Raw genomic sequence first — 57,671 nt, 5'->3', positions numbered from 1 at the left:
GCGGCCGCGGGATGGTCCTCCGTCATGACGGCCGACCGTACTGTGGACGGATTCCTCGACCGGCGTCCCCTGTGAGGATTCTCCTCGTCGGAACAGTCGGGCAAGGAATGGGAGTACGCGGAATGGCTGGGCGGCACAGGAAACCGTCCGCGGCGACGCGGCAGAAGCAGGCTCTGAGACTGGGCGCCGTCACCGCCCCGCTCGCGGTGGGCATCGTGGCGGCCGGTGCGGGGGGTGCGTCCGCCGCCGGCCCGACCGCGGTCTTCGGCAGTCCCGCCGGCGTACCCAGCGCGCCCCGCCTCACGCAGGTCCACACCACGGCCCCCACGACCGTCGGGCGCCTCGAACTGCCCCGGCTCCCCAAATCGCCCTCGCCGAACGGCGTGAAGAGCGGCGAGACGATACCCGGAGCGGGCCCGACCATCCTCCCGCCCACGCAGCCGTACCAGGAAACGCTGGGCGACCACCTGACCAACGCGGCGACGGTCATCAAGTCAGGCGGCGCGGCGCTCGGGGCGGTTGCGGCGGTCAGCGGCCCCGGCGCGGCCGTCGCCGGACCTGCCGCCATCGGCGCCTCGGCCTTGGGCTACACCCTGCAGGGCGCCGGTTGGGTGGCCAACAACGGCGACCGGGCGGTGGGAGCGGCGAACCAGCTCTTCCGGTGCGTCCCCGCCGCCGACGGGAGCTGCCCCCAGACCCTGGGCGCCGTATCGGACAGCCTCACGCACAACCAGGAGGCCGCGAGCCGCTATTGGGCCGACCACGAGATCCACCGTCCGAACAGGCCGGCGGCCGCGCCGGGGGACACCGCCGGTGGTGCGCTGTCCCAAGCCGGGGACGCGGCCGCAGCGTTCTTCGAGGACGCGACCGGCCAAGGGCGCGGCGCCGACGTCGGCGCACCCAACGGCGCCGTGCGGGTGGGACATACAGCAGGCCCCCACGGCCTGCTGGTGGCCGAGAACCTGGCCACCGGCGAGCAGTACGTCCGCATGCCCAACGGCGAATGGCAGCAGAGCCGGCCCCTCGGTCCGGTGACCGAGCCGGCGCCGTCCGGGGCAGCACAGGACGAGGAAGGCGGTGGCCGGCAGACCCGCGAAGCGGGCTTCGAGAGTGCCGGTACGGCAGACGGCGCGGAGCCGGTCCAGGACCAGGAGGCGTCGCAGCAGGAGCCGGTGGCCGAGGAGGCGCCGACGGAAGAGGCACCGGTCCAGGAGCCGGCGGCCGAGGACACGCCGGCCCAGGACACGCCGGCCGAGTACCCGTCCGACCAGACGCCCGACCAGACGGAGTCCGAGACGGAACCGGCCGCCGAGGACTGGACCGCCTGGTCGCAGGATTCCGGCTCGGACACGGGCACCGATGCCGGCGACGAGTACGTGGACGGAGACGCCGGTGACGCTGCGGAGTACGCGGCGGAGGGGTGACGAAGTGCGCTCACCTGCCGGTGCGCAACCCGTGTCCGGGTCGCGCACCGGCAGGTGCCGTCGGGGACTACGGGGCCGGCGGCGAGAGCGGGGCGAGGCGCGTCACGCGCGCACCCGAGACGGCCGTGCCGCGTACCGGAGCCCCGGCCTGTTGCTCAACGAGCGCGGAGCCGGCCGGGGCGGCGACAGCGCGAGGCGTCGCCGGCGACCCCTCGTTGTCCGGGGTGACCAGCAGCGGCCGCTCGGACGTGCAGTGCTGCCGCTCGGTCTCGGTCAGCGGCCCGGTCCGCTGGTACACCCGGTCCGGCACGTCGGCCGACGGCAGGTCGACCATCGTGTCGATCGAGTACCAGCCCTTCCCCGTCGTGACGTTCGCCGCGTTCTTGTTGTCGGTCACGGCACCCGAGAAGACCCCGGCGATCCGCTCGCGGGCCGGCTGCACCTCGATCCAGCTGGCCTCACCGGGCTGGATCTGCACGGAGATGTCCTGGGTGGAGGTGCGCGGGGAATCCAGCGGGGTCTCGGTGTTGGCCAGGTTCACGTTCAGGTCGTACCGCTGGAAGCCGGCCTGCACCGCCTTGAACCGCTCGTCCGTGTTGGTGCCGTTGGCCAGCGTGGTCGGTTTCCCGATCTCGTAGTCGTCGATCCCGGTGTTGTTGGACTTCTGCCCGAGGTAGTTCTTGGCCCGGTTGGCCTCCTGGCCGAACGGATCGAACCCCTCCTCGGTCCACGAGGCCGTCCGCTTGTCGGTGACGGGATTGCGCGTGCAGTTGAAGTACGTGAAGTCCTTCAGGATCCGGTTCTCCGCGAAGTACTTGTACGTCCCCGAGGCGTCGACCGCGAAGTAGCAGGACGCGCTGGTGGTGCAGTAGTCGTTGGTCGGATCGATCTTGCCCGTGTTGTTGGCCGTGTTGCTGCCGTTGTCGGCCATGACCGTGGCCCAGTCGGGGACATTCGTCAGTTTGAGCGCGCGGTACGCCGCCCACGGCAGGTCGTTCCGCTTGATGAACTGATCGGGCTTCGGGAAGGTGGTCCGGTCCGCCTTCACGGTCACGTTGGTGATCAGCGCACCGCACTTGCCGTCCACCAGCGAGCTGAAGACGACCTTCGGGTGGTCCTCCTGAGCCGTGAAGGTGAACGGCGCGGCCGGCGCCCATCCGGACGCCGGAGTGCTGTACTGCTGTGCCGCGTACTCGGTGGCTCCCGTCGCCGAGGCGACCTTGTAGTTCCTGACCTGAGCGGCGCAGCTCTGGACGCTCGGCGAGGCCGGTGCGGCGTCGAACCGCACCTCGACGGCCGTCCCCTTGCGGACGCCCCAGAGCCTGGTCTGTAGCACGCCCCTGGCGTTCCCGTTCAGCGCCACCGCCTGGAACCCCCGGGGGTGGGCGGCCGCGGCGGCGCTCACCACCAGGGTGGGATTGGGGGAGTACGTGCCGTCCTCGTACTCGTTCGTCCAGTAGTCCGGCGCCGTGGCGGTGAAGGCACCCGTCTGGTTGTTCGCGGCGAAGTTCCCGTTCCGGATCGAGACCGGGACCCAATCGGCGTCAGCCGCCCGGGCGAGGGAATCCGAGCCGTACGTGGTGAATCCCAACGACAACGCCAAGGCGCCACCGAGAACCCCGGAAAACGAAATGCCGGCCGATCGAAACCGCACAGGACCCTCCTGGTGGGATTTGCGTGTCGACATCTATGCCGTGCCGTCACGCCCCCAAACCGGTCGAGGAGGAAGCCCCCGGAAAATCCACCCCGGCGCCGGTGCGCCGAGCGGCCGTCACGGCCACCACTCGTGCCGGTACCCCGGCCGGCCCGCGTACGGGAGCGTGAGCACCCGCAGGGTCCATCCGGTGGTGACCGGGGGCGGGGCGAACCGGCGGCCGGTGTCGTCACTCAGCCAGCGCTCGCCCGCGTCCTCGTGCAACGGGCCCATCCAGCCGAGGCCGCACGCGCGGGAGAAGTCGTGCTCGGTGGCGCACGCCGGTGCGCAGGCGTGGTGGGAGGCGTCGAGCAGCATCCGGGTGGCCTGGACCTGCGCCAGCACGCGCGCTCGGCCCCACGTCCCGTCCGGGGCCGCGCGGGCGGCCCGCTCGTCCTCGTCGAGGCAGGCGCGCAGGAACCGTACGAGGTCGTCGTCCATCGGCCCAGTATCCCCGGCGCACCGGAGCCGTGTCCGTGCCCCCGGCGGCTGGAACCGGTACGGGGTGGGTAGGGTCTCGGGGTGTCCTGTTTTGATCTTTAGGGGTGGGTTTTGTCTCGTCAGAGCTGGTCCGTGCGGGCCGTGGTGACGGTGTGTGCGGTGGTCGGGGTGGTGGCGGGCTGCACCGCGTCCCCGGACGCCGGTGTGGATGCGAAGCCGGGCTCGAAGGGCTCCCGGCCGACCGCGGGGCCCACGGGCGGCGGTTCCGGCCCGGCGGGCGGCGGCCAGCCGGTCCGCGGCCTGCCCGGCCTGTCGAGCGCGAAGGTCGCGCGCGGCGAACTGGCCGCGTTGAAGGTGGCGACGGAGCGGTCGATGTCGGGCTACAGCCGCGACTCCTTCCGGCACTGGGTGGGGCAGGGCGATTCCTGCGACACCCGCGAGCTGGTGCTCCAGCGCGCCGGCACCGACGTCCAGCGGGACGCCTCCTGCAAGGCCGTCTCCGGCCGATGGGTGTCCGCGTACGACGGCCTGGTGATCACCGACGCGAAGAAGCTCGACATCGACCACATGGTGCCGCTGGCCGCCGCCTGGCGCTCGGGCGCCGCCGGCTGGAACGCCGACAAGCGGCAGCAGTTCGCCAACGACCTCGTCCGGCCCCAGCTGTTGGCCGTCTCCGCGGCCACCAACCGCGGCAAGGGCGACCAGACCCCCGACGAGTGGACCCCGCCCGCGCGCACGTTCTGGTGCACGTACGCGACCGCCTGGACGAACGTGAAGTCCTTCTACGGCCTGACGGTGACCGGCCCGGAGAAGAGCAAGCTCGGCGAAATGCTGGGTACCTGCGCCTCATGACGAACAGCACCCCCGGCGCCCCCGGCCCGCAGCCCACCGACCCGGACACCGAGCTGACCACCGAGCTGACCACCGACACGACGGCGGGCCGGGGCGGGGTGATGACCGACGAGGTCGGGGTCATCACCAAGGACGTCACGGTGCGCACCCGCCCCCGTCCGGACGGACGGGCCGACGTGCTCGTGCAGTACACCGGGGCCGCGGAGTGGTACACGGTCACCGGCAGCCCCGCCCCGCTCCCGGCCGACGGCCTCGGGGCCCTGCACGCCCGGGTCCTGGAGGCCGTCCGTGTCGGCGGGGCCGCCGAGGTGCCGGGCACCTGACGGTGCGGGGCCGCCGCCGGTCCCCGTAGGCGCACCCGTCCGGCCAGGTGCATGGAACCCCCCGCCCGGGAAGACGCGCTGGGGGGACCCGTACACCGAGAAGGGACGGACGTCATGACACGACCGAGGATCGTGGTGGTCGGCGCGGGCTTCGCCGGCGTGGAGTGCGTACGCCGGCTGGAACGCACGCTCTCACCGGGGGAGGCGGAGATCCTGCTGGTGACCCCCTTCTCCTACCAGCTGTACCTGCCCCTGCTGCCGCAGGTCGCCGCCGGGGTGCTGACCCCGCAGTCGGTGGCGGTGTCGCTGCGCCGCAGCCGCCGGTACCGCACCCGCATCGTGCCGGGCGGGGCCGTGGGCGTGGACACCCGGGCCAAGGTCTGCGTGGTGCGCACGATCACCGGCGACCTGGTGGACCAGCCGTACGACCATCTGGTGCTGGCCCCCGGGAGCGTCACCCGGACCTTCGACATCCCCGGGCTCACCGAGCACGGCCGGGGCATGAAGACCCTCGCCGAGGCCGCCCACCTGCGCGATCACGTGATCGCCCAGCTCGACCTGGCCGACGCCGCCGCGCCGGGCTCGGCCGAACGCGCCTCGCGGCTCGGCTTCGTGGTGGTGGGCGGGGGCTACGCGGGCACCGAGACCGCGGCCGCCCTCGAACGGCTCACCGCCAACGCCGTGGACCGCTACCCCCGGCTGGACCGGCGCGAGATCAGCTGGCACCTGGTGGACCTGGCCCCCCAGCTGATGCCGGAACTCGGCGACCGGCTGGGCCGCGCCGCGCTGGGCGTGCTCCGCCACCGCGGCATCGAGGTCTCGCTCGGCGTCTCCGTCGCCAAGGCGGGCCCCGAGGAGGTCACCCTCACCGACGGGCGGGTGCTGCCCTGCCGCACCCTCGTCTGGACGGCCGGCGTGGCCGCGAGCCCGCTGATCGCCACCCTGGGCGCCGCCACGGCCAAGGGCGGCCGGCTCGTCGTGGGGCCCGACCTGCGGGTGCCGGGGGCGGACGGCGTCCTCGCCCTCGGGGACGCCGCCGCCGTACCCGACCTGGCCGGCGGCGGCCAGGGCGCGGTCTGCCCGCCCACCGCGCAACACGCGGCCCGCCAGGGCCGGGTGGCCGCCGACAACGTCCGCGCCGCGCTGCGGGGCACGCCCCTGCGCCCGTACGTCCACAAGGACCTCGGCCTGGTCGTCGACCTCGGCGGCCGCGACGCGGTCTCCCGGCCGCTGGGGATCGGCCTGCGCGGGATGCCCGCCCAGGCCGTGGCCCGGGGCTACCACTGGGCGGCCCTGCGCACCGGCGCCGCCAAGACCCGGGTGATGACCAACTGGCTGCTGAACGCCGTGGCCGGGGACGACTTCGTCCGCACCGGCTTCCAGAGCTACAAGCCGGGCACCCTGCGCGACTTCGAGCACACCGACCAGTACCTCACGCCCGAGGAGGTGCGGGCCCGCACGGCCGCCGACGGCGGCTGACGGAACCGGCGGCGGGCATGCGGCGTGCGCATGCCCGCGCCGCTCCTGGGCACACGAAGCTCACGGACGGTGCGGTACACAGGAGGTGGCGACGGTGCGCGGTGGCAGGGTGCTCGAGTCCTTTCCCGCCGGTGACCCGCACGGCAGTTGGCCGGCGGAGGAGTACGCGGCGGGCTGCCGCGCACGCGGCGAGCGGGCGACCGTGGTGATGGACCTGGAGGAGGACGCCTTCCTCGTCCTGGCCTCCGACCCGCCGGAAGCCCCCTGACCGGGGGCGGTCAGCGGCGCTCCTGCACGTCCCCGAGGGTGGAGGCGGTGACCGGGTCGCTCTGCACGAAGTCCCCGGGCGGGATGCCCGGATGGTGGCCCTCGGCGGGCGCGGCGGGTGCGGAGTCGGCGCGGAGCGACAGCCGGGACACGATGCGGTAGCGGTCGCCGCGGTAGATCGAGTGGACGTACTCCACCGGCCGCCCCGCCGTGTCGGTGGTGAGGCGTTCGAAGAGCAGGGCGGGCGAGAGCTCGGGGACTTCGAGCAGCTCGGCTTCCGCGCGGGTCACCACGGTGGGCTCGATGGTCTGGGTCGCCTCGTGGACGTGGACGCCGTGGTGCGTGCGCAAGTGCTCGTAGAGGTCGCCGTGTTCCAGCTCCCGTGCGGTCAGCCCCGGCACGAGGGCCGCCGGGATGTGCAGGTGCTCGATGGCCATCGGGAACCCGTCGACCAGGCGCAGCCGGGCCACGTACACCACTTGTGCGGCGGGGGAGAGGCGCAGCCGCCGGCCGACCCTGGCCCCGGCCGGGACGGTGGTGAACTCCAGCAGCCGGCTGGTCCAGACTCCGGAGGCCCGCGGCACGCCCAGTGAGTGGCGCCCGGGCACCAGCTCCTGGGTGATCTTCTCGGGGGCGACGAACACGCCCCGGCCGTGCTCGCGGATCAGCACCCCGGCGGCGACCAGCTCGTCGACGGCCGCGCGCACCGTCGGCCGGGACACGCCGAGTTGCACGCACAGCGTCCGCTCCGAAGGGATCGCGTCCCCGGCCCGGCGCTCCTCGACCATCCCCAGGACCGCGTCGCGGACCAGCTCGCGCTTGAGCACCCCGCCGGGTCGGATCCCCTCGCTCCCGGGGCCCCCGGGGTGCGGTGCGCCGTCGGGCTCCGCCGGGAAGGCCGTGCCGACCCCTGCCGACCCCGAAGCGCCCGGGTTGCTCTCGCCCATCCGTGCCGTCCCCCTCGCCCGCGCCGATCTCGTACGCCGCATCAAACCAGCCCCGGCAGGTCCTGACCAGTACCCCGGTACTGGTCAGTTCCAGTCCACCGGCGGATGCGGCGCAGACGTGTGCCGGGCGAGCAAAGGTCTCTGATTACCAAGGGGTTGACGGCTCAAGTGGTCTATGCCACCTTCTCCTCTCGTCGACAGGTCATGTAACCAGTCGGGAACTGGTCAGCTGGAGCGGCCACTTCCCCGAGCCGCCCCCGCGAGCCCCGCCCGGAAGGCTGCCCACCCGTGTCCCCACACTTGCTGCCCCGGCCCACCCGGCACACCACCCGACCCGGCCACTTCACCCTCGACCGTGACACCACCGTCCGCACCACCCCCGGTGCCGAGGCCGCGGCCGACCTGCTGCGCACCCTCCTGACGCCGGCCACCGGCCTGCCCCTGGCCCCCGCACCCACCGGGGACCTCACGCTCGCCCTCGACCCGGCGCTCCACGGCCTGGGGGACGAGGGGTACGGACTGACCGTCGCCCCGCACGCCGTCACGCTCCGGGCCGCCCGGCCCACCGGACTGCTGCGGGGCGTGCAGACCCTCCGCCAGCTGCTGCCCCCGCAGGCTTCCGCCCCGGCCGCCACGCCCGTACGACGGGAGCGCTGGGAACTGCCCTGCACCGAGATCACGGACCGCCCGCACCACCCCTGGCGCGGCCTCATGATCGACGTCGCCCGGCACTTCCACGACGTGACCACCCTGCGCCGGCACGTCGACCTCATGGCCCTGCACAAGCTCAACGTCCTCCACCTCCACCTCAGCGACGACCAGGGCTGGCGGATGCCCGTCCCGTCCCACCCCCGCCTGACCACCGTCGGCGCCCACCGCGCCCGGTCGATGACCGGCCCCGACGGCACCACCGGCTTCGACGACACGCCCCACGGAGGCGCGTACACCCGCACCGAGCTGACCGGCCTCGTCTCCTACGCCGCGCAGCGGGGCGTACGGGTGGTCCCCGAGATCGGGATGCCCGGACACGTCCGCGCCGCCCTCGCCGCCTACCCCCACCTCGGCAACCACCCCGGGCGCACCCTCCCGGTCTGGACCCGCTGGGGCGTGTGCGAGAACGTCCTGGGCGTCCACGACGAGGTCCTGGACTTCCTCCGGGCCGTGCTCGCCGAGGTGCTGGAGGTCTTCCCCTCGCCCTACGTCCACCTGGGCGGCGACGAGTGCCCCAGCACCGAATGGGAGCGCAGCCCGAGGGCCCGGGCACGCGCCGCCGCCGAGGGACTGGACGGCCCGGCGGCCCTGCACGGCTGGCTGCTCGCACGGGCCGGCGACCACCTGCTGGAGCACGGCCGCCGCCCCGTCGGCTGGGCCGAGGACGGCGCCCTGCTCCCGCCCGGCTTCACGGCGATGAGCTGGCGCGACCCCGCCCACGCCGCCACGGCGCTCCGCCACGGCCGTGACGTCGTCCTCACCCACCACCGCACCACCTACCTCGACTACGCGCAGGACCACCTGCCCGGCGGACCGACCACCCAGCCCGGCCCCGTCGTCGACCTGCGCACCGTCCACCGCGGAGACCCCGAACCGGACGCCCCCGCCGACGCCGGCGGACGGATCCTCGGCACCCAGGCCCAGCTCTGGACCGAGTTCGCCCCCACGGCCGCCGACCTCGACCGCCTCGCCTACCCCCGGCTGTGCGCCCTCGCCGACCGGGCCTGGAGCGGCCCCACCCCCTGGTCCGACTTCACCACCCGGCTGCACGCGCACCTCCCCCGACTGGACGCCCTGGGCGTCCGCCACCACGCACCGGCCGCGCCGTGGACCACCCTCCCGGCGCCCGCACGTACAGCGCCCTCCGCATGAGCCCGCCCCGCACGCACCCCGGAGAGGACCCCACCATGACCAGCCCGAACACCGCACCCGCCCCGACCGGCCCCGCGATTCCGAAGTCCCGCCCCCACCGCCTGCGGACCGCCGTCGCGGCGGCCGTCGCCACGGCCCTGGGCGCCGCCGCCCTCGCCGCCCTGCCGGGCACGGCCAGCGCGGCCGGCGGCCTGTCCGTGCAGTACCGGACCAGCGCCACGGGCGCCACCGCCGACCAGAGCGAGCCCTGGTTCAAGGTGACCAACACCGCCACCACCGCCCTGCCGCTCAGCGAGGTCAAGCTCCGGTACTACTTCAAGTCCGACGCGCCCGGCGCCACCTACCGCTTCGCCTGCTCCTGGGCGGTCAAGGGCTGCGCCAACATCACCGGCACCTTCGGCACCCTCGCCACCCCCACCGACACCGCCGACCGCTACCTCGAGATCGGCTTCACCGCGGGCGCCGGCTCGCTGGCCCCCGGCGCCGACACCGGGGACCTGCAGCTGCGCTTCTACCAGGCCAACTGGCAGACGCTGCGGCAGAGCGACGACTACTCCTTCATCGCCGCCCAGACCTCCTACGCCGACTCCGCCAAGGTCACCGCCACCCGCGCCGGCACGCTCGTCTGGGGCACCGCCCCCGCGGGCAACACCCCCACCGACCCGCCGACCACGCCCCCGACCACCCCGCCCACCACACCCCCGCCCGGCGGCTCCGGCACCCTGTGGGACGACTTCACGTACACCTCCCACACCGATCCGAGGATCGCCGCCAACGGCTGGTCCGTACGCTCCAACGCGGGCGGCCCCGGCGTCCCCGGCGCCACGTGGGACCCGTCCAACGTCACCTTCGCCACCAGCGGCGGCAACACCGTCATGAACCTGGAGACCTCCACCGACGGCACCGGCGCGGGCACCGAGCAGACCGAAGTCCTCACCAAGTCGACCAAGTTCAAGAACGGCACCTACGCCGCCCGGGTCAAGTTCAACGATGCGCCCACCTCCGGCCCCGACGGCGACCACCTCGTCCAGACCTTCTTCACCATCAACGACCTCAAGGCCCCGATGGCCGACGACTACGCCGAGTACGACTTCGAGTACCTGCCCAACGGCGGCTGGGGCGAGCTGTCGAACATCCTGTACACGACCTCCTGGGAGACCTACAACCCGGACCCCTGGCAGGCGGTCAACACCCACACCGAGAGCCGCCAGAGCTACGCCGGCTGGCACGACCTCGTCCTCACCATCGACGACACCACCATCACCTACTACATCGACGGCCAGGTCTTCGGCACCCACGGCGCCGCCTACCTGCCCGAACGCCCCATGTCGATCAACTTCAACCAGTGGCTGATCGACCTCAACGGCCAGACCTCCACGACCCCGCGCGCCTACCAGCAGCAGGTCGACTACCTCCTCCACGTCAAGGACCAGGTCCTGACCCCGGCCCAGGTCAACGCCAAGGTCGCGGCCTACCGTTCGGCCGGCACCGCCTTCGAGGACACCGTCCCGGCGACCTGAACCACCGACCCGACACGGGGGCCGCGGCCGGCCGCGGCCCCGCGGTGAGGTGACCTCCACGGGGTGTGACCCTTCTCCGAGTAGATCGGGGTGACCCCGGCCTCGCCGAGCGAGTCGAGCTGTGCGTCCAGGGACTGCCTGGCGGTCGATGCGCGGGGGTAGCCGAGGCGGACCTGGCCGACGGGTTCGGCCCCGGTGCGCACGGGCCGGGGCAACTCGGTCCACACCGAGCCCGGCTTGCCTTCCAGCGCCTGACCGGCCTCGGCAGTCATGGCCGCCGCCTTCGTGAGCGCCTCCCGGGCCGGGCCGCCTTCGTCGATGTGCTCGAGCACGGTGCGGTAGTTCCCGGGCGGGGCCGACGACGCCCGGGTCATGGGCGGTCCGCAGGCCCGTGCCGGCGGGTGAGGTCCGGGGCCGCCCGGCTCAGCGCCACTGAGGCGGGATGTTCGCCAGCTGCACCAGCAGTTCCCAGCCAGCCGGCCGCAGCTCGGGCTCATGCCAACGGGCCCCGGTGGCGACCCAGTGACCGCGCAGCTCACGGACCTGCGACACGTTGTCGTCCCCGATGCCGGACTCGTTGTAGCAGCACGGGCAAATGACGTACCGCGGGACACCGAACGCGTCGAACACCTGCTCACCGTCGTCATACCCGCAGATCCGGCAGGCGGTCTCCGTCTTGTCTTCCTGGTCTTCCGTACTCATCTCGCCACCAGTCCATCGATCGACACGGCGGCCGACGGTGCCGAAGACCGTCGGCGGCGGCATGATCGTAACCGCGCCGAACCGCGCCGGGAGATCCTTGCGCGCCCGGAGCGCTGCAGACGACGAGGCCCAGCCGACCCCGCAACCGGAACGCTTCGGTCACCCCGATCATGCGTGCGGCGGTACGGTGACTGCGCCCTGGCCGCCGCACCCGGCGTCCGGGCTCAGGGGAGGGCGGGGGCTCTTGTTCACGGACACGGCCACAGCAGGGACGAGGACCACGCGGCGGCGCACACCGGCCCGCGCCAGGCTGCGCATCGCGGGGGCCCTGGGCGCCCTCGTGCTCGCGCTGGGCGCCGGCCTGCCGGCCGGCCCCACCGCGCGGGCGGAGGCGCCCGGGGCGCAGAGCGCCCCCGCCTCCTGGCAGCGCGCGGTGCCGGGCACCGGCTCCGCCCGCCTGGAGACCGACCTCAAGGGCGGCGTCACGGTCCAGGACTGCGACGGCTCCGCCGGCACCGCCCCCGCCACCCGCCGCTTCAGCGCGACCGGCACCGCCCTGCCGGGCGCCCCGGCCCGCGCCCTGGCCATGTGCGTCCGCACCGTCACCGACACCGGCCTCACCGTCGGCATCCGGCCCCGCCCGCACACCGACAACCGGGACCCGTCCACCGTCGTCGCCTACCGGGGCGCGGACCTCCTGTGGTCCCGTCCGATCAACTCCACCTGCAACAAAGGCCCGTTGGGCGTATGGAAACTCATGACCGGCGCCGATGGAAACATCTACGGCACCGCGAGCGCGTACACCCCCTGCGGCCCGCAGTACGCGGTCTTCGCGCTCTCCGCCGCGACCGGCGCCGTCCTCTTCGTCAACCGGTCGGCGAGCCCCTACGAACTGGTCGGCACCCACCGCCGCGGCCTCGTGGTGGCGTACGGGGACCTGGGCGAAGGGGTCCGCTTCCTGGACTACCGGGGCCACGAGTACGGCCGCGTCACGGTGCTCACCTCGCCCTCGAAGGAGATGGCCCAGCGGCTCGCGGTCAACCCGGACGGCTACGTCTTCGCGTACCTGACCGACCGCAACGGCACGACCACCCGCCCGGACTGCTACCAGTACTACGCCACGCACCGGATCGAGGTCTTCAACTCCGCCGGACGCACCGGCCGTTACACCCTGCCCTACTGCACCACGGCGAACGTCAACGACTGGTCCGCGGCGTCCTGGGGCATGCCCGTCCTGCTCAGCGGCTTCCTCAAGGACGTGCCCAACCCCCAACGCCTGATGGCCTTCGACACCAAGGGCGCCCGGCTCTTCTCGCGCACCGTGCTCGAACGCACCGACGACCGTGTCTACACCGAGCTGGCCGTCCACGCCGACAGCCGCGGCCGGATCCTGCTCCCCAGCAACGTCACGTACGACGGCTACTCCCGGGTCAGCCTGCGCGTGCAGGCCTTCAGCCACAGCTCCGGAGCCCTCCTCGACTCCTTCGACAGCGCGGCCCTCGACGGCGGCCTCGGCCAGCAGACCAACACCTACGCCTTCGCCGAGGACCGGGTCTACTTCCTCAAGTCGCTGTGCGCCGACGACGCCTGCACCACCTGGCGGCCGACGCTGTTCTCCCTCGGGCACGCCGGCATCGGCATGGACGAGCCCCGCTCGACGCTGCTGAAGGCCACCCGGGCGCTGCCCGCCCCGGTGCGGACGGTGGCGCTCGGCGACTCGTACTCCTCCGGCGAGGGCAACCCGCCCTTCGACACCAAGTCCGGCGAGTGCCACCGCACCGCGCAGGCCTGGCCGCGGCTGATCGGGGTGGACGACCCGGGCGTACGGCTGGTCGGGCACTTCGCCTGTTCGGGGGCCGAGACCTCCGCCTTCACGGAGTCCTTCAAGGGCGAACCGGCCCAGGTCACCAAGCAGCTGAAGGGCGTCTCACCGGCACCGGGACTGGTGACGCTGACCATCGGCGGCAACGACGTCGGCTTCGCCCGCATCCTGAGGCACTGCTTCCTGGTCGACTGCGTCCTCGACCGCACGGTGGCCCACGCCGAGTCCTACGTCGCCGGGCCGCTGCCGGGGCTGCTCCGCAGCGCGTACGGGCGGGTCCGCTCCACGCTCCCGCGCACCTCACGCGTCCTGGTCGTCGGATACCCCCGGCTGTTCCCCGACCGGCAGGAGGAGACCACCCGCTGCGGCTGGCTCACCCCGGCCGAACGCACCGGCCTGAACCGCCTCGGCGCGAAGCTGGACGAGGCGATCCGCAAGGCCGCCGGCACGGCCAAGGTGTCGTACGTCTCCGTCAGCGGCGTCCTGGACGGCCACGAACTCTGCTCCGCCCAGCCCTGGGTCTACGACGTGGGCCGCAACGGCGGCGACAACCGCGGCCACCCCCTCCCCGCCGGCCAACGCGCCATCGAAACGGCCGTCCGCAAGGCCATCGCGACGGGCTGAGGTCTGCACGGGGGTGCCACCGCCGCCCGCGCCCGCCGCGCGGAGGCCGCTGACGGCGGCGGCACCAGACGGGTGCCGGTCAGCTCGGCACGGCGCAGATCACGTACCCGCCGACCGTGACCTCGGAAGAGCTGGTGTTCCTGACGGTCACCTGCCAGCCGTAGGCGGTCGGTTCGCTGCTCTGCAGGTGGGTCGCGGACCCGCCCGCCACCACTCCGCCGCCGGTGGGTGTCCAGCCCGAGGGGCAGTTCGCCCCGGCTCCGGCCGTCTTGTGCGGCTGGAGGGTGGTGAATCCGCTGCGCACCGTGTAGTTCTCCCGCCCGCACACGGCCACCGCACTCATCCGGGACAGCGCGCTGCTCGGGTTGACAGCGCGTACCCCGACGGTGACGGCGTCCTGCGGGTAGGCGTCGGCGATCCGCAGGAAGGGGTCGTAGGACCGGAACCCGACGCCGCTCAGCCGCTCGCCCGGCGCGCACCAGCTGGTCATGGACTTCTCGCTGCCGCCGCCCACCAACTGGAACTGGATTTCGTGGCCGTACGACTCGGCGTTGGTGCACCGCGCCTCGGCCCAGCCGTAGGCCGCGGTCGAACCGGCGTTGGCGAACTGGACGTGCCAGCTGCCCCACTCCATGCTCGGCAGCGAGGTGACCAGGTACACGTTGTCCCCGCTCGAGTAGCCGTCGCTGTTCCCGCCGCCGCCGGAGGGCCGCGTGCCCGGAGGGCAGTAGACCGCGGCCCACGCGGAGCCGTTGGCCGGGATCTCGACCGACGGCCCGGAGAAGGTCTTGTACCCGGACCTCTGGGCGGCGGACGGCGCTCCGGGAGCGGAGTGAACGGGGCCGGTCCGCAGGGCGGCGGCGACCGGGGTGGCGGCCGTGACCGCGGCGAGGGCCAACGGGGTCGCGAGCAGGACGGCCGTACGGACGCGGCGCAGCCAGCTGGAGCTCATGGGAAACCTCCGGGGTGGGGGACGACGGGCCCGTGGTACACCCGCCCGCCCGGCCCGGTCGCCGCGACGCTCCCGGCCCCGCGCGCAAGAACGATTCCCCCTCCGCCGTCCGGCGCTGGTACCGGCGCCCGCCCGAGTCCGCCCGCGACGCGCGGGCGATGATGTGCTGCGCGTGCCGCGGTGCGGTGCGGGACGGACTCAAGGGGTGGGGCGATGGTCGAGGTCGGGCGGACGGGTGCGTTCAGCGTGAACTGCGTCGGGGTGGAGCGGCTGCCGTTCCCGTTGAGCTTCAGCGTGGGTGCGGCCGACGGGGTGTGGCGGGTGACGGCCGCCGCGGCGCAGGCGGGGGAGTTGGCCGACCTGCTCCAGGGGGCGGCGAACGGCTCCGTCGCGGTGGTGGCGCTGGAGACCTTCTCCTACCTCGATGAGAACGGGCACCCGCTACGGCCCTCGCTGATCGCGGTGGACCTCGGCGTCCCGTGTGCGGTGCGCCCCCTCGGGGCCTGGGCCTCCGGAACGCACGGGCTCGGCGAGGAGATCCTGGTGCTGGACCGCGGCCAGCTGCCCCGCCTCCTGGACGGCACCTGGTCGCCGTACGAGCTGACGCTGATCGACCTGCCCACCGGCGCGACCCCGGAAGACGTCGACGCGCTCGCCCTCGTGCTCGGCACCACCGGTTTCGACGAGCCGGTCCTGGAGCGCCTGGGCGACTCCTCCCGCCTCTGGTTCGCCGGGCACGACGACTGCTACCTGGCGCTGGAGACCCGCGACCCCGCCCTGCCGGCCGCGGTGCTGGCGCGGCTGCTGACCCTGCTGGCCGGCTCCGCCCTGGCCGCGCGCACCGACGGGTCACCGGTGTGCGTTCCCGAGCCCGGGCCTGCGGTGGCCGAGAGGCTGGTGGCCACCGCACCGCATTGGATCGGATCTCCGGACACGGTCACCGAAGACCTGGTGTCGATCGGCCTGACCGCCCTGCCGAGCCCCTGGCGGCTGGACGACCCGATGCCGCCGCGCGCCGACCTGCACGCGGTCCTCGACGTACGGAACGGCACCTGGCGGATCGCCACGCCCGAGTGAGATGGCGGGACGGAACCAGAGCCGTCCCGAGGCGGCCTCGTACTCTGGTGCCCGACGTAGACAGGGGGGTCGCGGTGAAGCACGAGGACGTCCAGGACACGGAGCGCGGCGCCGGCGCGCGGTGCCTGCCGGAGCCGTGGATGCGCGAGGTGTTCTACCTCGACGGCAGTCTGCGGGACATCCGGATCCTCGACGTCACCCGGGCGGAGTGGATCGCGGTGCTCGAACACCTGCGGGCCGTGGCCGACGAGACCGAGGTGGAGCACCCCTACCCCCGGCTCGATCCGGTGCGCCCGGCCGTCGCCGACCTCGTCCGCGCCTGGCTGGACGAACCGGAGCACGAGGGCATGAACTTCGCCTTCCGGGCCCGCTTCGACGGGGTGTGGTTCTTCGCCCTGCCCTACGACGACGAGGAGATCGAGTTCTCGGTCTGGCCGGAGCAGGTCGTCGACGGTGCGGGAGTGGCCGCCGTGCTGCGTTTCCTGGCCGAGATCGCCACGGCCGCCGGCCGACGCTCCGTACTGACCGGTGAGACCGTCAGCTACCACCCGGACATGCCGAGCCTGATCTCCCACGACCCCGCCACCGGTCTCGTCTCCCACATCTGACGTCAGGCGGATCCGCCGGGCCGGTGCACGCCCCACCAGCGCAGGCGCCGCCGGAGCGGGCCGGGCGGTGCCGTCCCCAGCCAACCGCAGGGCAGCGGGCCGGGCCACCACGTTCCACCCGCAAAAGTGTGTCGTGCATACTTTTGCGGGAGAGGTACGGCGTTCCGGCTGGCCCGCACTGACCAGGGGATATCCAGACATGGGGACCGGTACACCGGCCACCGGCGGCTTCGGCGCGCTGCTGTACGGTCTGCGGACGGCGGCCGGGCTCAGCCAGGAAGAGCTGGCGCACGCCTCGGGCGTGAGCGTACGGGCGCTGTCGTACATGGAGCGCGGCCAGTCCCGCGGGCCGCAGCGCCGCACCGTACAGGCCCTCTCAGAGGCCCTGGGCCTGGACGATGCCGGCGCCCGCGAGCTGGAGCACAGCGCGAGCCTGGGCCGCCCCCGTCGCACCCCCGCGAAGGACGTACCGGCCCCCGTCGCCGTACCGGCGGCCGCCGTGCCTGCCGCTACCCCCGACCTGCTGCCGCGCGCACCCCGCGGCTTCCACGGGCGGGCCGCGGAACTCACCGAGCTGACCCGGGCCACCGAGGGCGAGGCGCCCGTCGCCCTGGCCATCGGGCCCGCCGGCGTCGGCAAGACGGCCCTGGTCCTGCACTGGGCCCACCAGGCCCGCACCGGATTCCCCGACGGCCTGCTCTACGCCGACCTGCGCGGCTTCGGCGACACCGGCGAGCCCGCCGTCATCGAGGTGCTGCGCGAGTTCCTGCCGGCCCTCGGCGTGCCGCAGGCCGGCATACCGGAGTCGGCGAACGGCGCGGCCGCGCTGTTCCGTTCGCTGGCCGCCGACCGCCGCCTCCTGGTGGTACTCGACAACGCCCGCGACTCCGAGCAGGTCAGGCCACTGCTTCCGGGCGGTCGCCACTGCGTCACCGTCGTCACCAGCCGGCACCGGCTGCCCGGCCTGATCGTCACCGACACCGCCCGCCCGGTGGCCGTGGACGTGCTCGACCCGCAGGACGGCACGATGCTCCTCGCCCAGGTCCTCGGCGAGGACCGGGTCCGCGCCGAGCCGGCGGCGGCGCGCCGGCTGGCCGAGCTGTGCGGCGGGCTGCCGCTGGCGCTGCGGGTGGCGGCCGCCCGGCTGGCGCAACGGCCCTCCTGGTCGCTGGGCGCGATGGCCGCCGAGCTCTCCGACGAGACGCGCCGGCTGGGCCTGCTGGACGTGGAGGACACCGGCGTCCGGGCGGCCCTGCGCCTGACGCTGCAACAGCTTCCGGCGGACGTCTCCGGCCTCTTCGCCCAACTCGGCCGGCACCCCGGCACGCACGTCGACCGGTACGCCGCGGCGGCCCTGGCCGGCACCGAACCGGCGGCCGCCGACGCCGCCCTGGAGCGGCTGGCCGTCGCCCACCTGGTCACCGAGTCGGCGCCGGGCCGCTGGACGATGCACGACCTCGTACGCCTCTACGCCCGCAGCCTGGACGCCGGGCCGGACGCGCTCACCCGGGTGCTCGACCACTACATCGCCGCGACCCTCGCCGCCGTGGCCGCGGCCGAGCCCGGGAGCACCGAGGACTGCTTCCCGCCGCCGGCCGGCTACCTCCCGCCCGCCGCCGTACCGGAGTTCGCGGACCGCGCCGCGGCCGTGGCCTGGCTCACCGCCGAACGCGACGACCTGACGCAGGCGGCGGCCGCGTCCCACGCCGCCGGACTGCACGACCGGACCTGGCGCATCGTCATGGCGATGTGGCCGCTGATGGTGTGGCGGGTCCGCGACGGCTGGGTCCCGCTGCTGGAGACCGGCCTCGCGGCCACCCGTGCCGACGCCGACGCGTACGGCGAGTCCCGGGTGCTCAACGTCCTCGGCTGGGTGCTGAGCGAGGAGGGCCGCATCGCGGAAGCCGTCACCCACCTGCGGGCCGCCTCCGAACTGGCCGCGCGCGCGGACGACGCGGTGGCCGAGGCGAACGCCCTGATCGTCCTCGCCATGCCCCAGGCGGCGCTCGGCGCGCTGGACGAGGCGGTGCGGGGCTGCGAACGCGCGGTGGAGCTGGCGCGCCGGGCCGGCGCCCGGCCCCTGGTACGGCTGACCCTCCAGCACCTCGCCCGCCACCGGGCCGACGCCGGCGACTGGCGCGGGGCCCTGGACACCGCGGACGAGGCCCTGGCCTTCGACGCCGACGACCGCCCGGCCACCGCGGACATCCCCGGGATCCTGCTCCTCATCGTGCGCGGCGAGGCGCTGGTCGCCCTCGGCAAGCACCCCGAGGGCGTCACCGCTCTCGAACAGGCCGTCCGCGAGGCGGAGTCCTCCGGCAACGAGGACGGCGCCGTACGAGCCCTCGGCGCGCTCCTGCGCGCCGCCCCCGACGCCTCCCTCCAGGCCCGGTACGACACGGCCCTGGCCCGCCTCACGACCAGGGCCTGACGCCACGCGGTCGACCACGCCTGCGCCCGGTCGACCGCGCCCTGAGGGTTTTAACGCCGCGTCCCCGAGCATGCGCCCCCTGAGGCCGCACGACGGCCTCCCGACAGGAGGGATGCGGTATGGCCGCGGAGCAGCAGGACAACCAGGACGTCGTCGCCGTGATCCTCAAGGACCACCGGCGGATGGAGGACCTCTTCCGCCGCATGCGCAGCGTGGAGGCGAACCGGGCGGACGCCCTCGCCACCTTCTCGGCGCTCCTCATCGCGCACGGCGAGGCCGAGGAGCGCGAGGTGTACGGCGCGCTGAAGCGGTTCAAGGACGTCGACAACGACGAGGTCGAGCACGGGTCGGAGGAGCACGCCGAGGGCAACGAGGCCCTGCTGGCGCTCCTGGAGGTCTCCGAGGTGGGCTCCGACGCATGGGACTCGCGGCTGGAGGACCTGGTCAAGGCGGTCACGCACCACCTCGACGAGGAGGAGCGGACCATCCTCAACGGCGCCCGCGAGGGCGTCCCCGACGAGCGCCGCGCCGAGCTGGGCGCCGCCTTCCTCGCGGAGCGCGAGCGCCTGCTGGCGACCGACTGCGGCAGCATCGAGAACGTGCGCGCGATCGTAAACGGATGACGGCGGCGGGGGGCGGGCCCGCGGAAAACCGCAGGCCGGACGACGGGCCGCACCGGGACGACGGGCCTCAGAGGGAGAACAACGCGCTCCGGGACGAGAAGGCGCCCCGGGACGACAAGATGCGCCCGGACGGCAAGGCGCACCGGGACGACGAGACGCGCAAGACCGTCTGGGTCGCCCTCGGTGCCAACCTCGCCATCTGCGTGGCCAAGGCCGTCGGCGGCGTGATCGCCGGCTCGCCCGCGCTGCTGTCGGAGGCGGCGCACTCCATCGCGGACAGCCTCAACGAGGTCTTCCTGCTGGCCTCCCTCAAACGCAGCCGGCGTCCCGCTGACGCCCGCCACCCCTTCGGCTACGGCAAGGAGCGCTTCTTCTGGTCCCTGCTCGCCGCGGTCGGCATCTTCGTGACCGGCGGCTGCTTCTCCGTCTTCCAGGGTATCGAGGCCCTGCACTCCGACGGATCCGAATCGCGCCAGGGCTACCTCGTCGGCCTGGCCGTCCTGGTCGTCGCCCTGGCCGCCGAGGGCGCCTCGCTCGCCCGGGCCCTGCTCCAGGTACGTACGGCCGCCCGGAAGGCGGGGCGCGGCATGGCGGCCGAGATCCGGGCGGGGCGCGATCCCGCCCTGCGGACCGTCCTGGCCGAGGACAGCACGGCCTGCGCGGGCGTGGTCCTGGCCATCGTCGGCATCGTCCTGCACATGGCGACCGGCGAGATCGTCTACGAGGCCTGCGCCTCCATTCTGATCGGCCTGCTGCTGGTCTACGTCGCCTACGCCCTCGGCCGGGCGGCGCGCGGGCAGCTGATCGGTGAGGCGGCCGACCCGGACATGCAGCGGGAGGTGCGGGAGTTCCTGACGGCGGAGCCGGAGATCTCCTCGGTCACCGCGCTCCTCACCATGCGGCTGGGCCCCGACTCGGTGATGCTGGCCGCGCGCGTGGACCTGACGCCGGGCTACGACAGCGAGACGGTCGAGGACGCCATGGTGCGCATCCGCGCCGTGGCGCGCGGCCGCTGGGAGGAACTGGACCAGGTCTTCCTCGACGTCACGGACGCGGCGGCGAGCAGGCGCGGCGCGGCCGTCGACGGCCACCACCGTTGAGCCGCCCCGACGCCCGGGAGGCCCGCAGCCGTAGCGGTTGCGGGCCTCCCGGGCGTTTCGGACGGGGCCGTCAGGACCGGTGGGCGGCGAACTCCTTGACGAAGGCCGCGCAGAAGGCCTCGAGGTCGTCCGGCTTGCGGCTGGTGACGAGCGTCGCGGGGGTCGCGTCGCAGACGTGCACCTGCTCGTCGACCCAGGTACCGCCGGCGTTGCGGATGTCGGTGGCCAGGCTCGGCCACGAGGTCAGCGTCCGGCCGCGGAGGACGTCCGCCTCGACCAGCGTCCACGGGGCGTGACAGATCGCGGCGACCGGCTTTCCCGCCTCGAAGAAGCTCCGGGCGAAGCCGACCGCCCGCTCGTCCATGCGCAGGGCGTCGGGGTTGGCCACGCCACCGGGGAGGACGAGCGCGTCGAAGGCGTCGGAAGTGTCCCCGGCCAGGACGTGGTCGACGGCGAAGGTGCCCGCCTTGTCGAGATGGTCGTACGCCTGGACGCGGCCGGCTTCGGTGCTGACCAGCCGGGGGTTCCACCCGGCCCGTGCGACGGCCTTCCAGGGCTCGGTGAGTTCGATCTCCTCCACGCCCTCGGGGGCGGTCAGAAAGGCGATGCGCACCAGGGTTCACCTCTTTCGGTCGTCGTCAGGTGACGGGGGCGGGTGCCGGGCCGGGACTCGGGAGCGGGCCCGGCAGCGGCCCCGGCTGGGGCCCGGGACCGGGACCGGGCGCGGGGGTGGGGTTCGGAGGCACGGGATCGTCGGGAGGCGTACCCACGGGTGCTCCTTTCCGTTGCGCGCGCTGCTGCGCGTGGCTGGGGCGCGGGCGGCCGGTGCGCCGCCCCGCACCCTGCGCGTCTGCCCGGCGGGCTCCGGCTGAACCGGCCGGCCACGCGCGGACGCACCCGAACGGGCGAATGCCGACCCGTCCGGCCCAGCGGGGGCGTGTTCGTCCCGGCCCCCGCGCCCCCACGGCGGATAGTCCCTCCGTGGTCGGCGGCGCGGTCGCCGAGCAGGCCGAGGTGACGAGGAGTGTGGGTTCGATGGTGAAGAAGGCATGGGTCACGTACGCGCTGGCGGCCGGAGTGCTGATGGGACCGCTCGCCCCGGCCGGCTGGGCGGCGACCGGGGACGCGGGCGCGCCGGAGCGGGGCGGCTCCTACCCGGTGGGCGTGGTGGAGACCCGCGCACCGCTGAACGTCCGCGAGAAGCCGACCGTGTACTCGTACGTGGTCAAGCAGCTCCACCCGCACCAGAAGGTGCAGCTGGAGTGCCAGAAGCGCGGTGGCTGGGTGGACGGCAACCCGGTCTGGTACCGGCTGCACGGCTCCAAGGGCTGGGTGTCGGCCCGCTACGTGCACAACCTGCGGCCGGTCCGCTCCTGCTGACCTGGGCGGGCCGACCTGCGGAACGCCCCTCGACCAGGTGAAGCGCATCCCCGCCCGGATACGGGGAACACGGGTGCGAGTGTGCCCGCCCGCATGCCACCGGACCGGTGGGGCAGGCGGGCAGCATCTGAACGGCGATACGAGGGGTGACCGCATGCGGAGCGTGGGCGTGGAAGAGGAACTGCTGCTGGTGGATGCCGACAGCGGTGTGCCCCTTGCCCTTTCGGGCCACGTGCTGGAGGCGGCCGACCGGTGCGACGGACCGGCCAAGGGCTGGGAGAAGGGCCACACCTTCGAGCGCGAGCTGGCCAAGGAGCAGGTGGAGTTCGCGACCAAGCCGGTGACGGACATGGCGGAACTGGCCCGCGAGATCGGCCGGTGGCGCCAGGAGGCGGCCCGGCACGCGGAGGGCGTCGGCGCGGTGGTGGCCGCCCTGGCGACGTCACCGCTGCCGGTGGAGCCCTCCCTGAACACCGGACGGCGCTACCGGTGGGTGGCCGATCAGTTCGGCCTGACCGCACAGGAGCAGCTGACCTGCGGCTGCCACGTCCACGTCTCGGTCGAGTCGGACGAGGAAGGCGTCGCGGTGCTGGACCGGATCCGGCCCTGGCTGCCGGTCCTGACGGCCCTCAGCGCGAACTCGCCCTTCTGGCAGGGCCGGGACACCGGGTACGGGAGCTACCGCAGCCGGGTCTGGAACCGGCTGCCGGCCGCGGGTCCGGTGGACCTCTTCGGCTCCGCGGAGCGCTACCACCAGCAGGTCGAGGCGATGGTCGGCAGCGGTGTGCTCCTCGACGAGGGGATGGTCTGGTTCGACGCCCGGCTCTCGGCGGCCTACCCCACGGTGGAGATCCGGGTCGCGGACGTCTGCCTCGACGCCTCGACCCCCGTCCTGCTCGCCGCTCTCGTCCGCGCGCTGGTGGAGACGGCGGCCCGCGAGTGGCGGGCCGGGCGGCCCCCGGCGCCGGTGAGCACCAGCATGCTGCGCCTGGCCGCCTGGCAGGCCGGCCGGTCCGGTCTGGAAGGCTCGCTGCTGCACCCCGAGACCATGCGGGAGACCTCTCCCGAGGACGCCGTCCAGGCCCTTTACCTGCACGTGCACGAGGCCCTGCGCGACCACGGGGACGACGCCCTGGTGCGGGAGGGGATCAGCTCCCTGATGCACGACGGGAACGGCGCCCGGGTGCAGCGCGAGCTGCTGCGGGCGGGCGGGGAACTCGCCGCCGTGGTGACCCGCTGCGCCGAGCTGACCACGCGCTCCGCCGCGGCGGCGGGCTGAGCCGCCCCGCCCCCGGCAGGTCGGGCCGGGGGCATCGGGCGATTGCGCTGCGGCATCCCGGGCAGGGGCCCATCGGGTGATCCCTTCGGACGGGGGAGGGCGAGGAAAAGCAGGCTGCACGTGGCACGCGGACGCGAGACCGCCCGGACCCGGCACCCCCGCCACGAGCGGCGGGGCGAGGCCCGGCTGCCGGCCGTCGTGGCGACCCTGGCCGCGACAGGGCTGTACGTGCTCCTGCCGCAGCGGCTCCTGATCGCTCCCCGGTACGTCCTGCCCGCGCTGGAACTGCTGCTCCTGCTGCCGTTGATCGTGATCAACCCGAGGCGGCTCACCCGGCAGACCCGCACCTTCCGGGTCCTGTCGCTGGCGCTGGTGTTCATCATCGCCGCGGGCAACCTCGTGGCCCTGGGCCTCCTCATCGACCAGCTGGTGCACGCGAAGATCTCGGACGGCCGGTCCCTGCTGATCGCGGCCCTCCAGGTGTGGCTGACCAACATCATCGTCTTCGGGCTCGCGTACTGGGAGCTGGACCGCGGCGGCCCGGTCGCCCGCACCCAGCAGCCGCGCGAGGAGCTGCCGCTGGCGGACTTCCGCTTCTCGCAGGACGAGAACGACGATGCGGTCGGCGAGGTCGCCGACACCGACGAGGCCAGCCGCCTCGACCACCCCCACCTGGACCCGAGAACCGGCCGAAGGCACTGGACGGGCCCCCGAACCGAGAAGAAGGCCGAGGGCACGACCGAGGAGTGACCTCGGGCGTGACGCACAGCGAGTTCCACAGGCACGGCCCGCCGCTCCTGGGAGATAGCGAGCCCCATCGCCTTCTAGCGGGCGAGCAACCGAACTGCCAAGTCGCGGAGTTCGATGTCCGGGTGGCCGTCTCCCGAGTGGGGTGCGTCGGGGAGCAGGCGGCGGGGGGAGAAGGCGAGGCCGCGGAGGGTGGGGCGGAGGGCGTCCGGTGCCTGGCTGGTGGCGGTGAGGGCTTTGAGGGCGCGGAGGCCGATCGGGGTGGCGGCGACGAGGGCGGACAGGGTGGGGACCGCGCGGTCGGGGGAGCCGGTGATGCCGTGGAGGGCCGCTGCTGCCGACAGCCGGGTCCAGGGGTCCCGGGCGTCCAGGTGGCGTTCGACGAGCGGGAGCAGCGGGGCGCCGGCGCTGCCGACCGGCTCCAGGGCGTCGAGGTACCAGGAGGTCTGGCCGGTGCCGGACAGGAGGGCTTCGAAGGTGCGCAGGGCCGGCCCGGGCTCTCCGGTCAGGCGGAGGTGGGCGGCGGCGGCCGCGGCGCGCACCGAGGCGTCGTGGGCCTCCATGGACGCCCGGAGGGCGCGGACGACCTCCGGTGCCGGATCGCCGTCCGTCCCCAGCCGACGGGCTGCCAGGACGGGACCGCGGTCGCTGCGCAGGCAGTCGAGGAGTTCCGGACGGGCCTCCCGAGCGAGCGTGCCGTCGACGGAGCCGAGGGACCTGATCAGGGCGTTGGCTTCGTTACCGGTGGCTCCGGCGGCCAGCAGGCGCCGGATCTCGGGGACGAGCCGGTCGGCCGCCTCGGGGAAGGATTCCGCGGCGGCCGCGAGCAGCCGCCCCGCCGCGCCGGGGCCGTGGTCGCGCGACGGTCCGGCGGCGGTGGCGCTCAGGACGAGGTCCAGCGCGCGGGGGTCGCGTGCGCGCACCAGTGCCAGGAGGGCGGCCGCGGCGACCTCCTCGTCGGCGTCCAGGTGGCCGGACACCGCCGTGCGTACGTCCTCGCCGACCTCGGCGAGCTGGTCGACGTAGTGCGCGATGCTGCGCAGGCGGGCCCGCAACGCCATGGAGGTCCGCTGGTGGGGGAGGGCCGCCACCGCCAGTGCCACGACCTGCGGTTCCCGGTCCCGCCAGGTCTCGGCGACCTCCTCGGCCAGCCAGGACCCCCGGGTGCCCAGGTCCCCGGCCGTGATCCAGCGGGCGGCCACCGCGAGCGAGGCGTCCGGGTCCTCGGCGAGCAGGCAGCGCAGGTGGTCGTCCGGGCTCCGGGTGGACGTGCCCGGCCAGGGGAAGTCGTCGCCCCCGGGGTCCGGTTCGGCACCGTCCTCGGCGATCACCTCGACGTGGCCTTCGGCGTACGGGGGCCCGGACCGTGCCACCGCCAGGCCGGCTGCCGCCAGCCTGATCTCGGCCAGCGGGCTGTCGAGCGCGTCCGCGGGCCCCTGGCCGAAGCGGGTGAGCGCCACCAGTGCGTCGGCGCGTACGGCCGGCACGGGGTCGCCCGCGTACACCTCCTCGAGCCGGGCCACGGCCTCGGCCCGATGCTCCCCGGGCAGCAACCCGGCCACGGCTGCGAGCACCCGCACCAGGGCCCGCCGTACCGCCCGGTCCTCGTCATCGAGGCAGGGCAGCAGACCGGGGACCACCCGGCAGAGTTCGGCGCAGATCGCGGCCACGCTGCTGCCCGGCCACTGCGGCAGGTCGACGTCGTCCGGCTCGTGGTCGGCGAGTACGGCGAGCAGCATCAGCAGCTCGTCGCGCTTGGCCGGGGCGTGCAGCGCGGCATGGGCGACGAAGGGCACGGCCGGGGCCGACGCCGGGTACACGGTCCCTTGGTGGTGGATGTTGCCGTACAGCTCGTACAGCGCCTCGTCCGCCACCTCCTCGTCGACCTGGTACAGGGCCCTGACCAGCTCCGGAACGTCCCCGGCCGGGCCGTAGGCATGGGTCAGCGCGTCCCACGGGACGTGGTCCAGCTCGGCCGGAGATCTCACTGCGGTGCTCCTCGGGTGCTCGGATGCGCCGACCCTAACGACCGTCCTCCGAGGGGCCCTCACCCGGGGCCACCAGCGCGTACCGGGCCGGCCGGCCCGCCCTGCACGGGGCGGGGGCCGGCCGGCCGGGCGGGTCAGCGCAGGCCGGCGAAGAGGTCCGTCTCGGGGAGCGGGCTGCCGGTGGGGTCCTGGACGCGCACGAAGGTCTCCATGCCCATCAGGTGGCCGAACCGCTCCTTGCCCATCCGGAGGAAGAAGATGTTCTCGCCCTGGCTGGCGTGGGCGGCCAGGGCGTCGAACTTCTGGCTGCTGAAGGCGGTCGTGTCCACCCAGGTGCTGATGTCCTCGTCGGGGAGGCCGATGTCGGCCAGTGCGGCCGTCTCGGCCGGGTCCGGCTCCGGCATCTCGTCGCTGAACTCGCGCATGATCTCGCCGAACCGCTTCATCGCGGAGTGCGGCATCGTGGTCCAGTAGACCTTCGGCGTCAGGTCCGTCATCTCCAGCGCGGCCATCGTGATGCGGTGCGCCTGGATGTGGTCGGGGTGGCCGTAGAAGCCGTTCTCGTCGTAGGTGACGACCACGTCGGGCCGGTAGTGGCGCATGAGGTCCGCGAGCCGGGCCGCGCCCTCCGTCACGGGCGTCTGCCAGAAGGAGTCGGGGGCGTCGTTGCTGTCCCAGCCCATCATCCCGGAGTCGGCGTAGTCCAGCAGTTCCAGGTCGCTGATCTTCAGGACCTCGCAGCTCGCTTCCAGTTCCTGCCGGCGCAGGCGGGCGACGGCCGCCGGATCGTGCTCCGGGTCGCCGGGCTTGGCGCCCCCGGGGCCGTCACCGCAGCCGCCGTCGGTACAGGTCACGAGGACCGTGCGGATGCCTTCCGCCGCGTACTGCGCGAGCACGCCTCCGGTGCCGGTGGCCTCGTCGTCGGGGTGGGCGTGTACTGCCATCAGCGTCAACGGCCGGTCGGTCATGAGCGAGTCCTCCTGCAGGGCTGCGTACGGGTTCGAGTGCGCGGCGGGCATGCCGCGACCCCGGGAGGCCGGACCCTGCCGGGACGGATGACATGTTTCCACCCTCCAGTGACAGCCCCCTGCCCGGTGCAACGACACCGGCCGGTCCGGCTGTTCCCGGCCGTTCCGGCGAGCCGCCACCGGCCTGCGGTTCACCGCCGATGACGAGGAGTACGAACCCGCCGGACCGTCACGCGCGTGCGGTGGAGGCTGCGGTCTCGGTGCTGGGGTCCGACGGGTCCTGGACGGCGGGGAGGGGGAGGTGCGGGGCCGGGATGAAGGCGGCGATGGCGGCGGACAGCAGGGCGAAGCCGCCGCCCATCACGAGGCCGGTGCGGAAGCCCGCCTCGGAGGTGAGGGTGACGCCGCCGGCGGTGGTGGTCATCTGCGCCAGGACGACGCCCACGACCGCGGCGCCGACGGACGTACCGAGGGACCGCATCAGGGCGTTGAAACCGTTGGCGGCCCCCGTCTCGGCCAGCGGTACCGCGCTCATGATCAGGGCGGGCATGGCGCCGTAGGCGAGGGCCACGCCGCTGTTGACGACCATGACGGCCACCATCAGGCCGGGCGCCGTACCGTCCAGCAGCAGGGCCGCGGCGTAACCGGCGGCGAGTACGAGCGCGCCGGAGGCGAGGGTGACCTTGGGCCCCCGGGCGTTGGTGAGCTTGCCCCCGAGCGGGGACACGACCATCATCATCAGCCCGCCGGGCAGCAGCCACAGCCCCGCCGCGAGCATGGACTGGCCCAGGCCGTAGCCGGTGGCCGCGGGGAACTGCAGCAGCTGGGGGATGACCAGCATGCTGGCGTACATCCCGAAGCCGATGGAGACCGACGCGAGGTTGGTCAGCAGCACGCGGGGGCGGACCGTGGTCCGCAGGTCCACCAGCGGGTCGGTGGTCCGCCACTCGAACCAGCCCCACCCGGCCAGCACCACCACGGCGGCGGATATCAGCGCGAGGGAGGTGGCCGAACCCCAGCCCCAGTCGGCTCCCTTGGACACGAACAGCAGCAGGCAGACCAGGCCCGTGGCCAGTCCCAGGGCGCCGGGCACGTCGAAGCGCTGGCCGCGGGCCGCGGGGGGCACCTCCGGCACGAAGGCGACGATCATGGCGGCGACGGTGACGGCCAGCGCGGCGGAACCCCAGAACAGCAGGCGCCAGCTGGCGTACTGGGCCACGGCGGCGGAGACCGGCAGGCCGATCCCGCCGCCGATGCCCATGGACGCGCTCACCAGGGCGATCGAGGAGCTGAGCCGCTCGGCCGGCAGCACGTCCCGCAACAGGGCGATGCCCAGCGGGATCATGCCCATGCCGATGCCCTGGAGCCCGCGCCCGACGATCATCGGGACCACGCTGCTCGACAGCGCGCACACCACCGATCCGGCGATGAGCGGCAGGCAACAGGCCAGCAGCATGCGGCGCTTGCCGACCAGGTCGCCCAGCCGCCCGCTGACGGGCACGCAGACGCCGGCGACGAGGAGGGTCGCGGTGACCACCCAGGCGGAGTTGGAGTGCGAGGTGTGGAGGATGTCCGGCAGGTCGGCCAGCAGCGGGGTGACCAGCGTCTGCATGACGGCGGCGGTGACGCCGGCCAGCGCGAGCGTCGCGATCACCTTGCCGGTGCGGGGGTCGGCCGTGGGCGGCTGGGGCATGGAAGGTCCTCGGAGCGTGGGTCCGCAGGCCCGGCCGGCCGGACGGCGCGGAGCGTACGGGGGGTACGTGGGGAACTGCCCGGCGGGGGAGTGGGTGGGGGTCGGTCGCGGGAACGCACCACAATCAGTAGTCAACTATCAGTTCGCGGTGCGGGGCATGTCAACAGCATCCGGTCGCCGACTCGTCCCTTGCTATCGTCCGGAGGATGCCGACCGACACTCCAAGACCGCTGCGGGCCGACGCCGCGCGCAACGCCGAGAAGATCGTGCGGGCCGCCCGGGAGGTATATGCGCAGCTGGGGCCCGAGGCGCCGCTCGACGAGGTCGCCCGCCGGGCCGGCGTGGGCATCGCCACGCTCTTCCGCCGGTTCCCGGACAAGGCGGCCCTCCTTCGAGCCGTCCTCGACCAGCAGTTCACCGAGGACGTCCTGCCCGCCATCGACCGGGGGCTCGCCGACGAGGACCCGCGCCGGGGGCTGACCGAGGTGATCGAGGCCGCCCTGACCTCGGCGGCCGAGGAGTACCACGTGCTGACGGCCGCCCGCAGCGCCGGGGTGTTCTCCGCGGAGACCGGCGCGCGCTTCTTCGACGCGCTGGACCCGCTGGTGGCGCGGGGGCAGCGGGCAGGGGTGATCCGGCCGGACCTGGTCCCGGACGACGTGCGGCGGATCATGAGCATGCTGGTGAGCGTGCTGTGGACGATGGACCCGGCCGAGGCCGGCTGGCGCCGCTACGTCACCCTCGTCCTGGACGGCCTCGACCCCACGGCAGCCACCCCCCTCCGCCACCCGGCCCCACCCCTGCTGCGCAGGCCCCAGCCCTGACGGGCGTCACCCTGTGCGGGCCGCCGACGGGCCCCCTTTCGCCCACCGACGTCCCGCCGATGCCGCTACGCCGGTTCAGGCATAGTTGACAGGGTGAACGACAAGAACGGCTGGCTCGCCCTTCTCGAGGAGAACCCGGGTCACTCGCAGTGGTACATCGACCGCTTTCGGAAGCTCGCCGAGGACGGCGCCGATCTGCATGGTGAGGCCCGGCTCGTCGACGCGATGGTTCCCCGCGGAGCCCGGATCCTCGACGCGGGCTGCGGACCCGGCCGGGTCGGCGGATATCTGGCCCGGGCCGGACACGACGTCACGGGCGTCGACCTCGACCCGGACCTCGTCGCCGCGGCCCGGACCGATCACCCCGGAGCACACTGGCTCACCGGGGACCTCGCCGAGCTCGACCTCCCCGCCAAGGGCTTCGACGTGCTGGTGTGCGCCGGAAACGTGATGACCTTCCTCGCCCCCGACACGCGCCGCACCGTCCTGGACCGGTTCGCAGATCACCTGCGGGCAGCGGGGCGAGCGGTGATCGGTTTCGGCACCGAACGCGGCTACCCGCCCGAAGAATTCCTCCAGGACGCCGAGGCCGCCGGTCTGCCCCCCAGCCTCCTGCTGTCCACGTGGGACCTGCAGCCCTATGCCGAGGGGTCCGACTTCCTGGTGGCCGTTCTCACGAAGGCGTGACCTGCCCCCGGTCGCCGAGTCCGGGGCAGGCTCCGGTCTCTCCCACACGACTGGAGCGATCTGCCGAAAGAGCCGCCTAGCCCGCCAGGGCCGCCCTGATCTGGCGGGTGGTCTGGGCGGCGACGGCGGGGTGGTCGGCGGCGTACGCGGCGTGGGCGTTGAGGCCCGTCGCGAGGGCCCAGCCGCGTCCCCGGGTCCAGGTGTCCTCGTCCGCCCCGAGCGCCGTGCGGAACACGGTCCGGCAGCGGGCGGACATGAGGGTGAAGGCGATCGTCAGGTCGCAGGCCGGATCGCCGAGCCCCAGCTCGCCGAAGTCGATGACCGCGCTCAGCTCGCCCCCGGCCGTGAGCAGGTTCCCGGTGTGCAGGTCCCCGTGGCACCACACCGGTGCGGGCTCCCGGTACGGGGCGGCGAGGGCGGCATCCCACAGGGCGGTCATCGCCCCGGCGTCGAACTCCCCGGCCAGCGCGGCGATGGCCGCACGCGTCGCGGCGTCCCGTTCCTCCAGCGGCTCCCGCAGCGCGCCGCCGCCGTCGGCCGGGCAGGACCGCAGCGCCGTCAGGAACCCGGCGAGCGCCCGGGCGGCGGGCGCCGAATCGCCGAGCCCGGCCACCGTCGCGACGTCCCCCTCCAGCCAGCGGGACACCGCCCACGGCCACGGGTACCCGCACCCGGGCTCGCCCACCGCGACCGGCACCGGCACGGCCAGCGGCAGCAGCGGACCGAGCCGGGGCAGCCAGCGCAGTTCCTTGGCCGCCTGGCCGACGGCGTGCCGGTGACGGGGCAACCGCACCGACAGTTCCCCGCCGAGACGGTGGACCACATGGTCGGAGCCGGCCGGCTCGAAGCGCTCCAACGGCAGCCCCGCCCACTGCGGGAACTGCTCGTCGACGAGCCGGCGCACCAGCGCGGTGTCGATGACGGGCCTGAGGTCGGCTGTGCTCATCCGCGGCTCCGGATTCCGGCCCGTACGACGACGAGCACTACATGGTCCAGACCATCCCAGCCTGTCCGGCCCTCGGCTGTCGACCGGTTTTCCGCTGGTACGCGGGTCGGGCCGATGTCAGGAGCAGAGGCGGGCCACCTGCTCGAGTTCGTCCGCCAGGGGCGCCGGGTCGCGCGGGCCGATGTGGGGGGCCTTGAGCGACCGGACGCGGAACGGGTTGCCGGGGGTCAGTTCGTCGGCCTCCCGGATCATCAGGTCCTGGAGGGCGGGCGGCAGCGTGCGGTCCTCCGTGAACCGGATGAAGGTGCGCGGGATCCGGCCCCACGCGTCCGGGCGGCCGCGGCCGTCGGCGGCCCCGATCGCCGGGGACTCGTCGGGTTCGAGGATGTTGAGGACGGCCCGCACCTCGGCGTCCGAGTAGTCGGCGGCCATCGCCTCTTTGGCGATGTGGAGGAACTCCGGGTCGCGGCTGCGCCAGTTGACCCGGGTGACCCCGAGCTCGGGCGCGGTCGGGACCGGGACCATCTTGAAGATGTGGCTCGTGGCCGCCTCCGGGGTCGCCAGCAGGTCGTTCGAGGAGACCCGCTTGGCCGGGCACAGCGCCGACACGTACACCAGGTGGGAGATCAGCTCGGGTATCAGGTCGGCCGTGGCGTTGAGGGTGACGCCCCCCATGCTCTGCCCGGCCAGGACGACCGGGCCGTTGCGGTGCGCCCGCCGCACCACCGACGCCACGTGCGCGGCGCAGTCGGCCAGGGTCGTGCCGGCGACGGGCGAGGGCTCCGTACGGAGCCGTTCCAGGTCCTGCGGCGCCTGGTACGAGAGCGGGAAGTACGCACCGGGCTCGTGGCCCGGCAGGTCCACCGCGACCACGCGATGCCCCCGGAGCCCCAGTTCGGCCGCCACGGGGGACCATCCGTAGGCGTTGCTGCCCGCCCCGTGAACGAGGACGAAGGTGACCGGGCGCGACGGCCCGGCCCGTCAGGCGGCGACGAGCAGGAAGGGGCCGCTGTAGGCGTCGAGCATGCCCGGGCCGGTGATGAGGAGGCGGCATTCACCGGTGGCGGTGCCGGCGGGGACGGTGACCCGGGCCGTGGTGTGGTGGGCGGGCACGCCGGTCGCCAGGACGGCGCGGGTGACGGTGGCGGTGCCCTCGCGCTGGACGAGGCGGATGTCGAGCGCGTCGAGGGGGCCGGTCGGGTACCAGCGCACCACCTGCTCCGTGCCCTCCTCCCAGACGGCGCCCTCGTGGGGTGCCTCGACGACCAGGTCGTCGGTGCCGAGCAGGACGGCTGCGGCGGGGCGGCTGTAGAGGGAGTTCACATGGCTCGCGGCCCGCCGGGCCTTCGTCCAGGCGCTCTTGACGGAGGGGGTGGACATGGGCCGGCTCCTGTACTCGATGCTCTGACGGCGTGTGCTCGACCGTTCCCTTGCACCGTAGCGAGCGGCAAGGGCGCCCGTATCGGCCGAACGGCCACACCGGTACCGCCCCGGCCCGGGCCGCGGTGGTACCGGCGTAGCCCGGGCGGCCGCGCTCCGGAGGGGGCGCGGCCGCGAGGGTCGGGGTCAGGACTCCTTCGCGACGGTGAGGATGCAGAGCAGGGAGCAGGCCACGGCCGAGGAGGGCGCGCTGGTGGTCGGCGGCGTCCCGGGAGGCGCGTTGACCCCGGAGAAGGTGGCCGACGCCGTGTTCTTGAGCGGCAGGGCCAGCAGGAAGGAGGTGCAGTAGACCTGCCGGCCGGCTCCGACCGCGAGGTCGAAGGTCCCCGCCGCGGTCCGACAGCCCGGTGTGGTGGGGTCGTTGACCGTCACCTGGGTGACGGGGACCGGACCGGTGTTGGTGACGGTGATCCGCCAGTAGGCGGTGCCGAGCAGTTGCAGCAGGCCCACGGGGCTCTTCTTGGCCCAGGGGCCCGCGCCGCCCGGCCCGCACGCGTGCGGGTTCGAGACGGTGCAGATCTCCTTCTCGACCGTCACCGCGGGCTTGCACTGCGATCCGGGCGCGACGGCGAGGTCGACGGTGTTGGAGGTGAGGGAGCCGGTGGCGTCGGTGGCGGTCGCGGTGTCGGAGACCTGGGTGACCGAGCAGTCCGCCGCGACGACCGTACGCACGCACACCTGGGGCGCGTCGCCCTGGTAACTGGCCACCAGGGCCGGGTGGTTGGTGGCGGTGAAGTCCGCCGCGCTGGTCAGGACGAGCTGGACGGTGACGGTGATGGCCGGATGCCCGGCGGCCGAGATGCCGCTGAGGTCGACGGTGCCGGCCGGGGTCAGGGCGGGGGTGGCGAGGACGGTCCCGTCGGGGTCGGTCACCGAGACGGCCGAGGCGGCGAGGTTGACGTGGCCGAGGTCGATGGCTTCGAGCCGCGCCTCGGTGTACGCCTGGACGTGGCCGGACGCCCCGTCGCAGTAGAAGTCGGACGGCTTGAGGGTGACGGCCGCGCCGCTGTGCACGCACGGGGTGGCGCCGGTGGCCGGGTCGAGGGAGAAGAGGATGCCCGCGTCGCCGAGGGCGATCAGGCAGCGGGTGGTGGCGTCGTAGGTGTAGCCGTAATCACGGGTCGCGCCGCCGCCCACGCCGGGGTGGGTGGCGACGGCCGGGAAACCGGCGCACGGCTGCGTGGTGGTCCAGCTGTAGCAGAGGGTCGCGCCGGGGACGGGCCCGCCCCAGACGGGGAAGTAGCTGCGGGTGTCGGTGGCGGTGGTGACGACTTCGGGGTTGAAGACGAGGACGGCGTTGCCGACCGTGCCGAGTCCGGTGACCGGTGCGGCGAGCGGGCTGCCGTCGGTTGCGAAGCAGGTGGTCAGGGGCTGGCCGCTGCTGGTGGCCGCGCTGCACACGCCGTTGGCCTCACCGGCGGCGGTGTACGAGGTGAAGGCGTTGTACGTGTAGGAGGAGGCGTTGGGCGCCGTGGTGTGCGGGGTGTCCCAGCCGGCACAGACGGTTCCCGTCGCGGGGTCGAAACAGCCCAGGGCGGGTGTGGCGGCGACGGTGGAACCACCGGTCTGGGGCGCGGAGGAGGCGAAGACCTTGCCGCCGGCCGTGGTCATGCTGCCGAGGTAGAGCGAGCCGGTGGCCCCGGGCAGGTCGTGGTTGGGGCGGACGATGGGAGCGTAGGGCTGCCCGTCGCAGGGGGTGCGGGTGGCCATGGTCAGGCAGAGCACCTGGCCGGTGCTGGCGACGCCGTACAGCTTGCCGGCCTCGGCGACGAGCCCGGCCATGCCGTTGGCGCTGGACGGGGAGCCGCCGGTGGCCCGCAGGGCGAAGAAGCCGCAGTTGGCCCGGGCCCCGAGGTCCAGACAGCCGACGCCGAGCGCGGAGGCGGTCACGCCCGGGTAGTAGAGCACGCCCGGCCGGTCGGGGTCGGAGACGTACTGGGGAGTCAGGGTGCTGCTGATGTCGCCGGTGCTGCCGGTGCCGAGCGGGCCCGGGGCGGTGTTGAGCGGGCGGGGCCAGGGGCCGCCCGCACAGGGCTGGCCGGTCGACAGGTTGCTGCACACGGCCTGCGGCGCGGCGGGGCCGGTGTGGTGGTACATGTTCCACGCCTCGACCTCACCGCTCTCGGTGCGGTGCAGGACGGGGGTGAAACCGTCGCCGCCGGTGGACTGGGCGGTGGGCCGCACGGGCGGCAGGAGGTTGGCGGCGAGCGAGGTCCCGCCGGGGCGGGCCGCGGGGTGGCTGGCGCGGACGGCCACGGTCGCGGCGCCCGGGTCGGTGCCGCTGAAGGTGGTCCCGTCGGTGGACCAGCCGGGCGTCCAGCCCGGCGGCACCTTCAGGGAGCCGGGGACGTACGTCTGGCTGGTACCGGCGCCGGATATGGGGTCGGTGATCACCGCCGGGGCCGGGGCTCCGGCGGCGGCGTTGGCGTAGCTGGCCGTCCAGTTGACGGTGGAGCCGTGCGCCACCGGGACCTGGCCCGGGTCGGTGACGTTCTGGGCGGTCTTCACCAGGGTGGACGCGGCGGCGGCTGCGGCAGGCGGCTCCGCGGCCGCCGATAAGGAGGTGCCGCCTGCGGCTGCGGTCAGTGCGAGTGCGGTCAGAGCGGCGGCCACCGCGGTGCGCAGCGGCCGCCGGGAACGGTATGTGAGCACGGGACGGGACATGGGCTCCCATTCTGTGTCGCGGGGCGCGCACCGACGGAGGTGCACTGAGGTGCGCGCAGACGCACACCGTAAGCGCGCGGTTTCACCTCGTCACCGGTTTTGGCGGAGCAGGGCAGGTTCTGACCGGAAGTGGGAGCCGAATGCCCGGAGCGCCGCGATAGTTGCCTGTTTAACTTCTTGAACTTCCATGATCGGACGCCGGTTCCGCCGCCGGCCGGCCGTGGCCGGGTCGGTACGGCCTGCCTAAGAACTCCCAACGAAATGATCTTCGAGGTGGTCGGATCACTCCGGGGCCGTTGATCTGGGGGTGCGGGGTGGCTCGGCGGAAGCCGTGGGAGAAGCCCTGTGGACCGGGGTAGGGCGGGCAGCAAGCACCACCTCATCACGGACGCCATCGGCATCCCCCTCGGCGTCACCCTCACCGGTGGCAATCGCGACGACGTCACCCAGCTCATCCCACTGCTCAAGGCGGTGCCACCCGTGCGGGGCAAGCGCGGCCGACTTCGGCGCCGCCCCGACGTCGTGCTCGGGGACCGTGGCTACGACCAACGCTGGGTTGTCGAGCGCGCCTTCGCCCACCTGCACTGGTTCCGCCGCCTGCGCATCCGCTGGGAGATCCGCGACGACATCCACGAAGCCTTCCTGACCTCGGGATGCGCACTCATCTGCTGGCGACGCCTGTTACAGCCGACCCGATCCCTCGGCCTCTCGCAGTAGCCATTCCCGGACCGAAGGAGCTTGGTCAAGGAGCCGTCTGACCTGCATTCCCTCTTCGCGCGAGGTCACCTTCGGCAGCGGGGTGAAGTCCTCGGGGGTCACGTCCAGCCAGCTCACCACGCGATCTCCCGTACACAGAGTGATCAGCAGTTCCCACCGCACGTGATCGGGAACGTCACGGCGGTGGGACAGGGTGTGCCACCAGGCCGGCCACAGATAGTGGGTGCCGCCGGGCGCCGCATTCGCCCGCACCCACGTCGGATCCAACCGCTGGCTCAGGCCCAGGTCACCCGCCCGCTCCTCCAGCCGGAACAACGAGGGAGAATCGATGACCTTCACCTCGCGCGGCAGCGGCTGCTCAACGCCCATCACCCCATGCTGCCCGACAGCACCTCACGTCGGGCAACCGACCCCGAAGAGTCATTCCGTTAGGAGTTCCAAGGGCGGACGGGCCGTCCCAGCACCTCTTCGAACCAGTCTGCGCACCGCCGGGCGAGGTCTTCGGCGGTGCCGGAGGCCTGGAGGAAGTCCCGGTCGGGTGACGGGTGGAGGTTGAAGAGCTGGTCGCAGACCCTCCCGGCCCGCACGTGGGTGCCGTGGAAGTGCACCGCCCACTCGCCGCGCACCGCTCTGCGCGCCTCATCGACGAGTGTGACGTGGACCAGGAGCGAGGAGTCGTCCTCGGGCCGTCCGACCTGGCTGGGGGTCCATGGCACGCGCCAATCGGCGGCGCGGGCCCGCAGGGCTTCCAGGAAGGCCAGTTCGGTCTCGTCGAAGTCCCACGGCTCCTCGCCGTACTCCTCGGGGTCCTCGACCTCGAACCAGGTGTTGTCGGTGTGCACGGGGAGACCTTAGCGCCGTACCGCGCGGCGTCGGCCGGGCGGACCGGCCAGGGCATTTCGGCAGCGCTGGGCTGCGAAAAATCGCGGCGTCCGGAGCGTGATTGATTTCCGGACGAATTCGTGGTGTCGAATCGTTTATTCAGAAGTTTTCAGCCTCGCGGGACGTGCTGTGTTCCGATGAAATTAACCACTGCGCCATCGAGGAACGTTTCGCCAGGTTTCTGCAGGTAGATGGCCTTGGTGTGATGATCCGGCGATCCGGATACTGGTCGGTTCGGGCGAACTGGGCTAGAGGGTTAACGGCCGCCTCCGCCGTGCTGATATCAATTCTCCTGCGCTCGGATCCGCGCCGAATCGAATCCCGATTTCGGCCGCGTGGAAACACGTCGGCCTTTGCGAGAACGGAAATCCGCATGATGGGAATGACCCTCCGCCAGAACGTCGCCGTCGCTGCGCTGGCCCTGGCCGCGGCCCTGCTTCCCTGCGGCACGGCGGGCGCGGCCGCGCCGCAGGCCGCCGTCCCCGGCCGGTACTGCCTGGCCAACGCATGGGGGACGCCGAACATCTCCTCGAAGCCGTGCGACCCGGCGGACCGCGGTCAGCACTGGGTCGTCTCGGGCAACCAGATCGCGCTGGCCGGCGACCGCAACTACTGTCTGGCCAACGCCTGGGGCACCCAGGGCGTCTCCACCAAGCCGTGCAACCCCAACGACCAGGGGCAGTACTGGAACGTGGCGGGCCAGCAGATCGCGCTCACCCTCGCCCCGGCCTACTGCCTGGCCAACGCGTGGGGCACGCCGAACGTCGGCACGAAGCCGTGCGACGGGGCGGACCAGGGCCAGAAGTGGGTGGTCTTCAACGACCAGATCAGCCTCGCCGCCGCCTGACCGACCGGCGCTGCAAACAGCCGTAGATAGCTGAGGGCCCGCCCCGGGGACTGTGCGCCGGGGCGGGCTCTGCCGTTCCGGCGTGCCGGCGACCGTACTGCGGGGCGGGCGCGCACCGCGCCGCCGTACTCGCGGTACGTCGCCCGAAGCCGCCGGTTACGCGGACTGTTCGACCGTGCTGGTGCCGCTGCCCGCCCGGGACTCCCAGGTCCACGTCTCTTCGAGGCGGAGCCGGCCGTCGGGGAGTTCGACGACGAGCGAGGTGCAGTGGCCCGAGGCGGTGGTGTCGTCGGAGCGGAGCTGGACGTAGCGGAAGTCCAGGGTGTCGCCCGCGCGGGTGCCCACGAGGAACCCCCGCGTGACATCGCCGCCGGCGTACTCGGCCCATATCCGGGCGCCCTCCTGGTGGTAGGTGAACCGGGTCCGCCGGCCGACCTGGCCCGGGGCCTGGTCGGCCACCGGGAAGAAGACGAGGCCGTCGAGCGAGCGTGTCATCAGGTGCTCCTGCGTCGGAAGGATGCCGGAGCCGGGTCCGACTCCCGCGCCGCGACCAAGATCCCGGCTGCACGCACCCTAACGGGGGCGGCGCCGGAGGGGCCGCGGTGAGTCTGGCCCCGCCCTCTTCGCCGGTGCGGTGCGGTGCGGTGCGGTGCGGGCGTCCGGTCCGGTCCGGTTCGACGCCCCTCCGACTCCCCGCGGCCCTGCACCGACAGGTGGATTACCCGGCTAGGCACAGCCGTGCCAAGACTTGCCAAGTTAGGCAAGTTACTTCGGTGGGATCTTGCCAATCTCTGTCCTGGCTGGATAGTCTCTGGATGTCCGGGCGGGAACATCGCCCGGGGCATCGGGCGGGGGCCGGTTGGCGCTGTCGCTCGACGCCGCAGCTCCAAACCGAAAGATGAACGTCATGCGCTACCTGCTCCGGGCCACCTTCGGCCTGACCGTCCTGCTCTCCGCCATGCTCGCCATGCAGGCGACCGAGGCCCAGGCGCAGCCGGCGCACACGGTCGTCGTGGCCTCCGAGATCGGCTGGCCGTAGCCCGCCCCAGCGGTGGTGAGCTGGAGGTTTGCCAGATGATGCCAACCTTGGCAACAATGGCAAGGTGCTGGGGTCGGGGACCCGACCCGACAAGCGGGGGTGGTCATGTCAATCGAGAGTTGAAGAAGGGGCGGCGATGTCGCTTCAGCAGCCTGAGTTCGGGGCGCGCCTGCGTGAGCTCAGAGTCAAACTCGGACTCTCCCAGCAGCAGTTGGCCGGGGAAGGCCTCTCCGCCGGGTACCTCTCCCGACTGGAGTCGGGGGCGCGACCGCCCACGGCGCGGGCGATCGAGTACCTCTCCGAGCGCCTGTCCGTCAGCCCCGACACCTTCAAGGGGACGGTCGTCGACCCGGTCGCGCAGGCCGTGACCGCCGCCTCCGCCACCGAGGACCAGGCCCGGGCGGTGCACCTGCTGGAGACCGCACTGGCGACGGAGTCCGACGGGGACGACGCGGCCGTGCGCTGGCAGGCCCTGCGCCTGCTCGCCGAACACCATCGGCAGCGGGGCGCCGGCGACCTGGAGCGGGACAACCTCGTCCGGATGGTGCGGCTGTCGGACCGTTTCGACGTACCCGAGGCCCGCGCCTACTCTCGGCTCCACCTCGCGCGCTGCGAACGGGCGCTCGGGCAGATGGAGAAGGCCCACGAGACGGCCCGGGAGGCGCTGGCGATCACGACCGAGCACGACCTGCCGCCGGGTGACCGGGCCGGCGCCCTGATGGTGCTGATCTCCACCGAGGTGGCGGTCGGCGACCTGGCGGAGGCCCAGGCGCACGCGGTCGAGCTCGAGGAGATCGCAGACCGGGGCGGCGAGGTGCTGCACGCCGAAGCGCTGTGGACCGCAGCCCACGTCAACCTGCGCAACAGCGACTACACCGGCGCCGCCGAGCGGCTGGACAAGGCCCTGGCATCGCTGGACAGCCGTACCAACCCACTGCTCTGGCTGCGACTGCGGCTCGCCGCGGCCTCGCTGAGCCTGCAGATGTCCCCCCGCCGGCTCGAGGCCGCCGAGCGCTGCCTCGCCGAGGCGGCGCCCGCGATCGACCTCATCGGCACTCCGCTGCACCGTCAGGAGCACACCCTGCTGACGGCCCAACTGAACTTCCAGCGGGACGACTTGGACGAGTCCCGCAGGCTGCTCGACAGCCTCGACGAGCAGGACCTGCTGCTCGCCTACCAGGACCGCCTGGCCTGGGACGTCCTGCGCAGCCAGCTGCGCATCCTCGGCGGCGAGCGCACCCAGGGCATCGAGGGTCTGCGCCGTCTGGCCGAGGAGGCCGAGGGCCGAGCCAACGTGGACCTCTCGAAGGAGATCTGGCGCGCGCTGGCCGAAACCCTGGCACGCGTCCAGTAGTCGCCGGCGGCGGCCGAGTCGGTGGCCGCCGCCTTTCCAGACAGTCCCCGGCGACGGGTGCCACCCGCGCCGCCTTCCAGCAGGGCCCGTCCGGGCAGGTTTCCGGGCGGTGGCCCGGCCCCGCCCTGCCCGGAATCGGTCCGAGGCAGGAGCGCTGAGCGCCCCCCCCGGCGGGCCGGCCGACGGCGGCCGGCTGCCGCGGCGAGGGCCCCTCACCCGTGCGCCGGCCCGGCGGCATGCAACGCACCGGGCATCCCACTCATTTCTCAGCGATCCCGCCGCCGGCGGGACGATCACACCTGCCTCAGGGGAGAGACGTCATGCAGGATCTGGAGTCGGCGACCGGCACCCCGTCCGGGATCTGGGAACTCTTCGAAGCCGCCGTCGCGGCGCACCCGGACCGCGCGGCGGTCGTCGACCCGGGAGCCGGGATCAGCCTGACCTACCGCGAGTTGGCGCGGGCTGCCGCCGAGCAGTCGGCCGCCCTGGTGCGGGCCGGAGTGGGCCCGCGGGACACCGTCGCGCTGTCCCTGTCCCGGTCGGCCGCGGAGACGGTCGCACTGCTCGGTGTCCTGCGGGCCGGTGCCGGGTACGTGGCCGTCGACGCGGAGCAGCCGCCGGCGCGGCTCGGGCGGATCCTCGAGGTCGGCGCGCCCCGTGCGGTGCTGGCCGAGGCCGGCGCCGCCGAGAGGATCATGGGGTCTGCCCCGGCCGGCTGCGTGGCCGTCGAGGTGTGGACGCCCTCCGCCGCGGACCCCGCGGCGCCGGTTCCGCCCGCGCACCGCGCCGCGGGCGACGACCTCGCCTACGTGAGCTTCACCTCGGGTTCGACCGGCCTGCCCAAGGGGGTCGCAATCCCGCACCGGGCCGTGGTCCGGCTGGTCGCCGAGCCCGACTACGTACGCTGCGGGGCCGGTGAGCGCTTCCTCCGACTGGCGCCGCTCGCCTTCGACGCGTCCACGCTCGAGGTCTTCGCTCCGCTTGCCAACGGTGGCACGCTGGTCGTGCATCCGGCAGGCGTCCCGGGCCCCCGGGAGATCGCCGACTTCCTCCGGACCGAGCGGATCTCGGTGCTGTGGCTGACGGCAGGCCTGTTCCGGCTGGTCGTGGACCTCGAGCCGACGGCGTTCGGCCAGGTCCGGCAGGTGATCACGGGCGGTGACGTGGTCCCGGTCGAGCAGGTGCGCCGCCTGGTCGAGCGCTACCCCGGGCTGCGGGTGACCAACGGCTACGGTCCGACCGAGAACACCACCTTCACCACCGTCCACCACGTCGACTCGGCCGCGGACATCGACGAACCACTGCCGATCGGCCGTCCGATCAGCGGCACGACCGTGCACGTCCTGGACGCCGCCGGCGCCCCGGTCGCCGACGGCGAGGTCGGCGAGCTCCACACCGGCGGCCTGGGGCTGGCCCTCGGGTACCTCGGTGCCGGCGAGCAGGAGCAGGCCGCATTCGGAGCCGGCCCCGGCGGCGAACGCCTGTACCGCACCGGCGACCTGGTGCACTGGGACGCCGCGGGGCGGCTCCGGTTCGTCGGCCGCCGGGACGACCAGGTCAAGATCCGCGGTTTCCGGGTGGAGCCCGGCGAGATCGAGCGCTGCCTGGCCGAGCACCCCGAGGTCGGGGACTGCGTGGTGACGGTCGTCGGTGAACACGCCGCCGACAAGCGGCTGCTGGCCGCGGTGGTGGCCCCGGCCGACCTGCTGCCCGCCCTGCGGACGTGGGTCGCGGATCGGCTGCCGGCGCACTCCCGGCCGGCCCTCTGGACGGCGGTCACGGCGCTCCCGGTCACGGCCAACGGCAAGGTGGACCGGCGCGCCCTCGAACGGCTGGCCCTCGGAGGCGCGGCGGCCGGGGCGGCGGCCACGGCCCCGCCCGCCACGACGACCGCCGCGCCCGGCACGGGCACGGGCCTGCCGGCGGCCGGCACCGGCCTGCCCGCCACGCCGACCGGCCTCCCCGCGGCCGGGACCGGTCTGCCGGCCGCCGGGACCGGCCTGCCCACCCCGGCACCTGGCCTGCCCGCCGCCGGCACCGGCCTCCCCTCCGCCGGTGGGCTGGAGCGTCGCATCCAGCAGGCCTGGCTGGAGGTGCTGGGCCTGGACCACTGCGGCCTGGACGACGGCTTCTTCGACATCGGCGGCGACTCGATGCTGCTCGCGCTGCTCTCCGGCCGCCTCCAGCAGGACCTGAGCGTCGAGTTCGCGACCGTGGACCTCTTCCGGTACCCCACCATCCGGTCCTTCGCCGACAGCATCCGGCCCAAGATGGCCGCACAGGCCGCCGGGCTCCCCGGCCACTCCTGACCCATCCCGCTCCGTACACCGCCGTGGCCGCGCCACGGCGGCCCCCGCCCTGCCCTTCCCACCCCGTCCAGTGAGGCAAAGCTCGTGTTCCCAACAGATTCCCGCGGGTTCGACATCGCGGTCATCGGCATGGCCGGCCGGTTCCCGGGCGCGGCCTCCATCGACGAGTTCTGGGAGAACGTCCGGCAGGGCCGGGAGACCATCGCCCAGTTCGCCACCGACGAGCAGAAGGGCCGGACCGTCACCGGCGGCCACCCGGTCGGTGCGAAGGGGGTCCTCGACGACGCCGACCGGTTCGACGCCGGGTTCTTCGGCCTGAGCCCGCGCGACGCCGCCCTCACCGACCCCCAGCAGCGGGTCCTGCTGGAATGCGCGCACACCGCCCTGGAGCACGCCGGTTGCGACTACCAGCGGTACTCCGGTGCGATCGGCGTGTACGTCGGCGGCTCGCAGCCCGACTACCTACGGCGCAACCTGCTGCCCAACCGTGAACTCGTCGCGGAGATGGGTGAGTTGTCGCTCGCCCTGGCCAACGAGCGGGACCACCTGGCCACCCGCATCTCCTACGCCCTGGACCTGCACGGCCCGAGCCTGAACGTGCAGACCGCCTGCTCCTCGTCGCTGGTGGCGATCGTCACGGCCTGCCATGCGCTGCTCGCCCGGCAGTGCGACGTGGCGCTGGCCGGCGGAGTCAGCGTCACCCTGCCGCTGCGCGGCGGTTACCACTACGAGCCCGGCGGCATCACCTCGCCGGACGGCCACTGCCGCAGCTTCGACGCCCGGGCCCAGGGCACCGTACCGGGCAACGGCGTCGGCGCCGTGGTCCTCAAGCGCCTGGCCGACGCCCTCGCGGACGGCGACCACGTACACGCCGTCATCAAGGGCGGTGCGGTCAACAACGACGGCGCCCTGAAGGTCGGTTACACCGCTCCCAGCGTGGACGGCCAGGCGCGGGTCATCGCCCAGGCCCAGGCCGCCGCCGGGGTCGCCCCTGACACCATCGGATACCTGGAGACCCACGGGACCGGGACCCGGCTGGGCGACCCGATCGAGGTGGCGGCCCTGACCGAGGCCTTCCGGGCGGGGACGGACCGCACCGGTTTCTGCGCGCTCGGCTCGGCGAAGCCCAACATCGGACACCTCGACGCGGCGGCCGGCGTGGCCGGCTTCATCAAGGCCGTGATGGCACTGAAGGCCGCCGAACTCCCGCCGCTGCCGCATTTCGAGCAGCCGAACCCGATGCTCGACCTGGACCGCACCCCCTTCTACGTCACCACCGAACGCCGGCCGTGGGAGTCGGAGGGGCCGCGCCGGGCGGGCGTCAGCTCCTTCGGCATGGGCGGCACCAACGCCCACGTCATCCTGGAAGAGGCGCCCGCCGAGGCGCCGCGGACCGGGACGCCGGAAGCGGTCGTCCTGCCGCTCTCGGCCCGCTCCGGCGAAGCGCTCGCCGAGGCGGCCCGCCGCCTCGCCGACCGGCTGGACGCCGACCCGGACCTCCAGCCGGCCGACGTCGCCCGCACCCTGCAGACCGGCCGGCGCGAGTTCGGCGTACGGCGGTCCGTGGTCGCGGCCTCCCGCACCGAGGCGGCCCGCGCGCTGCGCGAGCAGCCCGCGGACCCGGACGTGGCGGTCGACGCGGTCGTCGGCACGGCCTTCGCCTTCGCCGGCCAGGGCAGCCAGTACCCCGGCATGGCCCGGCAGCTCTACGCGGGACGGCGGGAGTTCCGGGAGCTGGTCGACGAGTGCGCCGAGGCCTTCCACCCCGAACTCGGCCTGGACATCCGCACGCTGCTGCACCCGGCCGGCCACGACGAGGCGGCGGCACAGCGGCTGGCCCGCACCGACCTCGCGCAGGCCGCCCTCTTCACCGTCCAGTACGCCCTCGCCCAGCAGCTCATGGCCCTCGGCGTGCAGCCGGCCGCGCTGGTCGGCCACAGCCTCGGCGAGTACACCGCGGCCTGTCTGGCCGGCGTCCTCGACCTCGCCGACGCCGTCCGGCTGATCTCCGTCCGCGGCCGCCTCATCAGGCAGCTGCCGCCCGGCGCCATGCTCGCGGCCCGGGCCGGTGTCGAGGTCCTGCGGCCGTTGCTGGGCGATGGGGTGGAGATCGCCGCCGTCAACGCACCCGAGGCGGTGGTGCTCAGCGGTCCGACCTCGGCCGTCGCGGCGGTCCGGGACCGCCTGACGGCGGCCGGCATCGAGGCCCGCCCGCTGCAGACCTCGCACGCCTTCCACTCCGCGGCGCTGGACCCCGTCCTCGCGGAGTTCGCCGCAGAGGTCGGGCGGATCACGCTGAGGGCGCCCGAGATCCCCCTCGTCTCCACCCTCACCGGTACCTGGGCGACGGCCGAGGAGATCACCGACCCCGCCTACTGGGTGCGCCAGCTCCGTGAACCGGTACGGTTCGGCGACGCCGCGGCCACCCTGCTGGCGGCCGGCGACCTGCTCGTCATGGAGGTCGGCCCCGGCGGCACCCTGGCCGGCCACCTGCGCGCCGTACCGGGCCGCCGCCCCGGACACCGCATCACCCACGCGCTCGGGCACCGCTCCGACCAGCGCCCCGACCGGGAGACGCTGCTGGCCGCCGTCGGCCAGGCCTGGACGGCCGGGGCCCGCGTCGACTGGGCCGCGGTCGGCCCGGACCAGGACGCCCGCCGCACCCCGCTGCCCGGCTACGCCTTCGAGCGGCAGCGCCACTGGATCGAGGAGCCGGCCGCCGTCCCGCGCCCCGCACCGCCCGCCCCCGCCCCGGCCATCGCGCCGCCCGCCCCGTTCACCGCATCCGCGGCCGCCGCATCGCCCCGGCCCACCGCGGGCCTCAGCACCGAGGACCGGATCGGCGACTGGGTCGCCGAGATCTGGTCGCGGATGCTCGGCGTGGAGCGGATCGGCCGACAGGACAACTTCTTCGACCTCGGCGGACACTCCCTGCTGGCGACCCGGCTCGCCGCCCGCCTCTCGGACGAGCTGCAGGTCCCCCTCTCCGTCGCCGACGTCTTCGACCACCCCTCGGTCGGCGCCCTGACCGCGGTCGTCGTCGCACGCGCCCCGGAGACCGGCTTCCTGGAGCAGATGCTGGAGATCCGGGACGAGATCGCGGCCCTCTCCGACGAGGAGATCGCCGACCTGATGACCGAGGACGACCACCGATGACCGGCCCCTGCGCACCGGACCGATGGCTCAAGTGCCTCGCCCCCCGACCGGATGCCAGGCTGCGCCTGATCGTTGCCCCCTACGCGGGAGGTGCGGCCGGAGCCTTCCACGGCTGGGTGGCGGCCATGCCGGCCGACGTGGAGGTGTGGGCCTTCCAGCTGCCGGGCCGCGAGAACCGGCTCGCCGAGCCGGCGCTCCGCTCCCTGGCGGAGCTCATCCCGCCGATGGCCGACGCCCTGACCCGCCTCGACCCCGAGCCGTACGTCCTCTTCGGGCACAGCATGGGCGCCCTGCTCGGCTACGAGCTGTACCAGGCGCTGGCCGCCCGGGGTGCCGCGCTGCCCGAGCGGCTGGTCCTCTCCGGATGCGCCTCACCCGCGGCGGCCTTCGAGCGGCCGCTGCTGCGCGCGGGCACCGACGAGGAGATCGTGCACTGGTTCCGTGAACTCGGCGGGATGCCCCGGGACGTGGACCCCGAGCTCGTCCGCCTGATGCTGCCGACCCTGCGGGCCGACATCGAGGTCTGCACGACCCACGTCCACCGGCCCGGACCGGCCGTCGACCGCCCGGTCACCGCGCTCGCGGGGCTGGCCGACCCGGTCGCCACCCCCGACCGGGTGGCCGCCTGGGGCGCGCTGGTCTCCGGCGCCTTCGAGACCGCGACCCGGCCCGGCGGCCACATGTTCGTCCAGGCGCCCGACTTCCCCGCCTTCCTCGCCACGCTCCTGCTGCCCCGGCGCTGAGTGCGCGGCCCCCTGCCGGGGCAGCCCCCGCCGCACCGCACCCCATCGACCGACGCCCGTACGGAGGGTGATCCCATGCTCGACCAGCCCCAACCCGAGACCCGGCCGCAGTCGCCGGACCACCGGGCCGCGGCCGCGCCCCGCCGCCCCGACCTGGACGCCGTACGCCGGCAGCTGCTCGCCCGCCGGGCCGGCGCCTCCGCCGTCGAGCGGGTGCCGGGCGTGCCGCGTCGCGAGGCGGCCGGGGACGTGGCGCTGTCCGCGGGCCAGCGGCAGCTGTGGCTCGCCGACCAGTGGCTGTCCGGCCCGGGGCGCTACCACCTGCCGATGGTGTGGCAGTTGCGGGGCGTGCTGGACACGGCTGCCCTGGAAGGGGCGCTGACGCGTGTCGTGGCCCGCCACGAGGCGCTGCGGACCACCTTCCCGCTGGTCGATGGCGAGCCGGTGCAGCGCATCAGCCGCACCGCCGACCTGCCGCTGGCCCGTACGGATCTGAGCGCGCTGCCCTCCGACCGGCGGGCCCAGCGGCTCCGGGACCTGCTGGCGGCCGAGACCACGGCCCCCTTCGACCTGGCCGCGGCGCCGGCGGTGCGCGCGCGTCTGGTGCGGTGCGCGGACCAGGAGCACGTCCTGGTGGTGACGCTGCACCACATCGTCACGGACGGCTGGTCGATGGGGGTGCTCTGCGAGGAGCTGTCCGCCTGTTACGGGGCCGCGGCCGAGGGCCGGGAGCCGGCCCTGCCCGAGGTGCCGGTGCAGTACGCGGACTGGTCCCAGTGGCAGCACGGGCGCCTGGCCCAGCCCTGGGCGGCCGAAGCCCTCGCCCACTGGCGCACCGCCCTCGCCGGGCTCGACCCGCTCCAACTGCCCGCCCAGCGGTCCGCGTCGGCCGGGGAGCCCGCCCGCGCCGCGCTGCTGCCGGTGACGCTGCCCGCCGACCTGGTGGCGCCCCTCCAGGCGCTCGCCCGGACCGAGGGCACCACGCTCTTCACCGTCCTGCTGACCGCCTACCAGGCCCTGCTCAGCCGGCTCAGCGGCCGCCACGACATCGCCGTCGGCACGCCCATGGGCAACCGCGAACAGCCCGAACTGGCCCGGACCATGGGCTACCTCGTCAACACGCTGCTGCTGCGCACCGACTGCTCCGGCGACCCCACTTTCCGCGAACTGCTGCGCCGGACCCGCGCCACCGCGCTGGGCGCCTACACCCACAAGGAACTCCCCTTCGAGAAGGTCCTCGAAGGGATCGGCGGCGCCGGCGACCGGCCCCCCGTCCAGGCCTGGTTCAACCTCCTCCAGCAGGCGCCGCGCCCGCCGCGGCTGACCGGTCTGGAGGTCACCGAACTCGAGGTCCACCAGGGCGCCGCCACGGCCGACCTCGCCGTCAACCTGTGGCCGACCGGCCAGGACGGCCTGGCCGGCTACCTGGAGTACGACACCGAGCGGTTCGACGAGGCGGCGGCCGGGCGCCTGGCCGGGCAGTTCGCGGCCCTGCTGCGGCACGCGGCCGAGGACGCCGACTGCGCGCTGGGCCGGCTGCGGCTGCTGGCGCCGGCCGAGCGGGCGGCCGTGCTCGCCCTGGGCGAAGGCCCGGCCTGCCCCGGCCCGGCCCCCCTCTTCACGGACGTCTTCCGCAGCCGGGTCGCCGCCACCCCCGACGCCCTCGCCCTGGTGACCCCCTCGGACCGGTACACCTTCCGGGAGCTCGACACCCTGGCGGACCGCACGGCGGACACGCTGCGCCGCGCCGGCGTCCGGCCCGGTACGGCGGTGGGCGTCTGCGCGGGCCGGACGGCCGCCCAGGTCGTCGCGCTGCTCGCGGCGCTCCGGATCGGCGCCACCTACCTGCCGCTCGACCCCGAGTACCCGGTCGACCGGCTCGCCCACATGATCGGTGACAGCGGCGCCCAGGTCGTGGCCACGGCGGCGGGCGGCTCCGTCCCCGGCTTCACCGGCCGGATCATCGAACTCGACCTCACGGGGGGCACCGCCTCCTCGGCCGTACCGGACCGCGCTCCCCGCGAGGCCGGCCCCGACGACCCGGCTTACCTCATCTACACCTCGGGCTCCACCGGGCGGCCCAAGGGCGTGCTGGTCACGCAGCGGGCGCTCGCCGCCCACCTGGCGCGCCTCCAGCAGCGGACCCCCCTCACCCCGGCCGACCGGGTCCTGCAGTTCTCCTCCTTCTGCTTCGACGCCTCCCTCGACCAGATCCTCGCCCCGCTGGCGGCCGGCGCCTCGGTGGTCCTGCGGGACGCGCCCTGGGGACCCGAGGAACTGCTGGAGCAGGTCGCCCGCCACCAGGTCACGCTGGTCAACGTCCCGCCGGCGTACTGGCACGGCCTGCTGCGCACCGTCGAGGACGGCAGCGCCGCCCTGCCGCCGAGCGTGCGCCGGGTCGTCCTCGGCGGCGACACCCTGGCGCCCGCCGACGTACGGCTCACCCAGCGGCTGATGCCCGGCCTCGAACTGATCAACATCTACGGGCCCACCGAGGCGACCGTGGACTCCACCCTGTACGAGGTCCCCCAGGGGTGGGCGGGGGAGCGGGTGCCGATCGGCCGGCCGCTGCCCGGCACCCGGGTGCGGATCCTCAGCGAGGGCATGGAGCCCCAGCCGGTCGGAGCCGTGGGCGAGTTGTACATCGGCGGCACCGCCCTGGCGGCCGGCTACCACGGCCTGCCCGACCGTACCGGCGAGGCCTTCGTCGAGGACCCGTTCGGAACCGGCCCCGAGGAGCTGCTGTACCGCACCGGCGACCTCGGCCGCTGGCACCCGGACGGCACCGTCGACCTGCTCGGCCGCCGCGACGCCCAGCTCAAGATCCGCGGCTTCCGCATCGAACCCGGCGAGATCGAGACCGCCCTGCGCGCCCTGCCCGGCGTACGGGAGGCCCTGGTGGCCGTGCACGGCGACACGCCCGCGGAGCAGCGGCTGGTCGGCTACGTGGTCGCCGACGGGGCGCCCCCGGCCACCGGCGCGCTGCGCGACGGCCTGCGCGCCACCCTGCCGTCCTACCTGGTGCCGACGCAGTTCGTGCTGCTCGACGCCCTGCCGGTGGGCGTCAACGGCAAGCTCGACCGACGGACCCTGCCGGTGCCGGCGGAGCGCGCCGCCGGGGAGCGGGCGCCCGAGGGCTCCCGGACGCCGGCCGAGGAGCGCATGACCCGGCTGTGGGAGACGGTCCTGCGGACCTCCGGGATCGCGGTGGACGAGGACTTCTTCGGCCTGGGCGGGACCTCCATCACCGCCATGCGGCTGGTCTCGGCGGTCAACCGGGAGTTCGGCACCCACCTGGCGGTGCGGGCCGTGTTCGAGGCCCCCACGATCGCCGAACTCGCGCGCCGCGTCGGCGCGCCGGCCGAAGCCGCCGTGGCGGCGGTCTCGCGCCGCCCCGCGGCCGGGGACGCGCCGCTCTCGGCGGGCCAGCGCCAGATGTGGCTGGCGGACCAGTGGCTGACCGGGCCCGGCCGCTACCAGCTCCCGATGGTCTGGCGGCTCCGCGGCCCCCTCGATCCGGCCGCGCTCGACCGGGCCCTGGCGCACCTGGCCGCCCGGCACGAGGTCCTGCGCACCAGTTTCCCGCTGGTCGACGGCGAGCCCGTGCAGCGGATCGACCCCACCGCCCGGATCAGCCTCACCCGCACCGACCTCGGTTCCCTGCCCCCCGACGAGCGCACCGCACGGATGCGCGACCTCCTCGAAGCGGAGACCACGGCGCCGTTCGACCTGGCCGCCGCACCCCCGCTGCGCGCCCTGCTGATCCGATGCGCCGCCGACGAGCACGTCCTGGCCCTGACGATGCACCACATCATCACCGACGGCTGGTCCATGGGCCTGTTCTGCGAGGAACTGTCGGCCTGCTACCGGGCCGAGGCCCAGGGCCGGCGTCCCGACCTGCCCGACGCGCCACTCCACTACGCCGACTGGTCACAGTGGCAGCACCACCGCCTCACCCAGCCCTGGGCGGCCGAGGCCCTGGCCTACTGGCGCACCACCCTCACCGGCCTGGGACCGCTGAACCTGCCCGCCCCCGCCGGGGCCGACCCGGTACCGTCCGCCCGCGGCGCGCTGCACGAGTTCACCATCGAGCCGCGGCTGCGCGCCGCACTCGAGCCGCGGCTGCGCGAGAGCGGCACCACGCCGTTCATGTTCCTGCTCGCCGCCTACCAGATCCTGCTCGGCCGCCTCTGCGGCCAGCACGACATCGCCGTCGGCACCTCGGCGGCCAACCGCGAGCAACCCGAACTCGCCCGCGTACAGGGCTTCTTCGCCAACACCCTGCTGCTGCGCACCGACTGCTCCGGCGACCCGACCTTCCGCGAACTGCTGCGCCGGACCCGCGCCACCGCGCTGGGCGCCTACGCCCATCAGGAACTGCCCTTCGAGAAGGTCATCGAGGAGGTGCGGGACCCCGCCTGGGGAGCGGGCGGCCCGCCGGTCCAGGCGTGGTTCGGATACACCGACGCGCCCGCCCTGCCGCTGCAACTGCCCGGTACCGAGACGGAGGCGCTGGGCGTGGACGACCTGCCGGCCAGGCTGCCGATCCGGCTCGACCTGGCGGACCGCGACGGCCAGATCGAGGGCCTGATCCACCACCAGGTCGACCTGGTCCCCGCCACCACGGCCGCCGCCCTGGCCACGGACCTCAGCACCCTCCTGGGAGCCGTGGCCGACGATCCGGACCTGCGGCTCTCGGCCCTGCACGACCTGCTCGGCCGCGCCGAGGCCGCCTCCCGCAGCCGGGCCAGAGCGGCACTGGGCGACCGGATGTCCGGCTCCCTCGCCGCCGTCCGCCGCCGACGCAACCAGCCGTGAACCGCCCCCACGACGATCAGACAGGAAGGCCGACATGACCTCCACACCCCGGCTGTGGGGCGGTGAACTACTGCGGCACCGGGACTTCCGGTTCCTCTGGGGCGCCCAGGCGGTGTCCCTCCTGGGCAGCCAGGTCACCCTCCTGGCCCTGCCGCTCACCGCGGTGACGGTGCTCGACGCCGGCCCCTTCGAGACCGGCCTGCTGGGCACCGCCGAACGCCTGCCCTACCTCTGCTTCGGCCTGCTGGCCGGCGTCTGGGTCGACCGGCTGCGCCGCCGGCCCCTGCTGGTCGCCGCCGACCTGGGCCGGGCCCTGCTGATGCTCACCATCCCGGTGGCCTCGCTGCTCGGCGTCCTGGGCATGGGCCAGCTCTACGCCGTCGGCTTCCTGGTCGGGCTGCTGGCCGTGCTGTTCGACGTGGCGCACCAGTCGATGCTGCCGAGCCTGGTCCGCCGCGACCAGCTCCTGGAGGGCAACAGCAAGCTGGAGTTCACCGGCTCGACCGCGGACCTGGCCGGCCCCGGCGCGGCCTCGCTCCTGATCGGCCTGCTGACCGCACCGGTCGCGATCGTGGTGGACGCGGTCTCCTACCTGGCCTCCGCACTGCTGCTGAGCGGGATCGCGGCCGAGGAACCGCCCGCCGCACCGGCCGCCGAGAAGCGGTCGCTCACCGCCGAACTGCGCGAAGGCCTGGCCTGGGTGTCCCGGCAGCGGCTGCTGCGCTGGGTGGCGCTCACCGGCGCGGTCGGCAACGTCTTCATCCACGCCATGCTCGCGGTGTTCTTCCTCTTCCTCCTCAAGGAACTGGACCTCGGTACCGGCGGCGTGGCCGCGGTGGTGATGACCGGGAGCATCGGCGCGATGTGCAGCCTGGCCCTGCTGCGGCCGCTCACCGACCGGATCGGCACCGGCCCCTCGCTCATCGGCTCGACCCTGGCCACGGCGGCGGGCGTGTGGCTTCTCGCCCTCGCCGGCCGCGGCCCGGTCCCGGCGCTGGCCGGCGCCGCCGCCGCGAACTTCGTCTTCATGCTCAGCTTCCCGCTCTACAACGTGACCTCACGCCTGCTGCGGCAGTCCGTGACCCCCGACCACCTGATGGGGCGGGTCAGCTCCATCATGCGGACGGTCGTCTGGGGCACCATGCCGATCGGATCCCTGCTCGGCGGCGCCCTCGGCTCCCTCCTCGGCCTCCGGGCGGCGGTCCTCGCCGCCGCCTGCGGCCTGCTCGTCTCACCCGTCCTCCTCGCCCTGTCCCCGCTGCGCGCCCTGCGCACCCTGCCGGAACACCCCGCGACGGAGGACCACGAGCCGCCCGCCACGGCCGGCGACGACGGCACGACCGCCGCTCGTCCACACCCTGACACCGCTTCCCCTGCACTCGAGAGGGCAGTTCAGTGACACAACCGACGCTTCCCAGGACCACTCCGGGCACCCCGCTGGCGGGAGCCCGCCGCCGGGTCGCCGCCCCCGCCGCCGACCGCCTGGTGACCGTGGAGCCGGGCGGCCCCGCCGACCTGCCGCGCGTCCTGCGGTCGGCCGCTCCAGGACTCGACCTGGCGCAGTGGCTGCGGCAGAACCGCGACGAGGTCCACCGCCACCTCGACGAGCGGGGCGCGGTGCTGTTCCGCGGCTTCCCGGTGGCCGCCGCCGAGGGACTGGAGCAGCTGGTCACCGCGCTGTCCCCGGCCACCCTCGACTACGTCTACGGTTCCACCCCGCGCAGCCGCGAGTCGGCCGGCGTGTACACCTCCACCGAGTACCCGGCGGACCAGACCATCCCGCAGCACAGCGAGATGGCGTACGCCAGCACCTGGCCGATGAAGCTCTGGTTCCTGTGCACGGTGGCGGCCCCCGAGGGCGGCGCCACCCCGCTGGCCGACAACCGCAAGGTCTTCGCCCGGCTCGACCCGGCCCTGCGCGACCGGTTCACCGAGCACGGCGTCATGTACGTGCGCAACTACGGTGCGGGTCTCGACCTGCCGTGGCAGCAGGTGTTCGAGACCACCGACCGCGCCGAGGTCGAGCGGTTCTGCCGCGGGGCCGGCATCGAGTACCGCTGGCTGGACGAGGACCGGCTGCGCACCCGGCAGGTCTGCCAGGCGGCGGTGCGCCACCCGCGGACCGGCGAGTGGGCGTGGTTCAACCAGGCCCACCTCTTCCACCCGTCGAACCTGGGCCCGGAGGTCCGCGAGACGCTGCTGGCGACCTTCGCCGAGGAGGACCTGCCGCGCAACGTCGTCTTCGGCGACGGCAGCCCGATCCCCGATGCCGACCTGGCCGAGATCAGGGCCGCCTTCGAAGCCGAGACGGTCGCCGAGCCCTGGCAGTCCGGCGACGTGCTGCTGGTGGACAACATCCTCGCCTCGCACGGGCGCCAGCCCTATGCGGGGCCGCGCAAGGTGCTCGTCGCGATGGCCGAGCCGTTCGGAAACACCCAGGGGGAGAAGTGATGGAGAACGCAACGACCGCCACCGGTGAGGGCTTCCGCGTCTCGCCGCAGCAGCAGCACGTCTGGCAGCAGGCCGGCGCGCTGACCGGCGCGGACGCCACGCCGTGGGTGTGGTGCACCGTGGTGCTGGACGGCCCGCTCGACGCGGCACGGCTGGAGCGGGCGGTGGCCGTGCTGACGGAGCGCCACGAGATCCTGCGTACGACGGTGGAACGCGCGCCGTCCCTGGTCCTGCCCGTACAGATGATCGCGGAGGGTGCCGCGGCGCCGGTCGAGCACGTGGACCTGGCGCACGTCCCGGCCGACGAGCGGCCCGCGGAGCTGGCCGCCCACCTGGACAAGGTCTCGCTCCGCTGGTTCGCCGCCGGCCCGGGCCCGCAGCTGCGCACCGTGCTCTTCGGGAACGGGGACCGGGCCGCCACGCTGGCGCTCGGCCTGCCCGCGCTCCTGGGCGACACCCGGAGCCTGGTCCTGCTGGCGGACGAGCTGCTGGACGCCTACGCCGATCCCGCCACCGGCGCCGACGCGGAGCCGCTGCAGTACGCCGACCTCGCCGAATGGCTGCTCCAGCTGCTCGACGACCCGGAGACCGCCGAAGGACGGCGGTTCTGGACCACGGCCGGGCAGCAGGCCCCCGCAGCGCCCTTCCCCTTCGAGCACGCCGCGCCGGCGGGCGACGAGCGCCCGGCGCCCGCCCACGCGCTCGAACTGCCCGCGGCCGTCCAGGCGGCGGTCGGGGCACGCGCCGCGGCCCTGGGCATCTCCGTCGCGGACCTGCTGCTGACCGTCTGGCAGGCGGTGCAGGCCCGGTTCGCCGACCAGGAGTCCGGCACCACCGGGCTGATCACCGACGGCCGCAGCGTCAGCGACCTGGCGACCGCGGTCGGGCCCCTGGCCCGGACCCTGCCGGTGCGCTGGGACACCGCCGCCCAGCCGGCGCTCTCCGCCGCGGCCCGGGCCGCGGCGGACGCGGTCGCCGAGGCCCGCGCGCACGAGAACTTCCACCTCCCGCCGGCCGACTCCGCACCCACCTACGGCACGGCCTTCGAGTTCGTCGAGCTGCCGCCGGCGCGCGAGGTCCACGGCCTGACCGCGGCCCTGCGCTCGGTCGGCGGCACCGCCGCCCCGCGGACCCTCACGGCGACCTGGGTGCGCCGGGGCGACCTGCTGTCCCTGCGCCTGACCGCACCGCACACCTTCGGGCCGTACGAACTGGCCCTCCTCGCCGAGGCCTACACCGCCGCCCTCGCGGCGCTGGCCGACGGCACCGACCTCGAGCTGGCGGCGCTGCCGCTGACCGCCGGTACCGTCGAGCAGCCCGCCGGCCGGTTCCCCCAGGAGCACACCGCGGGCACGCCGGTGCACCTGCGCGTCGCCCGGCAGGCCGCGCTGACCCCGGACGCCGAAGCCCTGACCGGCGCCGCCGAGCGGCTCACCTACCGGCAGCTGGACGACCGTGTGCAGGCGCTGGCCGCCCACCTCCAGTCCTTGGGCGCCGAACCCGGCGAACGGATTCCGCTCCTCCTGCACCGGGGTACCGACGCGGTGGTCGCCATGCTCGCCGTGCTCACGGCCGGCGGCTGCTTCGTGCCCGTCGACCCGGAACAGCCCCGCGAGCGGCTGGCCTTCGTACTCGCCGACACCGGCGCCCGCTTCGTGGTGACCGAGCCGGGCACCGAGGGCCTGCTCCCCGAGGACGGCCCGCGGGCCGTGTCCGCCGTGCAGCCGGCCACGGCCGCCCGGGCGGAGGCGCGCGAGTCCGGCGCCGCCTACGTCATCTACACCTCCGGCACCACCGGCCGCCCCAAGGGCGTGGTGGTCGGCCACGCGCAGCTGTCCCACTACACCGACGCGGCGGCGGACCGCCTGCCCCTCGGCCCGGCGCCCCGCTTCGCCCTGGTCTCCACGCTGGCGGCCGACCTGGGCTACACCGCGCTGCTGGCCGCGCTGTGCTCGGGCGGCGCGCTGCACGTGGTCGACCAGGACACCGCCACCGACCCCACCGCCCTGGGCGAGCTGATGCGGACCGAGGGCATCGACTGCCTCAAGATCGTGCCCTCCCACCTGACGGCACTCCTCACGGCCGCCGCCGACCCCGCCGCCCTGATCCCGCGCCGGCTCCTGATCACCGGCGGCGAGGCCTGCACCTGGGCGCTGCTGGACCGGGTCGCCGAACTGGCCCCGCACTGCGCGGTGGTCAACCACTACGGCCCGACCGAGACCACCATCGGCGTCAGCGCCCACCGGGTGGACGGCGCGGAGCTGGACCGGCGCTGCGCGGTCGTCCCGCTCGGCCCCGCGCTCGGCGGCAACGCACTGCACGTCCGGGACGAGGCGCTGCGGCCGCTGCCGGACTGGGTACCGGGCGAGCTGTGCGTCAGCGGCCCCGGCCTGGCCGAGGGCTACCTCGGACAGGACGAGCTGACCGCCCAGCGGTTCGTCGAGACCGCCGGCCCGGACGGCACCCCGGTCCGCCTGTACCGCACCGGCGACCGGGTGCGGCGCCTGCCCGACGGCACCTTCGACTTCCTGGGGCGGACCGACGACCAGATCAAGATCAACGGGTTCCGGGTCGAACTCGGCGAGATCGACGCGGCCCTGCGCTCCCACCCCGGCGTCCAGGACTGCTTCGTCCGGCCCGTCACCGACCCGCACGGCGCCAACCGCGTGATCGGGTACCTGGTGACGCCGACCGCGGACCCCTCGGACGCCGAGCTGCGGCAGCACCTGCGGGACCGGCTGGCCGAACAGCTCGTCCCCGGCGCCTTCGTACGGCTCGCGGCGCTGCCCCGCACCCCCAACGGCAAGGTCGACCGGGCGGCGCTGCCCGAGCCGGCCCACCAGGCGGCCGCCACCACGGTCGGCCCCCGCAACTCCGTGGAACTGGCGCTGCTCACCATGTGGGAGGAACTGCTGGACCGCAGCGGCCTCAGCGTCACCGACGACTTCTTCGACGTCGGCGGCCACTCCCTGCTCGCGGTCAAGCTCACCGTCCGCATCCACAAGGAACTCGGCCGCAAGCTCGCCCTCTCGGAGATCTTCGAGGCCCGCACCGTGGAGGCCATGGCCGCCCTGCTGCGCCGCCAGGAGGCCCGCACCGCGCGCCACAAGCTGCTGGTCCAGCTGAAGGCCGGAGCGGGACGCAAGCCCCTGTTCCTCTTCCACGGCGGCCGCGGCAGCGCGGTCTGGGCCGCGGAACTGGCCCGCGCCCTGCCCGCCGACCGCCCCGTGCACTGCCTGGAGGCCCCCGGCCTGGACGGCACCGAAGAACCGGTCGCGGACCTGCGGGCGATGGCCGAGCGCTACGTCGCGGCGATCCGCGCGGTCCAGCCCAGCGGCCCGTACCTGCTGGGCAGCCGCTGCCTGGGCGGCATGTTCGCGCACGAGGTCAGCCGCCGGCTCGCCGAACAGGGCCAGGAGACGGCCCTGCTGGTCCTCATAGACAGCCCGGCCCCCAACCCGCGGGCCCTGGAGGAGATGGAGAGCGGAACCAGCAACGACCCCTTCTGGACCGGCCTGGAGGAGTCGACGCTGCTGCACCGCTTCGCCGCCCAGTACGGGCTCGACCCGGCCCTCCCCGAGGCCGGCAGCGCACCGGAGGCCGAGCGGCAGGCCCTGCTGCTGGCCGAACTGCGCACCCACGGCCTGGTCGAGCCGGACGCCGGACCGCAGGAGCTGGAGAGCATGCTCGGCGTCTACCGCAGCAACCTGCGCGCGGTGCGCGAGTACGTCCGCTCGTACGCCGCGCAGGGCACGCAGGCCGGGCCGACGGTGATCTTCCGCAGTGAGGACTCCCGCACCGCCCCGGAACACGACGCGCTCGGCTGGGACGAGGTACTGCCCGAAGAGCCGGCCCTCGAAGTGCTGCCCGGCGACTACCACACCCTGATCGCCCCGCCCCGGGTCCAGGCCCTGGCCGACGGCATCCACCGTGCGCTGGAGTCGCGCGGCCTGTGACCGGCCGCCCCGGGCCCGGCCGATCGGCGATCGGC

The 57,671-nt window shown here is 74.1% G+C and carries 44 protein-coding genes and 2 pseudogenes; 29 read left to right on the top strand and 17 right to left on the bottom strand.

Features of this window, described 5'->3' with window-relative positions; genetic code table 11:
* The first annotated feature begins 122 nt into the window (after positions 1-122).
* The gene (locus tag AB0O40_RS18515; protein ID WP_365042254.1) at positions 123-1,424 is read left to right on the top strand and encodes a hypothetical protein; all 1,302 of its coding nucleotides are present in this window, start codon (positions 123-125) and stop codon (positions 1,422-1,424) included.
* A 67-nt stretch (positions 1,425-1,491) separates the two neighbouring features.
* Here the strand turns inward: AB0O40_RS18515 and AB0O40_RS18510 are convergent, their stop codons facing one another.
* Together AB0O40_RS18510 and AB0O40_RS18505 are read right to left on the bottom strand one after the other, a co-directional pair.
* Positions 1,492-3,015, bottom strand: a complete 1,524-nt coding sequence (locus AB0O40_RS18510; protein ID WP_365042251.1) for a hypothetical protein — start codon at positions 3,013-3,015, stop codon at positions 1,492-1,494.
* A gap of 180 nt (positions 3,016-3,195) precedes the next feature.
* On the bottom strand, positions 3,196-3,558 hold the full coding sequence (locus tag AB0O40_RS18505; RefSeq protein WP_365042248.1) for a DUF6221 family protein: 363 nt from the start codon (positions 3,556-3,558) through the stop codon (positions 3,196-3,198).
* A gap of 111 nt (positions 3,559-3,669) precedes the next feature.
* On the opposite strand from AB0O40_RS18505, the gene AB0O40_RS18500 reads away from it, so the two are divergent.
* The 4 genes from AB0O40_RS18500 to AB0O40_RS18485 all read left to right on the top strand — a co-directional run bounded on the left by AB0O40_RS18500 (position 3,670) and on the right by AB0O40_RS18485 (position 6,480).
* The gene (locus tag AB0O40_RS18500) at positions 3,670-4,410 is read left to right on the top strand and encodes an HNH endonuclease family protein (protein ID WP_365042245.1); all 741 of its coding nucleotides are present in this window, start codon (positions 3,670-3,672) and stop codon (positions 4,408-4,410) included.
* Positions 4,411-4,511: 101 nt separating this feature from the next.
* A complete protein-coding gene (locus AB0O40_RS18495) occupies positions 4,512-4,733 on the top strand; it encodes a hypothetical protein (protein WP_365042278.1) in 222 nt (73 codons plus the stop codon).
* Between the two features lie 114 nt (positions 4,734-4,847).
* Positions 4,848-6,212, top strand: a complete 1,365-nt coding sequence (locus AB0O40_RS18490) for an FAD-dependent oxidoreductase (RefSeq protein WP_365042242.1) — start codon at positions 4,848-4,850, stop codon at positions 6,210-6,212.
* A gap of 85 nt (positions 6,213-6,297) precedes the next feature.
* Positions 6,298-6,480 (top strand): hypothetical protein, encoded by a 183-nt coding sequence (locus tag AB0O40_RS18485; protein WP_365042239.1) that lies wholly within the window; start codon positions 6,298-6,300, stop codon positions 6,478-6,480.
* 10 nt (positions 6,481-6,490) lie between these two features.
* On the opposite strand, the gene AB0O40_RS18480 is transcribed toward AB0O40_RS18485, so the two are convergent.
* Positions 6,491-7,426, bottom strand: a complete 936-nt coding sequence (locus tag AB0O40_RS18480) for a GntR family transcriptional regulator (RefSeq protein WP_365042236.1) — start codon at positions 7,424-7,426, stop codon at positions 6,491-6,493.
* Between the two features lie 288 nt (positions 7,427-7,714).
* Between AB0O40_RS18480 and AB0O40_RS18475 the strand changes: the two genes are divergently transcribed.
* Positions 7,715-9,289: a beta-N-acetylhexosaminidase gene (locus AB0O40_RS18475; RefSeq protein WP_365042233.1), complete on the top strand. Its 1,575-nt coding sequence runs from the start codon at positions 7,715-7,717 to the stop codon at positions 9,287-9,289.
* A 35-nt stretch (positions 9,290-9,324) separates the two neighbouring features.
* Positions 9,325-10,809 (top strand): cellulose binding domain-containing protein, encoded by a 1,485-nt coding sequence (locus tag AB0O40_RS18470; RefSeq protein WP_365042230.1) that lies wholly within the window; start codon positions 9,325-9,327, stop codon positions 10,807-10,809.
* Here the strand turns inward: AB0O40_RS18470 and AB0O40_RS18465 are convergent.
* Both AB0O40_RS18465 and AB0O40_RS18460 read right to left on the bottom strand, forming a co-directional pair.
* Positions 10,761-11,183 carry a hypothetical protein gene (locus AB0O40_RS18465; RefSeq protein ID WP_365042227.1) on the bottom strand — a complete coding sequence of 141 codons (423 nt, stop codon included), beginning with the start codon at positions 11,181-11,183 and terminating at the stop codon, positions 10,761-10,763. The genes AB0O40_RS18470 and AB0O40_RS18465 overlap by 49 nt on opposite strands.
* Positions 11,184-11,232: 49 nt before the next feature.
* Positions 11,233-11,511: a hypothetical protein gene (locus AB0O40_RS18460; protein WP_365042275.1), complete on the bottom strand. Its 279-nt coding sequence runs from the start codon at positions 11,509-11,511 to the stop codon at positions 11,233-11,235.
* Positions 11,512-11,755: 244 nt separating this feature from the next.
* Between AB0O40_RS18460 and AB0O40_RS18455 the strand changes: the two genes are divergently transcribed.
* Positions 11,756-13,957, top strand: a complete 2,202-nt coding sequence (locus AB0O40_RS18455; RefSeq protein WP_365042224.1) for an SGNH/GDSL hydrolase family protein — start codon at positions 11,756-11,758, stop codon at positions 13,955-13,957.
* A gap of 79 nt (positions 13,958-14,036) precedes the next feature.
* Here AB0O40_RS18455 and AB0O40_RS18450 read toward each other — a convergent pair whose 3' ends face one another.
* Complete coding sequence (locus tag AB0O40_RS18450; RefSeq protein ID WP_365042221.1) at positions 14,037-14,909, bottom strand: hypothetical protein; 873 nt, start codon at positions 14,907-14,909, stop codon at positions 14,037-14,039.
* Positions 14,910-15,122: 213 nt separating this feature from the next.
* Between AB0O40_RS18450 and AB0O40_RS18445 the strand changes: the two genes are divergently transcribed.
* From AB0O40_RS18445 to AB0O40_RS18425, 5 genes are all read left to right on the top strand, one after another.
* Positions 15,123-15,986 carry a hypothetical protein gene (locus AB0O40_RS18445; protein WP_365042218.1) on the top strand — a complete coding sequence of 288 codons (864 nt, stop codon included), beginning with the start codon at positions 15,123-15,125 and terminating at the stop codon, positions 15,984-15,986.
* 74 nt (positions 15,987-16,060) lie between these two features.
* A complete protein-coding gene (locus AB0O40_RS18440) occupies positions 16,061-16,594 on the top strand; it encodes a hypothetical protein (protein WP_365042215.1) in 534 nt (177 codons plus the stop codon).
* 199 nt (positions 16,595-16,793) lie between these two features.
* Positions 16,794-19,025, top strand: coding sequence for a helix-turn-helix domain-containing protein (locus tag AB0O40_RS18435; protein ID WP_365042212.1), 2,232 nt, complete (start codon positions 16,794-16,796; stop codon positions 19,023-19,025).
* 119 nt (positions 19,026-19,144) lie between these two features.
* Positions 19,145-19,648, top strand: coding sequence for a hemerythrin domain-containing protein (locus AB0O40_RS18430; protein WP_365042209.1), 504 nt, complete (start codon positions 19,145-19,147; stop codon positions 19,646-19,648).
* A gap of 119 nt (positions 19,649-19,767) precedes the next feature.
* Positions 19,768-20,748: a cation diffusion facilitator family transporter gene (locus tag AB0O40_RS18425; protein ID WP_365042272.1), complete on the top strand. Its 981-nt coding sequence runs from the start codon at positions 19,768-19,770 to the stop codon at positions 20,746-20,748.
* Positions 20,749-20,818: 70 nt separating this feature from the next.
* Here the strand turns inward: AB0O40_RS18425 and AB0O40_RS18420 are convergent, their stop codons facing one another.
* Positions 20,819-21,361: a type 1 glutamine amidotransferase domain-containing protein gene (locus AB0O40_RS18420; protein WP_365042206.1), complete on the bottom strand. Its 543-nt coding sequence runs from the start codon at positions 21,359-21,361 to the stop codon at positions 20,819-20,821.
* A 422-nt stretch (positions 21,362-21,783) separates the two neighbouring features.
* Between AB0O40_RS18420 and AB0O40_RS18415 the strand changes: the two genes are divergently transcribed.
* From AB0O40_RS18415 to AB0O40_RS18405, 3 genes are all read left to right on the top strand, one after another.
* Positions 21,784-22,128 carry an SH3 domain-containing protein gene (locus AB0O40_RS18415; RefSeq protein ID WP_365042203.1) on the top strand — a complete coding sequence of 115 codons (345 nt, stop codon included), beginning with the start codon at positions 21,784-21,786 and terminating at the stop codon, positions 22,126-22,128.
* A 154-nt stretch (positions 22,129-22,282) separates the two neighbouring features.
* Positions 22,283-23,407 (top strand): glutamate--cysteine ligase, encoded by a 1,125-nt coding sequence (locus tag AB0O40_RS18410; protein ID WP_365042200.1) that lies wholly within the window; start codon positions 22,283-22,285, stop codon positions 23,405-23,407.
* A 120-nt stretch (positions 23,408-23,527) separates the two neighbouring features.
* On the top strand, positions 23,528-24,157 hold the full coding sequence (locus AB0O40_RS18405) for a hypothetical protein (RefSeq protein ID WP_365042197.1): 630 nt from the start codon (positions 23,528-23,530) through the stop codon (positions 24,155-24,157).
* A 74-nt stretch (positions 24,158-24,231) separates the two neighbouring features.
* Here AB0O40_RS18405 and AB0O40_RS18400 read toward each other — a convergent pair whose 3' ends face one another.
* From AB0O40_RS18400 to AB0O40_RS18390, 3 genes are all read right to left on the bottom strand, one after another.
* A complete protein-coding gene (locus AB0O40_RS18400; protein WP_365042195.1) occupies positions 24,232-26,142 on the bottom strand; it encodes a hypothetical protein in 1,911 nt (636 codons plus the stop codon).
* Positions 26,143-26,276: 134 nt separating this feature from the next.
* Positions 26,277-27,110: a PIG-L family deacetylase gene (locus AB0O40_RS18395; RefSeq protein ID WP_365042269.1), complete on the bottom strand. Its 834-nt coding sequence runs from the start codon at positions 27,108-27,110 to the stop codon at positions 26,277-26,279.
* 229 nt (positions 27,111-27,339) lie between these two features.
* The gene (locus tag AB0O40_RS18390) at positions 27,340-28,803 is read right to left on the bottom strand and encodes an MFS transporter (RefSeq protein WP_365042192.1); all 1,464 of its coding nucleotides are present in this window, start codon (positions 28,801-28,803) and stop codon (positions 27,340-27,342) included.
* 206 nt (positions 28,804-29,009) lie between these two features.
* Between AB0O40_RS18390 and AB0O40_RS18385 the strand changes: the two genes are divergently transcribed.
* Together AB0O40_RS18385 and AB0O40_RS18380 are read left to right on the top strand one after the other, a co-directional pair.
* Entirely contained in the window at positions 29,010-29,627 is a 618-nt protein-coding gene (locus AB0O40_RS18385; protein WP_365042189.1) for a helix-turn-helix domain-containing protein, read from the top strand.
* A 93-nt stretch (positions 29,628-29,720) separates the two neighbouring features.
* The gene (locus AB0O40_RS18380) at positions 29,721-30,314 is read left to right on the top strand and encodes a class I SAM-dependent methyltransferase (RefSeq protein WP_365042186.1); all 594 of its coding nucleotides are present in this window, start codon (positions 29,721-29,723) and stop codon (positions 30,312-30,314) included.
* A gap of 76 nt (positions 30,315-30,390) precedes the next feature.
* Here the strand turns inward: AB0O40_RS18380 and AB0O40_RS18375 are convergent, their stop codons facing one another.
* From AB0O40_RS18375 to AB0O40_RS18360, 4 genes and pseudogenes are all read right to left on the bottom strand, one after another.
* A complete protein-coding gene (locus tag AB0O40_RS18375) occupies positions 30,391-31,260 on the bottom strand; it encodes an aminoglycoside phosphotransferase family protein (protein WP_365042183.1) in 870 nt (289 codons plus the stop codon).
* A 117-nt stretch (positions 31,261-31,377) separates the two neighbouring features.
* Positions 31,378-32,205 (bottom strand): annotated as a pseudogene (locus AB0O40_RS18370) (alpha/beta fold hydrolase); the annotation flags it as partial.
* Positions 32,206-32,241: 36 nt separating this feature from the next.
* Positions 32,242-32,640 (bottom strand): Ser-Thr-rich GPI-anchored membrane family protein, encoded by a 399-nt coding sequence (locus tag AB0O40_RS18365; protein ID WP_365042180.1) that lies wholly within the window; start codon positions 32,638-32,640, stop codon positions 32,242-32,244.
* Between the two features lie 186 nt (positions 32,641-32,826).
* Positions 32,827-35,352 (bottom strand): hypothetical protein, encoded by a 2,526-nt coding sequence (locus AB0O40_RS18360; RefSeq protein ID WP_365042177.1) that lies wholly within the window; start codon positions 35,350-35,352, stop codon positions 32,827-32,829.
* 345 nt (positions 35,353-35,697) lie between these two features.
* Between AB0O40_RS18360 and AB0O40_RS18355 the strand changes: the two are divergent.
* A pseudogene (locus tag AB0O40_RS18355) lies at positions 35,698-36,081 on the top strand (transposase); the annotation flags it as partial.
* On the opposite strand, the gene AB0O40_RS18350 reads toward AB0O40_RS18355, so the two are convergent.
* Both AB0O40_RS18350 and AB0O40_RS18345 read right to left on the bottom strand, forming a co-directional pair.
* Entirely contained in the window at positions 36,046-36,450 is a 405-nt protein-coding gene (locus AB0O40_RS18350; protein ID WP_365042174.1) for a hypothetical protein, read from the bottom strand. The pseudogene AB0O40_RS18355 and the gene AB0O40_RS18350 sit on opposite strands and share 36 nt — an antisense overlap.
* Positions 36,451-36,509: 59 nt before the next feature.
* Entirely contained in the window at positions 36,510-36,923 is a 414-nt protein-coding gene (locus AB0O40_RS18345; protein WP_365042171.1) for a hypothetical protein, read from the bottom strand.
* A gap of 413 nt (positions 36,924-37,336) precedes the next feature.
* Here AB0O40_RS18345 and AB0O40_RS18340 point away from each other — a divergent pair, with 413 nt between their 5' ends.
* The gene (locus tag AB0O40_RS18340; RefSeq protein ID WP_365042168.1) at positions 37,337-37,810 is read left to right on the top strand and encodes a ricin-type beta-trefoil lectin domain protein; all 474 of its coding nucleotides are present in this window, start codon (positions 37,337-37,339) and stop codon (positions 37,808-37,810) included.
* 156 nt (positions 37,811-37,966) lie between these two features.
* On the opposite strand, the gene AB0O40_RS18335 is transcribed toward AB0O40_RS18340, so the two are convergent.
* Positions 37,967-38,305, bottom strand: coding sequence for a hypothetical protein (locus AB0O40_RS18335; protein WP_365042166.1), 339 nt, complete (start codon positions 38,303-38,305; stop codon positions 37,967-37,969).
* Between the two features lie 412 nt (positions 38,306-38,717).
* On the opposite strand from AB0O40_RS18335, the gene AB0O40_RS18330 reads away from it, so the two are divergent.
* From AB0O40_RS18330 to AB0O40_RS18290, 9 genes are all read left to right on the top strand, one after another.
* A complete protein-coding gene (locus tag AB0O40_RS18330; RefSeq protein ID WP_365042163.1) occupies positions 38,718-38,849 on the top strand; it encodes a hypothetical protein in 132 nt (43 codons plus the stop codon).
* A gap of 136 nt (positions 38,850-38,985) precedes the next feature.
* Positions 38,986-40,203 carry a helix-turn-helix domain-containing protein gene (locus AB0O40_RS18325; RefSeq protein ID WP_365042160.1) on the top strand — a complete coding sequence of 406 codons (1,218 nt, stop codon included), beginning with the start codon at positions 38,986-38,988 and terminating at the stop codon, positions 40,201-40,203.
* Between the two features lie 320 nt (positions 40,204-40,523).
* A complete protein-coding gene (locus AB0O40_RS18320; RefSeq protein WP_365042157.1) occupies positions 40,524-42,512 on the top strand; it encodes a non-ribosomal peptide synthetase in 1,989 nt (662 codons plus the stop codon).
* 84 nt (positions 42,513-42,596) lie between these two features.
* Positions 42,597-45,668: a beta-ketoacyl synthase N-terminal-like domain-containing protein gene (locus AB0O40_RS18315; RefSeq protein ID WP_365042154.1), complete on the top strand. Its 3,072-nt coding sequence runs from the start codon at positions 42,597-42,599 to the stop codon at positions 45,666-45,668.
* Positions 45,665-46,411, top strand: coding sequence for an alpha/beta fold hydrolase (locus tag AB0O40_RS18310; RefSeq protein WP_365042151.1), 747 nt, complete (start codon positions 45,665-45,667; stop codon positions 46,409-46,411). The genes AB0O40_RS18315 and AB0O40_RS18310 overlap by 4 nt, the downstream gene beginning before the upstream one ends.
* Before the next feature lie 75 nt (positions 46,412-46,486).
* Complete coding sequence (locus AB0O40_RS18305) at positions 46,487-51,229, top strand: amino acid adenylation domain-containing protein (protein WP_365042148.1); 4,743 nt, start codon at positions 46,487-46,489, stop codon at positions 51,227-51,229.
* A 34-nt stretch (positions 51,230-51,263) separates the two neighbouring features.
* Positions 51,264-52,628 (top strand): MFS transporter, encoded by a 1,365-nt coding sequence (locus AB0O40_RS18300; RefSeq protein WP_365042145.1) that lies wholly within the window; start codon positions 51,264-51,266, stop codon positions 52,626-52,628.
* Positions 52,625-53,680: a TauD/TfdA family dioxygenase gene (locus tag AB0O40_RS18295; RefSeq protein WP_365042143.1), complete on the top strand. Its 1,056-nt coding sequence runs from the start codon at positions 52,625-52,627 to the stop codon at positions 53,678-53,680. The genes AB0O40_RS18300 and AB0O40_RS18295 overlap by 4 nt, the downstream gene beginning before the upstream one ends.
* Entirely contained in the window at positions 53,680-57,636 is a 3,957-nt protein-coding gene (locus AB0O40_RS18290; RefSeq protein WP_365042140.1) for an amino acid adenylation domain-containing protein, read from the top strand. Before AB0O40_RS18295 ends, AB0O40_RS18290 begins: the two co-directional genes overlap by 1 nt.
* Positions 57,637-57,671: the final 35 nt, after the last annotated feature.

It is taken from the genome of Streptomyces sp. NPDC089919 (genome assembly GCF_040684615.1).
Classification (GTDB): Bacteria; Actinomycetota; Actinomycetes; order Streptomycetales; family Streptomycetaceae; genus Streptomyces.
Note: the sequence above shows the minus strand (reverse complement) of the source record. Positions and strands in the feature narration are given on the sequence as shown.

Excerpts from the sequence above, each read along its gene's own strand:
- AB0O40_RS18325 (WP_365042160.1), top strand. The coding sequence starts at position 38,986 with ATGTCGCTTCAGCAGCCTGAGTTCGGGGCGCGCCTGCGTGAGCTCAGA.
- AB0O40_RS18445 (WP_365042218.1), top strand. The coding sequence starts at position 15,123 with ATGGTCGAGGTCGGGCGGACGGGTGCGTTCAGCGTGAACTGCGTCGGG.
- AB0O40_RS18450 (WP_365042221.1), bottom strand. The coding sequence starts at position 14,909 with ATGAGCTCCAGCTGGCTGCGCCGCGTCCGTACGGCCGTCCTGCTCGCG.
- AB0O40_RS18495 (WP_365042278.1), top strand. The coding sequence starts at position 4,512 with ATGACCGACGAGGTCGGGGTCATCACCAAGGACGTCACGGTGCGCACC.
- AB0O40_RS18505 (WP_365042248.1), bottom strand. The coding sequence starts at position 3,558 with ATGGACGACGACCTCGTACGGTTCCTGCGCGCCTGCCTCGACGAGGAC.
- AB0O40_RS18320 (WP_365042157.1), top strand. The coding sequence starts at position 40,524 with ATGCAGGATCTGGAGTCGGCGACCGGCACCCCGTCCGGGATCTGGGAA.
- AB0O40_RS18335 (WP_365042166.1), bottom strand. The coding sequence starts at position 38,305 with ATGACACGCTCGCTCGACGGCCTCGTCTTCTTCCCGGTGGCCGACCAG.
- AB0O40_RS18330 (WP_365042163.1), top strand. The coding sequence starts at position 38,718 with ATGCGCTACCTGCTCCGGGCCACCTTCGGCCTGACCGTCCTGCTCTCC.
- AB0O40_RS18460 (WP_365042275.1), bottom strand. The coding sequence starts at position 11,511 with ATGAGTACGGAAGACCAGGAAGACAAGACGGAGACCGCCTGCCGGATC.
- AB0O40_RS18395 (WP_365042269.1), bottom strand. The coding sequence starts at position 27,110 with ATGACCGACCGGCCGTTGACGCTGATGGCAGTACACGCCCACCCCGAC.
- AB0O40_RS18290 (WP_365042140.1), top strand. The coding sequence starts at position 53,680 with ATGGAGAACGCAACGACCGCCACCGGTGAGGGCTTCCGCGTCTCGCCG.
- AB0O40_RS18435 (WP_365042212.1), top strand. The coding sequence starts at position 16,794 with ATGGGGACCGGTACACCGGCCACCGGCGGCTTCGGCGCGCTGCTGTAC.
- AB0O40_RS18465 (WP_365042227.1), bottom strand. The coding sequence starts at position 11,183 with ATGACCCGGGCGTCGTCGGCCCCGCCCGGGAACTACCGCACCGTGCTC.
- AB0O40_RS18310 (WP_365042151.1), top strand. The coding sequence starts at position 45,665 with ATGACCGGCCCCTGCGCACCGGACCGATGGCTCAAGTGCCTCGCCCCC.
- AB0O40_RS18375 (WP_365042183.1), bottom strand. The coding sequence starts at position 31,260 with ATGAGCACAGCCGACCTCAGGCCCGTCATCGACACCGCGCTGGTGCGC.
- AB0O40_RS18430 (WP_365042209.1), top strand. The coding sequence starts at position 19,145 with ATGGCCGCGGAGCAGCAGGACAACCAGGACGTCGTCGCCGTGATCCTC.
- AB0O40_RS18425 (WP_365042272.1), top strand. The coding sequence starts at position 19,768 with ATGCGCCCGGACGGCAAGGCGCACCGGGACGACGAGACGCGCAAGACC.
- AB0O40_RS18300 (WP_365042145.1), top strand. The coding sequence starts at position 51,264 with ATGACCTCCACACCCCGGCTGTGGGGCGGTGAACTACTGCGGCACCGG.
- AB0O40_RS18415 (WP_365042203.1), top strand. The coding sequence starts at position 21,784 with ATGGTGAAGAAGGCATGGGTCACGTACGCGCTGGCGGCCGGAGTGCTG.
- AB0O40_RS18490 (WP_365042242.1), top strand. The coding sequence starts at position 4,848 with ATGACACGACCGAGGATCGTGGTGGTCGGCGCGGGCTTCGCCGGCGTG.
- AB0O40_RS18385 (WP_365042189.1), top strand. The coding sequence starts at position 29,010 with ATGCCGACCGACACTCCAAGACCGCTGCGGGCCGACGCCGCGCGCAAC.
- AB0O40_RS18480 (WP_365042236.1), bottom strand. The coding sequence starts at position 7,426 with ATGGGCGAGAGCAACCCGGGCGCTTCGGGGTCGGCAGGGGTCGGCACG.
- AB0O40_RS18350 (WP_365042174.1), bottom strand. The coding sequence starts at position 36,450 with ATGGGCGTTGAGCAGCCGCTGCCGCGCGAGGTGAAGGTCATCGATTCT.
- AB0O40_RS18340 (WP_365042168.1), top strand. The coding sequence starts at position 37,337 with ATGATGGGAATGACCCTCCGCCAGAACGTCGCCGTCGCTGCGCTGGCC.
- AB0O40_RS18410 (WP_365042200.1), top strand. The coding sequence starts at position 22,283 with ATGCGGAGCGTGGGCGTGGAAGAGGAACTGCTGCTGGTGGATGCCGAC.
- AB0O40_RS18470 (WP_365042230.1), top strand. The coding sequence starts at position 9,325 with ATGACCAGCCCGAACACCGCACCCGCCCCGACCGGCCCCGCGATTCCG.
- AB0O40_RS18365 (WP_365042180.1), bottom strand. The coding sequence starts at position 32,640 with ATGTCCACCCCCTCCGTCAAGAGCGCCTGGACGAAGGCCCGGCGGGCC.
- AB0O40_RS18515 (WP_365042254.1), top strand. The coding sequence starts at position 123 with ATGGCTGGGCGGCACAGGAAACCGTCCGCGGCGACGCGGCAGAAGCAG.
- AB0O40_RS18390 (WP_365042192.1), bottom strand. The coding sequence starts at position 28,803 with ATGCCCCAGCCGCCCACGGCCGACCCCCGCACCGGCAAGGTGATCGCG.
- AB0O40_RS18305 (WP_365042148.1), top strand. The coding sequence starts at position 46,487 with ATGCTCGACCAGCCCCAACCCGAGACCCGGCCGCAGTCGCCGGACCAC.